At 60.5% G+C, this 57,671-nt stretch carries 37 protein-coding genes and 1 pseudogene (1 of these 38 running past the window's edge); 19 read left to right on the forward strand and 19 right to left on the reverse strand.

What is annotated here, in order from left to right; genetic code table 11:
- Positions 1 to 229: 229 nt before the first annotated feature.
- The 5 genes and pseudogenes from EOE18_RS16045 to EOE18_RS16065 form a co-directional block, all read right to left on the reverse strand.
- Positions 230 to 397, reverse strand: a pseudogene (locus tag EOE18_RS16045) (ATP-binding protein); the annotation flags it as partial.
- A 411-nt stretch (positions 398 to 808) separates the two neighbouring features.
- Complete coding sequence (locus EOE18_RS16050; RefSeq protein WP_127711394.1) at positions 809 to 1,732, reverse strand: sugar phosphate isomerase/epimerase family protein; 924 nt, start codon at positions 1,730 to 1,732, stop codon at positions 809 to 811.
- A gap of 19 nt (positions 1,733 to 1,751) precedes the next feature.
- Positions 1,752 to 2,708 carry a sugar phosphate isomerase/epimerase family protein gene (locus EOE18_RS16055; RefSeq protein WP_127711396.1) on the reverse strand — a complete coding sequence of 319 codons (957 nt, stop codon included), beginning with the start codon at positions 2,706 to 2,708 and terminating at the stop codon, positions 1,752 to 1,754.
- A 52-nt stretch (positions 2,709 to 2,760) separates the two neighbouring features.
- A complete protein-coding gene (locus EOE18_RS16060) occupies positions 2,761 to 4,080 on the reverse strand; it encodes an MFS transporter (RefSeq protein ID WP_127711398.1) in 1,320 nt (439 codons plus the stop codon).
- A gap of 37 nt (positions 4,081 to 4,117) precedes the next feature.
- Positions 4,118 to 4,891: a TIM barrel protein gene (locus EOE18_RS16065; protein ID WP_127711400.1), complete on the reverse strand. Its 774-nt coding sequence runs from the start codon at positions 4,889 to 4,891 to the stop codon at positions 4,118 to 4,120.
- A gap of 265 nt (positions 4,892 to 5,156) precedes the next feature.
- On the opposite strand from EOE18_RS16065, the gene EOE18_RS16070 reads away from it, so the two are divergent.
- A complete protein-coding gene (locus tag EOE18_RS16070) occupies positions 5,157 to 7,412 on the forward strand; it encodes a patatin-like protein (RefSeq protein ID WP_127711402.1) in 2,256 nt (751 codons plus the stop codon).
- Between the two features lie 2 nt (positions 7,413 to 7,414).
- On the opposite strand, the gene EOE18_RS16075 is transcribed toward EOE18_RS16070, so the two are convergent.
- Positions 7,415 to 8,110, reverse strand: a complete 696-nt coding sequence (locus EOE18_RS16075) for a LamG domain-containing protein (RefSeq protein ID WP_246027491.1) — start codon at positions 8,108 to 8,110, stop codon at positions 7,415 to 7,417.
- Positions 8,107 to 11,883 carry a LamG-like jellyroll fold domain-containing protein gene (locus EOE18_RS16080; protein ID WP_425464305.1) on the reverse strand — a complete coding sequence of 1,259 codons (3,777 nt, stop codon included), beginning with the start codon at positions 11,881 to 11,883 and terminating at the stop codon, positions 8,107 to 8,109. Before EOE18_RS16080 ends, EOE18_RS16075 begins: the two co-directional genes overlap by 4 nt.
- 263 nt (positions 11,884 to 12,146) lie before the next feature.
- On the opposite strand from EOE18_RS16080, the gene EOE18_RS16085 reads away from it, so the two are divergent.
- The 3 genes from EOE18_RS16085 to EOE18_RS16095 all read left to right on the forward strand — a co-directional run bounded on the left by EOE18_RS16085 (position 12,147) and on the right by EOE18_RS16095 (position 17,659).
- Positions 12,147 to 14,408 carry a TonB-dependent receptor gene (locus tag EOE18_RS16085; protein ID WP_127711404.1) on the forward strand — a complete coding sequence of 754 codons (2,262 nt, stop codon included), beginning with the start codon at positions 12,147 to 12,149 and terminating at the stop codon, positions 14,406 to 14,408.
- A gap of 111 nt (positions 14,409 to 14,519) precedes the next feature.
- Positions 14,520 to 16,043: a M20/M25/M40 family metallo-hydrolase gene (locus EOE18_RS16090; RefSeq protein WP_127711406.1), complete on the forward strand. Its 1,524-nt coding sequence runs from the start codon at positions 14,520 to 14,522 to the stop codon at positions 16,041 to 16,043.
- A 188-nt stretch (positions 16,044 to 16,231) separates the two neighbouring features.
- On the forward strand, positions 16,232 to 17,659 hold the full coding sequence (locus EOE18_RS16095; protein WP_127711408.1) for a carboxylesterase/lipase family protein: 1,428 nt from the start codon (positions 16,232 to 16,234) through the stop codon (positions 17,657 to 17,659).
- A 53-nt stretch (positions 17,660 to 17,712) separates the two neighbouring features.
- Here EOE18_RS16095 and EOE18_RS16100 read toward each other — a convergent pair whose 3' ends face one another.
- From EOE18_RS16100 to EOE18_RS16130, 7 genes are all read right to left on the reverse strand, one after another.
- A complete protein-coding gene (locus EOE18_RS16100) occupies positions 17,713 to 20,733 on the reverse strand; it encodes an amidohydrolase family protein (protein ID WP_246027492.1) in 3,021 nt (1,006 codons plus the stop codon).
- Between the two features lie 16 nt (positions 20,734 to 20,749).
- Complete coding sequence (locus EOE18_RS16105; protein ID WP_127711410.1) at positions 20,750 to 23,188, reverse strand: TonB-dependent receptor plug domain-containing protein; 2,439 nt, start codon at positions 23,186 to 23,188, stop codon at positions 20,750 to 20,752.
- 241 nt (positions 23,189 to 23,429) lie between these two features.
- Complete coding sequence (locus tag EOE18_RS16110) at positions 23,430 to 24,563, reverse strand: adenosine deaminase family protein (RefSeq protein ID WP_220446031.1); 1,134 nt, start codon at positions 24,561 to 24,563, stop codon at positions 23,430 to 23,432.
- Complete coding sequence (locus tag EOE18_RS16115) at positions 24,563 to 25,852, reverse strand: NCS2 family permease (protein WP_220446032.1); 1,290 nt, start codon at positions 25,850 to 25,852, stop codon at positions 24,563 to 24,565. The genes EOE18_RS16110 and EOE18_RS16115 overlap by 1 nt, the downstream gene beginning before the upstream one ends.
- 23 nt (positions 25,853 to 25,875) lie before the next feature.
- The gene (locus tag EOE18_RS16120) at positions 25,876 to 26,973 is read right to left on the reverse strand and encodes a nucleoside hydrolase (protein WP_127711414.1); all 1,098 of its coding nucleotides are present in this window, start codon (positions 26,971 to 26,973) and stop codon (positions 25,876 to 25,878) included.
- 20 nt (positions 26,974 to 26,993) lie between these two features.
- On the reverse strand, positions 26,994 to 28,292 hold the full coding sequence (locus EOE18_RS16125) for a M20/M25/M40 family metallo-hydrolase (RefSeq protein ID WP_246027493.1): 1,299 nt from the start codon (positions 28,290 to 28,292) through the stop codon (positions 26,994 to 26,996).
- A 21-nt stretch (positions 28,293 to 28,313) separates the two neighbouring features.
- Entirely contained in the window at positions 28,314 to 30,629 is a 2,316-nt protein-coding gene (locus tag EOE18_RS16130) for a TonB-dependent receptor (RefSeq protein WP_164852793.1), read from the reverse strand.
- 269 nt (positions 30,630 to 30,898) lie between these two features.
- Here EOE18_RS16130 and EOE18_RS16135 point away from each other — a divergent pair, with 269 nt between their 5' ends.
- Positions 30,899 to 31,564: a response regulator gene (locus EOE18_RS16135; RefSeq protein ID WP_127711420.1), complete on the forward strand. Its 666-nt coding sequence runs from the start codon at positions 30,899 to 30,901 to the stop codon at positions 31,562 to 31,564.
- Positions 31,554 to 33,134, forward strand: a complete 1,581-nt coding sequence (locus tag EOE18_RS16140) for a sensor histidine kinase (protein ID WP_127711422.1) — start codon at positions 31,554 to 31,556, stop codon at positions 33,132 to 33,134. Before EOE18_RS16135 ends, EOE18_RS16140 begins: the two co-directional genes overlap by 11 nt.
- Before the next feature lie 16 nt (positions 33,135 to 33,150).
- Here the strand turns inward: EOE18_RS16140 and EOE18_RS16145 are convergent, their stop codons facing one another.
- Entirely contained in the window at positions 33,151 to 33,993 is an 843-nt protein-coding gene (locus EOE18_RS16145) for a 23S rRNA (adenine(2030)-N(6))-methyltransferase RlmJ (RefSeq protein ID WP_127711424.1), read from the reverse strand.
- 218 nt (positions 33,994 to 34,211) lie between these two features.
- On the opposite strand from EOE18_RS16145, the gene EOE18_RS16150 reads away from it, so the two are divergent.
- Complete coding sequence (locus tag EOE18_RS16150) at positions 34,212 to 35,483, forward strand: dicarboxylate/amino acid:cation symporter (RefSeq protein WP_127711426.1); 1,272 nt, start codon at positions 34,212 to 34,214, stop codon at positions 35,481 to 35,483.
- Positions 35,484 to 35,509: 26 nt separating this feature from the next.
- Here EOE18_RS16150 and EOE18_RS16155 read toward each other — a convergent pair whose 3' ends face one another.
- Complete coding sequence (locus EOE18_RS16155; RefSeq protein ID WP_127711428.1) at positions 35,510 to 37,408, reverse strand: TolB-like translocation protein; 1,899 nt, start codon at positions 37,406 to 37,408, stop codon at positions 35,510 to 35,512.
- Positions 37,409 to 37,679: 271 nt separating this feature from the next.
- Between EOE18_RS16155 and EOE18_RS16160 the strand changes: the two genes are divergently transcribed.
- The 7 genes from EOE18_RS16160 to EOE18_RS16190 all read left to right on the forward strand — a co-directional run bounded on the left by EOE18_RS16160 (position 37,680) and on the right by EOE18_RS16190 (position 48,635).
- Positions 37,680 to 39,293: a family 43 glycosylhydrolase gene (locus tag EOE18_RS16160; RefSeq protein ID WP_127711430.1), complete on the forward strand. Its 1,614-nt coding sequence runs from the start codon at positions 37,680 to 37,682 to the stop codon at positions 39,291 to 39,293.
- A gap of 174 nt (positions 39,294 to 39,467) precedes the next feature.
- Complete coding sequence (locus EOE18_RS16165) at positions 39,468 to 40,658, forward strand: LysR family transcriptional regulator (RefSeq protein ID WP_164852795.1); 1,191 nt, start codon at positions 39,468 to 39,470, stop codon at positions 40,656 to 40,658.
- 289 nt (positions 40,659 to 40,947) lie between these two features.
- Complete coding sequence (locus EOE18_RS16170) at positions 40,948 to 42,141, forward strand: AAA family ATPase (RefSeq protein ID WP_127711434.1); 1,194 nt, start codon at positions 40,948 to 40,950, stop codon at positions 42,139 to 42,141.
- Positions 42,131 to 43,171, forward strand: coding sequence for a ParB/RepB/Spo0J family partition protein (locus EOE18_RS16175; RefSeq protein ID WP_127711436.1), 1,041 nt, complete (start codon positions 42,131 to 42,133; stop codon positions 43,169 to 43,171). Before EOE18_RS16170 ends, EOE18_RS16175 begins: the two co-directional genes overlap by 11 nt.
- 103 nt (positions 43,172 to 43,274) lie before the next feature.
- Positions 43,275 to 44,516: a replication initiator protein A gene (locus EOE18_RS16180; protein ID WP_127711438.1), complete on the forward strand. Its 1,242-nt coding sequence runs from the start codon at positions 43,275 to 43,277 to the stop codon at positions 44,514 to 44,516.
- Between the two features lie 451 nt (positions 44,517 to 44,967).
- On the forward strand, positions 44,968 to 46,152 hold the full coding sequence (locus tag EOE18_RS16185; protein WP_127711440.1) for an FAD-binding domain-containing protein: 1,185 nt from the start codon (positions 44,968 to 44,970) through the stop codon (positions 46,150 to 46,152).
- Between the two features lie 191 nt (positions 46,153 to 46,343).
- Positions 46,344 to 48,635, forward strand: coding sequence for a TonB-dependent receptor (locus EOE18_RS16190; RefSeq protein ID WP_425464306.1), 2,292 nt, complete (start codon positions 46,344 to 46,346; stop codon positions 48,633 to 48,635).
- Between the two features lie 125 nt (positions 48,636 to 48,760).
- Here the strand turns inward: EOE18_RS16190 and EOE18_RS16195 are convergent, their stop codons facing one another.
- The gene (locus EOE18_RS16195; RefSeq protein WP_127711444.1) at positions 48,761 to 49,618 is read right to left on the reverse strand and encodes an alpha/beta fold hydrolase; all 858 of its coding nucleotides are present in this window, start codon (positions 49,616 to 49,618) and stop codon (positions 48,761 to 48,763) included.
- Entirely contained in the window at positions 49,615 to 50,247 is a 633-nt protein-coding gene (locus EOE18_RS16200; RefSeq protein ID WP_127711446.1) for a TetR/AcrR family transcriptional regulator, read from the reverse strand. Before EOE18_RS16200 ends, EOE18_RS16195 begins: the two co-directional genes overlap by 4 nt.
- A gap of 111 nt (positions 50,248 to 50,358) precedes the next feature.
- On the opposite strand from EOE18_RS16200, the gene EOE18_RS16205 reads away from it, so the two are divergent.
- Complete coding sequence (locus EOE18_RS16205; RefSeq protein WP_127711448.1) at positions 50,359 to 51,624, forward strand: spinster family MFS transporter; 1,266 nt, start codon at positions 50,359 to 50,361, stop codon at positions 51,622 to 51,624.
- A 29-nt stretch (positions 51,625 to 51,653) separates the two neighbouring features.
- On the opposite strand, the gene EOE18_RS16210 is transcribed toward EOE18_RS16205, so the two are convergent.
- The gene (locus EOE18_RS16210; RefSeq protein WP_127711450.1) at positions 51,654 to 52,877 is read right to left on the reverse strand and encodes a nitrate/nitrite transporter; all 1,224 of its coding nucleotides are present in this window, start codon (positions 52,875 to 52,877) and stop codon (positions 51,654 to 51,656) included.
- Positions 52,878 to 52,972: 95 nt separating this feature from the next.
- On the opposite strand from EOE18_RS16210, the gene EOE18_RS16215 reads away from it, so the two are divergent.
- The 4 genes from EOE18_RS16215 to EOE18_RS16230 all read left to right on the forward strand — a co-directional run.
- Positions 52,973 to 54,661 carry a bifunctional protein-serine/threonine kinase/phosphatase gene (locus tag EOE18_RS16215; RefSeq protein WP_127711452.1) on the forward strand — a complete coding sequence of 563 codons (1,689 nt, stop codon included), beginning with the start codon at positions 52,973 to 52,975 and terminating at the stop codon, positions 54,659 to 54,661.
- 223 nt (positions 54,662 to 54,884) lie between these two features.
- Positions 54,885 to 55,463: an ANTAR domain-containing response regulator gene (locus EOE18_RS16220; protein WP_127711454.1), complete on the forward strand. Its 579-nt coding sequence runs from the start codon at positions 54,885 to 54,887 to the stop codon at positions 55,461 to 55,463.
- A gap of 1 nt (position 55,464) precedes the next feature.
- Positions 55,465 to 56,682, forward strand: a complete 1,218-nt coding sequence (locus EOE18_RS16225) for a CmpA/NrtA family ABC transporter substrate-binding protein (RefSeq protein WP_127711456.1) — start codon at positions 55,465 to 55,467, stop codon at positions 56,680 to 56,682.
- A 318-nt stretch (positions 56,683 to 57,000) separates the two neighbouring features.
- Positions 57,001 to 57,671, forward strand: partial view of a CmpA/NrtA family ABC transporter substrate-binding protein gene (locus EOE18_RS16230; protein ID WP_127711458.1) — the 5' portion only. It continues 625 nt past the right edge of the window; only the first 671 of its 1,296 coding nucleotides appear in the window; the start codon lies at positions 57,001 to 57,003; its stop codon lies off the right edge, out of view.

Raw genomic sequence — 57,671 nt, forward strand, 5'->3', positions numbered from 1 at the left:
GGTCGAAGGAGGGTATGGCACAACAGTCGACGAGACTGGGTCAAAAAACCAGACCGTTACAATGTGCGAAAAGCACGCGGACTTGATTTGGATTTGACCCGCGAACTCCCATACAGGCCTGCAGTACTGTTGAGTTGCGCTGAGAATTGACCCGGGATTTTTATTGAGAATTGACCCGGGTGGGTATGGGTTATGTGCTGCCCATGGCGGTCAAGGTCAAGCTTTGGGTTTATACCTTTCTGGATTTTGGGGTGGCGGAACTGGCCCTGAAGCGGAAGCTGTCATTGCCGGTTTCCAGGATATGGCAATGATGGGTCAGGCGATCCAGTAGGGCGGTGGTCATCTTGGCATCACCGAAGATACTGGCCCAACATATTATGACGGCGCTGGAACGTTCCTAGGCGGCCTGTTCCAATCAGGAAAAGCCCGAATTATCCGGACCGAAGAAGGGCATGTCCCGTGGGCTGCACAGCCAGCGAAGGACAAACACGATGGCCATGACGGAAGGCGCACGCAAGGTCGCGTGGGAAGAAATATGTCCGATCCTATTTCTGGACAGGCGTTGGTGAGATCGCGAAGGCACGCGAATGCGATGATCGCTTTGGACCTCACCAACACTCCCTGACTGGCCGCCATATGCATGTGCCATTTCGAAGAAAATGGCCTCACGACCGAGGATCTTGCACAACAGGCGCAACCCTTTTTCAACCTCTGCTTTCGCAAATTGGCATCAATTAACTGTTTTTGATCTGATTTCTGAAATTTAGAGGTTGAATACAAACTTCACAGAATAATATTTAAACCGATCTTAGTCATAAATAACCCGCAATTCCTTATCCAGATAATAGCGCGTCATGGCCATGGACGCCAGAAGGTCGGGCGAGCCGTCATATTCGATCGAAACCCAGCCCTTGAACTCATGCTGCTTCAAGGCATGGTACAGGCCCTTCAAATCCAGATCGCCCAAGCCCGGCTCCCAGAACCAACGCCTGCCATCGTCGGTGATTTCAGGGTCCTGCGCATAGCGCACCGCGTCAGGCTGGCGCGAAGAGGCGGTGTCCTTCAAGTGGAAGGTGCTGATCCGATCGTGATAGTCGTTGTAAAAGGTCAACAGATCCTCGCCCATGATCGAGATTTGGGCGGTGTCGATGCAATAATGCACCAGCTTGGGGTCGGTCAGTTCGATCAATTCGCGGTGATTGGGCAGATTGACCGCGCAGAAAAATTCATTGTGCAGGCCGATCTTGACCCCGTGATCGGTGGCATAGCGCCCAATCTCGTTCATCACCTTGGCGCATTGCTGCACCTCGTCGCGGCCCAAAGGGCCAGTGCCGTAATAGTTTTGCGTGGGGCAGGTGTTCATATAGGTGCCGCCAAAACGGACAATCGTGTCAACGGCCTCGCGCCCTGCGCGCACAGCTTCCTCAAAATGATCCGCAGCATGGGAAGCATGGGCGCCATGGAACATGCCGATGACTTCCACGCCGCGATCCTTGGCAAAGGCGGCGAAGTTTTCGGGCGATCCAAAAAGCGGCAGGATATCGGCCAGATCCCATGGCGCGATCTCGATGCCATCAAACCCCAAAGCCGATTGATATTTCAGAATATTATCCCAATCGGAATAATAGGCGCTGTTGGTGTTGTCCTCGTAATAAAACTCACGGAAATTATCGATCTGCTTATAGGGGATCGATTTCCAATGGCACATATTGGCATAGCGGATGTTGGGCATGGCGCGGGTTCCGTCCGTCTTAATTCTGCAACTGGTTGAGCAAGGCGCGGGTTCTGAGCAAAGCGCGGAAAGGATCGCGCGTTTGGCGGGCGCTGCAGGTGATCGGGCCGGTATAGGCCAATTGATCAAGCTGGGCCGCCACCTCGATCAAGGGCGCCGAACCTTGTCCCGGATCGCGGAACACCTGGGTCGCCTTGCCCGCCGGAAATTCCGGATTGGGCGTTTGCCAGATATCATCAGCATCGACGGAATCCGTGTCGGTCAAATGAACGCAACCGATCCTATGGTGTTGCGCGGCGATGAAACCGCCCAAGTCCACTCCCGCAATCTGCAGGCTGGCAACATCCACGTCCAATTGCACCGTATCGGGCAAGGCGTCGAGCAAAGGCAGGATGCTTTCGCCTCTGAACAGGCTCCAATATTCGTTGCGCAGCACCAGCTTTACGCCCAATTCTGCGGCCTTGACCGCCAAAGCTTCCAGCCAGCCAATGGTGCGCTGGGTGAACAGCTCGGTCTGGCTGTCCAGATCGGGGTGATAATGGCGGATGCGCCCATAATAGGCCGAGGGGCTGATGGCGAGATAATCGGCACCCATGGCTGCGGCATGGGACAGCGCTTCCTGCGAGAAATGCCCGCTGGCGCCAAAGAAGAAATCCAGATTATCGTTGCGCATAAACAGGTTGGGATCAAAGGTAATCCCGCTCACCCGCTCGATCCCGCTAGCCTGTAGCGCGGCCCGATATTGCGCGGCATCGCCATATTTGGTGTTCACGCAATAGCGGTTCATCGGCACCCCGCTGCGCCCGCCAAATTGCCACACCGGCTCATAGGGTATCTCTATCGCGCGAAAGCCTGCGGTGGCGATCAAGCCATAGAGTTCCTCCCAGAAATACTTGCTTTCATAGCGATTCCGGTTGGGTTCCTGATAATGGCGGTTGATCAGATCGAGACTTATCGCGATCATTTCTGTGTTCATGGGTTTGTCCATTTCAAGCAAGGGCCGCGCCCATCGCGCGCGGCCGGATAGGTTAACGGGCGATGTCACGCCCCTTTATCGGCCACAGCAGCATCACCAGCACTTGCGCGACCAGCAAAACCACCGCCCCGCCGCTGTAGGTCCAGCGGATCGCCTCACGCGCGTGATCGGTCACATGGCCGGGGACATAGCCGCTCACGCCCAGCACATAGGCAAAGCCTGCCGTGCCCAGCGCCATGCCCAATTTGGTGGACAGGCTGATGCCTGCCGACAGCAAGCCTTCGCGGCGAGTGCCAAATTGAGCCTCGTGATAATCCACCGTTTCGGCCACCATGGCATAGGCGGCGGTGGTGGTGATCGATGTGGCCAGACAGGCGACGATATAGAGGCCAAGGAACAGGCTGATCTGTTGTTGCACAAAGGGCAAAGCAGCGAATAGCACCGCGCCCAAGGCGAGCGCCATCACCGTACCATTGCGAATGCCGGTCCGCGCCAGAATAGAAGGCGCCACAAAGGCCGACAGCAACAACATGCCCGCCACCGCCGGCAGCATCACCGAAATCATCCATGGCTGGCCCAGCACATCGATGGCGAAATAGGCGGTCGCGGCCATCATCATGCCAAAACGCGCGAAATAAAGCAGGCAAGCGCCAAACAGCACCAGCCACGCCCGATTATGCAGCATTTCTTTTACCGCAGGCCACACGGCAAAACCGGCAGAGGCGCTATCCTGGTAACGCTCCTGACAATAACGGAACAAGGCCAGCGTGCAGATCAGACCAATACCGCCAAACAATGCGGCCACCATGGTAAACCCGCGCTGCTGATCCCCGCCGCCCAGCAAGCCCACCAAGGGCATGACCGTCGCCGTGCCCAGCACCACGCTGACCGAGGTGCCGATCGAACGCAAGCCCGACAATGTGAGCCTTTCCCCGCGATCCTTGGTCATCATCGGCATCAAGGCCGAATAGGGTATGGCCTGTAGCGACATCAAAATGCCCAAACCCTTGAAGGTCAGGAAGGCATAGATCAACTGGGCGCCTTGCCCCCATGCGGGGACATGGAAAACAGCCGCCGACATCAAGGCATAAAACGGCGCGACGAACAGGAAATAGACGCGCGTCCGCCCCCAGCGGCTGCGGGTTTTATCCACTGCGATGCCGACCAGAACGTCGATCACCGCGTCCATCAAACGCGCCACCAGAAACACCGTGCCCACGGATGCCGCAGGCAGGCCCACCACATTGGTGTAGTAGAACAGCAGAAAACCGCTGGCCATATTATAGGCCAGACTGGTTCCCATATCGCCAAAACCATAGCTTAGACGCTCGGCAAAGCTCAATTTTTCGGCGCTTTTATCGATAGTTTGCATGACCACATCTCTCCCGAGTGGCAGCAGAACAGGTTCCTTAGCAGCCCAGCTTTTGTCGGGTCAGCGCAAGGGATTGGTCCATCGGCAGGCTGGGGAAATATTCCAGCCCGATGGCGCCGGCATAATTGAGGTCTTCCAGCGTTTGGCAGACCTTGGCCCAATCGAGCGTGCCGGTGCCCGGCTCGTGACGATCATCCATATCGGCCACTTGCACATGGGCGACCAGATGGATGCGCCCCGCCAAGACCTGCGCCATATCCTCGCCCATACAGGCGCTGTGCCAGACGTCATAAAGCAGGCGAAGGTTGGGACTGCCCACCGCTTCCACCAGATCGAGCCCAAGGCTGGTGCTGACCAGATACATGGCCGAAAACAGCCGCGTGTTGAGCGGTTCGAGCAAGAGCATCACCCCCGCCTCTTCCGCCACATCGGCAGCAGCGCGCAGGGCGGCAACGGCATTGGCGAAATGCTCTTCCTCGCTCATGCCTTCCACGCGAAAGCCGGAGGCGACGATCAGCGCTGGCTTGCCCAATTTCTCGGTCGCGGCAATGGTTTCCCGCACAGCCTGCACCATGTCTTCGCGTTCGGCCGGATCAACGATCGATCGGCGCGGATCAACGCAAAGGCTGGTCAAACGCATGCCGGTTTCTTCCAGCGCCTGCGCCAAGGCATCGACCGGCTTGTCGCGCCAGAGATGGAATTCGGCCAGATCCAACCCGGCTGCCTTGGCGCTGCGCAAACGCGCGGCCAGATCGCCAGATTCGGTAAATTGCCATTCAATACAGGATGATAGTGGATAGCACGCAGACATAGGACCCTTTTCCCATTCTACGGCCCCGTGGCGTTAAACCGCCCGTATGCCTGGCGGGTTTAGCCCCGCTATTTTGTTGGCCCCGCTTTTCGCTGCATTCGCCACGCAGGTCAAGATGCAAAAAACAGCGCAGCATAGGTTGGCCGGACAAGGCCCGCGCCCTAACCCATGACCGAGCGCCTGCCGCATCAGACGATTATGTGCACAGGCACCATTATTTACGCGGGCAATTGCCATCAACGGGGCAAAGGCGCAGTATACGCCCATGCGCCGAAAGGAACTCCGCATCGCTTTGGTCTGTTATGGCGGGATCAGCCTTGCCATCTACATGCATGGCGTGACCAAGGAGGTGTGGCATCTTGCACGGGCCAGCACGGCTCGTCGGGTCCATACTGACCAGCATGCAGCCCTGCCCCTGCATGGCGTCGAACAGGTCTATGCGGCCCTGCTGGACATCATAGCCCGACAGGGCGGGCTAAACCTGTCCATCCTGCCCGATATTGTCGCGGGGGCCAGCGCGGGCGGGCTCAACAGCGTGTTTCTGGCGCAGGCGATCCAGTCGGGCCAGTCGCTCGAACCGCTGACGCGGCTCTGGCTGGAACTGGCCGATATTGACCACTTGCTCACCAAAGAAGAGGGCACATGGCGGACAACCGCCAAACAGTGGCTGGCACCGCTGATCGGCCGCGCCTTGGGGGGCGAGGAGCCGCCGCTGGCCTCCGACGAGGCCGAGGTGCGCAGCAGGCTGGCCCATTTGGTGCGTGCCCGCTGGTTCAAACCTCCTTTTAGCGGGATTGGCCTTTCCGGCATGATCGCCGAGGCGCTGGATCAGATGGCCGCCAGTCCGGCGGGGCTGCGACTGCTGCCCGATGCCCACCCGCTTGACCTGTTTACCACCGCCACGGACTATACCGGTTACGTCCAGCGTATCGCCCTGCACAGTCCGGCCTGGGTGGAGGAACGCGAGCACCGGGTTTCGATTGATTTCCGTGCCGCATCGGCGGAAGGTCCATGGGCCTCGCTGCCCGAACTGGTGTTTGCCGCGCGCGCCACGGCCAGCTTTCCCGGCGCTTTCCCGCCGTTGCAGGTGGATGAAATCGACCGTTTGCTGGCCAAACGCGAACAGAACTGGACGGGGCGCGATGCGTTTCTGGCGCGGATCCTGCCTGCCTATGCGGCCAAGGGCGAATTGCACAAGGTCGCGCTGATGGATGGATCGGTGCTGGTCAACGCGCCCTTCGGGCCGGCCATAGCCGCGCTTTCTGCGCGCCCCGCCAATGTCGAAGTCGACCGCCGTCTGGTCTATATCGACCCGACCCAATCGCGCCCCCTCCATGCCGAACCGGCCGAGGCTGGCCCGCCGGACTTCTTTCCGGTCATTTTTCGCGCCCTTTCCACCATTCCGCGTGAACAGCCCATCCGCGACAACCTTGAAACATTGGCCCGCCAATCGGCCGCGCTGCGGCGCGCGCAACATATCGCCACCGGCATTCAGGACGAGGTGACCAAGGCGGTGCGTCTGGTGTTGGGGCAGGCGATTTTGGGCGCACGCCCCGCCGCCAGCCAATTGGGCGCATGGCGGACCGCGGCGCAACAGGCCGCTGCCGAACAGGCGGGCTATGCCTATCACGCCTATGCGCTTTACAGGCTGGAGGCGACACTGGACCAGATCGCCGCCAGCACCGGCGCGCCCCGTGCAACCTTGGGACGGTGGGCGCGGGCCAATCTACGGTTGACGCCATCGGAGGGGCGGGGACTGTCGAGCGAGCTGATCGCCTTTCTGCGCCAACATGATGTGGCCTATCGTCAGCGCCACATGCGCTATTTGATCGCAAGGCTGGATCAGGCCCGCGAGGCGCAGCCCGATATCCCCGAAGCCGCGCATGATCGCGCCAGCGCCGCTGCATGGCAGGCGCTTTCGCTGACGCTGGACGTGGCGCCCCATGGGGCGCTGTGCAAGACGGAGGTGGATTGGGAACGCCATCCGGCCGCCGCCTTGCGCGATCTGGCCAGCGCACGCCAATTGGACCGGTTGGACGGACAGGTGGAAGCCTTGCTGGCCGATCTTCTGCCGATGCTACCCGATGCGCTGGCCGAGGCGGTGATGTTGGCCTATCTTGGCTTTGCCTATCATGATGCCGCCACGATGGCATGGCTCCAGCAGAACGATCTGGCCGAAACATCGCCGGTGCATATCGATCGCATTTCGCCCATGGACTGGCAGGAAAGCGCGCAGGAAACCGGTCTGGCAAGGCGGTTGAAAGGTGAAATGATGCACCAGTTCGGTGCCTTTTTCAGCCGCGCCTATCGCGAGCATGATTATCTGATCGGCCGCCTGCATGGTGCCGCGCGTTTGCTCGATATTGTGTGGTCATCCTGCCCCGTGCCCATCCCCGCCGAGGAACGGGCAGGCCTGCGACGCGCGCTGTTCAACGCCATTCTGGATGAGGAGCAAGCGCAGTTAACCCGCATCCCCGAACTGATGGTCGCATTGCGCCAAGAATTGGGCATCACAGGATAGACTCAGGGTAGTTTTGGCGCCGCCATGGGCTCAGGCTGTATCCCGCCCTTGTGGAATCGGGCGGGTGACAAGGCGCGGTCGGTAAAGCGGATGCTGCGGATCGCGCCCTGGAAAAAATTGACACGGTTCATCCGCATCCCGACCGCGGACGATCCTTCCGGTTGCGGCGAGAAGCCTGCAACCTTGGCCTCGCCCTCCAGCACGCCATTGACATAGGAGCGATAGGTTGTGCCGTCAAAACTCTGCGCCACGTGGTACCAGCGGCCCAACGGGTGCAATTTGGCCGGATCGATCAACACTTGCGCATAGCCCTTGCCCTTGATGAAAGCGTCGAGATACCAGCCATCCTTGGTCACGCGGATTTCGAACATGATGCGGGTCTGGCTGACCGGATCGTCCGAGGCGAGATGCAGCCAACGCTGTTCAAAGGCGCCGCCATCGGGGCGCAGCATCGCCTCGACCGTAAACTGACCGGCTCCGGCCAGCGGATGCGCCCCCACCAAGAGCGCGTCCCCCACCCCGTCGAACAACACCGCCTTGTGCCCTGCATCCCGCAGCACAGCGGGATGGCCCAGCACCGTGGTCGCCAAACCGCCCAGACGATCGGTGCGATCAAAGCGCCAGACAGTCTGCCGCGCCTGCAACGGCGCGGCCAAGATCACACCCGCCAGCGCGGCCAGATGAAACGCGCGATTCACTGCGCAGCTTTCCCTTGCGGCATCAAATCGACGCTATTGTTGCGCAAGGTCACCTCCGCAACCTCTGTGCTGATCCTCACCCGCAGGGCCCCATGCGCGCTGGCGGGAATGGCCAGCTTCAGCTTGGCCGTACGCGGCACCAGATCAAGCGGAGCAGGCATGGCGGGCGTGGCGATCTGGGCCAGCACCTGTCCTGCGGCATCCTCCAGCGTGAGCTTGCCCGCCGGCGCAGGCGCAGAACCAAGGCTATGGACCGTTACCGTCAGGCTGTTCCCCCGCCGCTCCACATCATCGGAGCCAATCCCCAGATCCGGCCTGAATTCGGGCTGGACCGCCGCCTTCTGCTTCAGGGTAAAGCGCAAGCTGGTGCTGCCCGGAGCGAAGGTGACCGGCACGCTGCCCCCGCGTTCCAGCGTGACTTGGCGGGGAGCCTCCCCCTCTTTGGCCATTTCCCATGTGCCAGCGGTCACATTCCACGTCCCCATCTCGGCCTTTTGCACCTGATCGGTGGTGTTATAGGCGGTGACCGTGAACTGTTCAGGCGTGGCGTCGCGCACCAGCAGCGCCACTTTCACCGCGCTTTCAGGATCGGCAAAGCGCCAGCTGACCGCATTGCCCGGATAGGTCTGGTTGCGCTTGAGCGCGATGCCGCCCAAACGCTCGCGCTGCAGGAACTCGTTGGGAGCGTCGACGCGGTCGGTCCACCAATGGCCTTGGGTATACATATACATGTGCTGGCTCTTGTCCGCGATGCCATGCGCGTTCAACGCCTCCAGCCAGCTCTTGTCGCCTGTGCTGTTCCACGCCTCGAAACGGGCGAAATTATCGCCTGCCTTGGCCTTGCGGGTGATGGCCTCGGCCCAATCGGCGCGCTTGCCCAGCACGGTGATCGCATTCTCGTTGATTTCCGACAGGATGCCGAAATTATCCTTGCCCACGCGGCCCAGAACCGGACGCAGATATTTGTCATCCTGCGTAAAGCGCCAAGCCGCCCAGGCCGATTGCATCGGCAAGGATGCCCCGCCGCCATCGCCCGCCCTTTCGCTATCGCGGTCGAAACTGATGTCATTGGGGAAGGTCCACAAGCCATTGCCCCCCTGCTTTCCATGCGCCAGCAAGCCGTCGATCAGCCCCGTCACCATCCCGCGTGCCGCCGGATTGGCGTTGAATGTACCCAGCAGCACCGGCGTATGCATGATCACAAAACCATAGGGCTTTTGCCATGCCCATGGCGCGTCACGATAAATCTTGCGCCCGCCATACCAGCTGGAGGAAATATGCCGATGGCCCGCCGGGTTCACCTTGATCAGCCCGCCCAGCGCTTTGACCGTGGCCATCATCCGCTCCACCGCCTTGGGCTCGCCCCAGTTGAGATAGAGGCGTTCGGCATCGGAATTGATGCCTTCCTCATAGACATGCAATTCGTCGGTGGTGATCGCGCTCAGCCCGTTGACGATCATCCCGTTCTTGTAAACCGCATCCGACAGGGCGCGCAGCGAGGCATTGATCTTGTCCGGATCGACCCCCATCAGCGCCAGCCCCGGCCATTGTTGCAGCAGGTCTGTGTCGTCGGAAATGCCACCGCCGAAATCGCCATAGGGCACTTGCCGGTTGTCGATCCACCAATTGACGAAATGGCGCGTCAGCTTGAGATCCTCCAGCTGGCGAAAGGCCCAGAGCGGCATGCCAGCGGGCGGCACCGGCTGCACGAAAGGCGGCAACTGATCCTCGGAATAGCCGATGTCGGCCCAATATCGGCGCGCCTCCAGATTATCCGGATCAACCCGCAACAGGTCCGTAATGTCGCCGTACAGGCGGCGATAGAGCCCTGCCCGCTTGGAGGCGGTGTGCTCCTCGACCAGAAAGGCCCAATTGTCCTTCACCTGATTGAAGCGGTCGGCAATATGTTCGAGCCTAGCCTTTTCACGCTCCTTGAACACCATACGGATCGTCATGCCATCGAGCGAACGGGCACCGAAATCGGGCGAGGCCGAGGCTACCGAGAGATAGAGGCTATCCGGCGTCAGGATGCGGTCGCGCAGGTCCAGCCACAGCTTGCGCGGTTGATCGGGCGGCACCGCCACCTGCACATCGATCAGCGCGCGGTCGGGCCAGATCGGGTCCTTCACCCGAATGTTGAGCGCGATCAGCCCTTGCGCATTGGGCGTGGCATGGATGGCAGGCAAATCAATCGCCAAACCGTCCAGCCCGTCATGCACATTTTCCCAGCCATAATTCCATGCGCGGGCCAGAGCGCGATCAGGCGGAGCATCGCCAAAATTGGACGGGATCAGGATATGGACCAAAGGCCGATCATTGGCGCGCCTTTGCACCGCGCCTGCCGCATCGGCGCTGCCCGCGCCCACGGCCGCCTTCACCCCGCTGGTGGGCATGGCGACCACAGTGGCCCTTTCCTCGGCAGGGAAACGGCCCGCAATATAGGCGTTCAACCCTTTGAGCGCGCCAAGATCGGGCGAGGCATCGGCGCGAACCGTATAGCTGAGCTGGAACGTGCCCTTGGGCGCATCACCCGTATGGACGTCATAGGCCCAGATTTCCTGTATCGGCTGTTCCTGCATCACATTGGTAAAGCGCAGCTTGCCGCCTTGCCGCGGCGCCATCTCGTCAACCGAGCGGACCACGCCCTTGGGCCGGTTGGCCAGCACCTGCCAATCACCCTTGTCATCGGGCGAATAGGACAGCGTGCCATAGGCTGCGCCGCGCAATTCCACCCGATTGAAGGAAGCGCCTTGAGGCAAGGTCAGATCATAGGTCTTGCCACCCTCGACATAGACATTCCAGTCGGGCAGCTCGAAATAATCATCGCGGCCGGGCAGGCGGGAACGGTTATAGACCCCCGGCCATGTGGTCTCGTCAATGCCGTCAACGCCCTTCCACATCCATTCTTTCAGGTCCTTGGCATCGGCAAATTCAACCTTGCGGATGGTGGTCACCCCCTCACCCAGCACCGGCGGGCTCTTGCCATCCCAGCCATAGCGATGGAGCCAGCCCTGCCATGATGCAGCGGCATTGGTTGGCGCGCTGGCGGGCATTTTGCCATCACCCATCAGGCCGGTGACTTCTTGCGCGGTCAACAGGTGATCGTGGACGCGGATCTCGTCTATGTCGGCGCCGCGCATGAAATTATAGCGACTTTGCACCTGATGCGGGGCGATCACGCGGCCCGCCACGCCAAACTGGTCCAGCGCCATATCCAGATTGGCAGGCTGCCGATTGACGGCGACCTCTTTGCCGTCCCAGTAAAGCCGCACGCCCTGCGCCTCGTCCCAGCCAAAGGCGATGTGGTGCCATGCATCGGGGGCAGGAGCCGAAGGAATTGTCCAGCTGACCCTGATGCGCGACAGGTTGGCATCGGTGACAAAGGCATCGAATCCATGGCCGTTCCAGTCGATGCGCAAAAAGGCCATGTCCCAGCTGGAATGATCACCCGCGCTGGCGCGGAACAGGACGAATGGCGCCTCGCCCACCGGCGTATGGCTGCGCCAGAAGAAGGACAAGGTACCGCGCTGGGCATAGATATTGCCCGCCGCCTGCCAGGCGACATAGCCGCCATCGGCCACGCGCCCCGCACCAAGGCGCGCGCCATCAGTGATCGTGGCGACATCGCTCTTGAAATTGGGCAGAGCCTCGCCACCGGCCCGTGTGGCGGTATAGCCGCTGTCTAGCGGGGCATGGAACAACAAACCGCCCGCGTCCTGCGCTTGAAGCGGCGCGGTCGTCACGCCCAGCAGGCAACCACCTGCCAAAGCCACGATCCTGCCCAAGGGAAGCAATCCCGTCGCGACCTGCTTGCTGCGCTGCGCCACACATATCTCCTCTCGCCCGTCGGCTTGCAAACCACCGGCTTGTTCTCACGCTAGTCACACCACGTTATGACACCGGTATCAACAAGGCAAGATCCTATGCTCATGGTCACGCGATCATGCGGAAAGTTTTGCCCCCTAAAGATCAAGTTTCTTTCTCTACTTATTTAGTTGACTAATAACGCGGACCAAGGTTCAACACGGAGAAGACCATGACCCGCCCCACCCTGCGCCCCCAGCTGCTGGCCAGCGCACTTGCTGTTCCTTTCAGCCCCGCGCTAGCGCAAGAGGCTGCCGCACCCGCGAACAGTGGTGCCGAAATTACCGTTACCGCCCGCTATCGCAACGAAAGCTTGCAGCAGGTTCCCATCGCCATCACGGCGGTTTCGGGCGCATCGCTCAATGACCGCTCGCTGCACAATATTGCGGACATTGCCAATTCGGTGCCCACGGTGGATTTCCGCAATGGCTCGTCCAACAAGGATCGTACCATTTTCATCCGCGGCGTGGGCACGATTTCCACCTCGCCCGGCGTGGAGCCTTCGGTGTCCACGGTGCTGGATGGCGTGGTGTTGACGCGTCCGGGCCAGTCGACACTGGATCTGGGCGAAGTAGAGCGCATCGAAGTGCTGCGCGGCCCGCAGGGCACCCTGTTTGGCAAGAATGCCAGCGCGGGCGTGATCAACATTGTGACCAAGGGCCCCAGCGAGCGGACCTCCGGCTATGTCGAAGGCGGCGCCACCACGGACGCCGAATATCGCCTGAAGGCAGGCGTGACCGGCCGCGTGGCCGAAGGCGTGGCGGCGCGTGTCGATGGACTTTACACCAATTTCGCCGGTAACGTGAACAATCTGAACACGGGCGACAAGGTCAATGGCTTTGAACGCTATGGCGCGCGCATCAAGCTGGAGGCCAATCCCAGCGCCAATCTGAAACTGGGTCTGGTGGCCGACTATCTGCAATCGCGCGACACCGCCGTCAGCGTGTTTACAAGCAGCAGTCAGGTCACCTATCCCACCGGCGCGGTGACCGATAATGCCGCTCTGGCCAGTTTCCTTTCCACCGCAGGCATCACGCCCAGCCCCAGCAACCGCACCATCAGCACCAGCTTCAACACCGATGTGCGCGACAAGAATGCAGGGCTTGCCCTTTCCGCCGATCTCGCCTTGGGCAATGGCTATAAAGTAACCTCGATCACCGCCTATCGCATCTGGAAGAACCACCAGCATCAGGACTTTGACGGCATTTCCAGCCTCAGCGCCGCTCTGGCGCAGGGCGAGGATTATGGCGATGTTTCCTCGCGCCAGTTCAGTCAGGAATTGCGCCTGACCAGCCCCAAGGGCAAGCTGGTGGATTATGTGGTTGGCGCCTATTTCCTGAAGGCCAAGACCGACGAGCGTTATCAGCGCCAGATCACCCGCGTGGTATCAGGCGCCAATGTAGCGACAACAGGCGTGGCCAATTACGGCGTGAAAAACAGCAATTATGCGCTGTTTGGCGAGGCCAATGTCAATGTAACCAAGGCCTTCCGCGCCATTGCCGGCTATCGCTCGGTATGGGACGAATTGAGCTATTACCACAACCGCACCTCGACCAATGACCCCACCAATGCGGGCACGGGCGCGGTGACCGGCATTCAGGGCTATCATAACAGCACCGGCAACACCTCCACGCGGGGCGACACCTACCGTCTGGGCCTGCAACTGGATCTGGGCAGCCATGCCCAAACCTATGTGACCTATTCGCGCGGCTATAAGGGCCCTGCCTATAACGCCTTTTTCAACATGTTGACGCGTGACGAGATTTCGCTGGCACCCGAAACGTCCAAGAGTTGGGAAGCGGGCGTCAAGGGCAGCGCTCTGGACCGCAAGGTCACCTATGGCGTGGCTTTGTTCACCACCGACTTCAACAATTTCCAGGCCAATTTCAGCGACACGGTGGGAGGCGCGATCATCACCCGTCTGATCAACGCCGGTTCGGTCAATTCCAAAGGTGTGGAACTGGACCTGACCCTGCGCCCGATCCCCGGCCTGACGATCGACAGCGCGCTGGCGCATACGGACGCCAAGATCATCCATTTCAACTGCCCTGTTGGCGCAGCCTCCAGCTGCAATGTCGATGGTCAGCCCCTGCCCTATGCGCCCAAGTGGAAGCTGTATGAAAATGCCGCCTATCGCTTTGCCATTGCCAGCGGTTGGGATCTGGAATTGCAGGGCGATGTTACGCTCAAAAGCGCCACGCAATATCAGCTGACGCAAACGCCCAGCACGATCCAGCCCTCTTTCGCCCTGTTCAACGCCAGCGTGGCGCTGCTGGGTCAGGATAATGGCTGGCAATTGCGCGCCTATGTCAAGAACATCGGCAACCAGCATTATTCCAACCTTTTGTCCAACGGCACGCTGGCAGGCGTCTCGCGCCTCGTACCGCGCGATGATGTGCGTTACGGCGGCCTGCTGCTGCGCAAGTCGTTCTGATCGGCATGGGGGAGGGAGCCGTGCCCCTCCCCCATGCGCAAAAATGCGGGGCGCGGGCGGGATGATGCGGTGCTAAGACAAAGCCTTATCGGATGTTCCGAAGGAGACCTTATGCCAAACCCGCAACATTCCATCCTGCTGGGCGCCGCGCTGCTGTCTCTTGCCTCCCCCGCGCTAGGCGGGACGAGCGAAAACGCCGCCCTGACCACAGCCGTGCAAAAGAGCTGGCCCGAATTCATCGAATTCCTGCGCCTGCCCAATGTGGCCACCCAATCCGCCCCCGACATCCGCCGCAATGCGCAATGGGCGCAAGCCACGTTGGCCAGACATGGCTGGCAGGCGCAATTGCTGCCCGATGGCGAAACGCCGATGGTGTTTGCGCAATGGAAAGCCAAAAGCAAATCGGCCCGCACCATCCTGTTTTACGCCCATATGGACGGCCAACCGGTCTTCCCCAAGGCGTGGAAACAAGCATCTCCCTTTGAACCGGTGCTGCGGGCCAGGGATGCGCAAGGCGTATGGCAGGATTTGCCACTGGAAAAGCTGACGCAAACGGCCAATCCAGACCCCGAATGGCGCCTGTTCGCCCGTTCCGCCGCCGATGATAAAGCGCCTATCCTGATGCTGATTGCGGCGATGGATGCCTTGGTGGCCCAAGGGAAGTCTCCAGCCATCAATATCAAGCTGATCCTTGATTCCCATGAAGAGGGCGGCCCGCCCACCTTGGCCGATGTGGTGGAACAGAACCGCGCCTTGTTGCAGGCCGATGGCATTGTCATGCTGGATGGGCCGATGCATGAAAGCGGCCGCCCAACAGTGGTCTATGGCCATCGCGGCGGCACCGCTCTGGCGCTGACCGTCTATGGGCCAAGGGAAGAATTGCACAGCGGCCATTTCGGCAATTACGCCGCCAATCCGGCCATGACTTTGGCCCGCCTGATCACGGGCATGAAGGATGCCGAGGGGCGCGTGCTGATCCCCGGCTTCTATGATGGCGTGGACATCAACCCTTCGCTCAAAGCGGTTCTGGCGCAGGTTCCCGATGACGAAGCCGCCTTGCAGCGCCGCCTTGGCATTGCCGCGTCGGAAAAGGTGGGCGCCTCCTATCAGCAATCGCTGCAATTCCCCTCGCTCAACATCACCTCGATGATCGCTGGCGAGCCCGCCGCCCGCCGCACGATCATTCCGGCCAAGGCCACGGTCACTTTTGACATACGCACCGTGCCGGGCACGCCTGCCGAAAGGCAGATCGCGCTGGTCCGCAAATGGGTGGAGGGACAAGGCTTCCATCTGGTGCAGGGCGAACCGAGCGAGGCGGAACGGGTGCGCTATCCGCTGCTCGCCTCGATCACGGGCGGAGGCGGTATGAAAGCGCTGATGACCCCGCTCGATGCCCCGATCGGCCAATGGCTGCGCTCCGGCCTGACGCGGGCCTTCGGGCAGGCGCCGGTCCAGATCCCGATCATGGGCGGCGGTGTGCCTTCCGCCCCGCTCGCCGACGGGCTGAAGGCTCCGGTGATCCTGCTGCCTTTGGTCAATGCCGACGATAGCCAGCATGCCGCCAACGAGAACCTGCGTATCGGCAATTACAGCAACGGGGTCAAAAGCCTCTATGCGCTGATCACCAATCCATAAAACGGGCATTGCTGTCGAACAGTCGGCCTTGGCCAAAAGAGGCAAACATCAAACCCTTTGACAGGGAACGGTCGCCCGCGCATGTAAATGTCATCGCTGTCATGTTCTGCCGACCGGATATGTCCGGTTGCGTGGCGACATCGACGGGATACCCATAATAAAAAGTCATCCGGAAAGGGCCTGAGTCTATGAAATTGCCGCTGTTCCTTGCTTTAACCGCTGCAGCCGTGCCGGCTCTGGCGCTGCCCGGGGTTGCGCTGGCCGCCGAAGCGGGAACCACCGTGACGATCGAAACCGGCGCTTTGCGCGGCACGATCGCCGACGGCGTGGCGAGTTGGAAGGGCATCCCGTTTGCAGCCGCCCCCGTTGGCGCTCTACGCTGGCGCGCGCCGCAACCGGCAGCGGCATGGACCGGCCTGCGCGATGCCAGCGCCTATGGCCATGATTGCATGCAATTGCCTTTCCCCAGCGATGCCGCCCCGCTGGGCACGCCGCCCGCCGAGGATTGCCTTTATGCCAATGTCTGGCGTCCCGCAGGTGCCGCTGCCAAGCTGCCGGTGATCGTATGGATCTATGGGGGCGGCTTTGTGAATGGCGGCGCTTCGCCCCCCACCTATTCCGGCGCCAATCTGGCGCGTGAAGGTGTCGTTTTTGTCAGCTTCAACTATCGCGTGGGGCGCTTTGGCACCTTTGCCCATCCCGCGCTGACCGCGGCGAATGAAGACAAGGGCCTGCTGGGCAATTACGGCTTTATGGATCAGGTCGCCGCGCTCCAATGGGTCAAGCGCAATGTCGCCCAATTCGGCGGCGATCCGGCCAATGTCACCCTGATCGGGGAAAGCGCAGGCGGCATGTCGGTCAACACCATGCTGACCTCGCCCATGGCGCAGGGACTGTTTCATCGCGCCGTGGTAATGTCGGGCGGCAATGGCACCAGCCTGTTGCCCGCTACGTTGCAGACGGTGGAAAAGACCGGTGCCGATTTCGCCGCCTCCAAAGGCGTGGCGGTGGATGATCCGCAGGCGCTGGCCAAATTGCGCGCCTTGCCCGCAGAAACCGTCACCGACGGGCTGAACATGATGAAACTGTTCACGCCGGGCCCGCGCAATTTCTCCAGCCCGTTCCCCGATGGCAAGATCGCCGTCGAACCGGCCAAAGCCTTTGCCGCAGGCCAATTTGCCAAAGTGCCCGTTCTGATTGGCGCGACCAGCGCCGATATTGGCGGCAAGACCGGCTATATGGTCGCCGGTGCCCGCCAAATCGCAGCCACTCTGGCCGATCAGGGCGTGCCGGTGTGGGAATATCGCTTTTCCTATGTGGCCGATTCCATCGGCAAGCCCGGTGCAGGCCATGCCACCGACATTCCCTTCTTTTTCAACACGCAAAAGTTGAAATATGAAGGCGCCACCACCGCGCGGGACAATGGTATGGGCGCAACGATCAGCCGTTACATCCTGAACTTTGCCAAGACCGGCACGCCCAATGGTGGGGACTTGCCACAATGGCCGCAATATAGCCGCGCGGGCGATCAGATCATGGACTTTGCCGCCAGCGGCAAGGCTGAACCACAAAAAGACCCCTGGGCCACCGAACTGGACGCGGCCGTGGCGAAATAAGCCCTGACAGTCAGGGGCAATAGGAAAACTCTATTGCCCCTGACTTTTCGCCATCAAGGCTTGCGTTTGGCCTTGGCCAGCAATTCCTCCACCGTGAAGGGGCGGCCATTGGTGATCACCTGCCGCACGCGGAACGTGGCGGCAATATCCTTGCGCGGATCACCTTCCACCAGCGCAATATCGGCCAGTTTGCCCACTTCCAGCGTGCCAGCCTCCAGATTGAGCGCCTTGGCCGCGTCGGCGGTGGCGGTTTGCAGCGCCTGAAACGGCGTAAAGCCACCATCGACATAGGAGGATATTTCCGCCTGCAGATTGGGCGCGATCATCGTATCGGTGCCCGCTGCAATCACCGCCCCCGCCGCTTTCATCGCGCGTAGCCCCGCCAATTGCCCCGCCTGCAGGTTCAACATGGCAGGCGGCAACGCCTCGCCCTCGGTCACCGTCTTTTGCGCCCATGCGGGATAGAAGCTTAGGCGCGGATCCTTGCGGAAATCAGGATGCTTGGAAAGGAACGTATTGATCGCCCCGAAATTGGTGGGCGTCAACGTCCGGCCCGAACGGCCAAACAATTCGATCACATCCTGATAGACCCGCCCCTGCGGCCCCTGCTTGGGCGAGAAACCGCGCCGACTGGTGGCGCCCAGATGCTCGGTATTGTCGACGCCGGTATAGCCGGCGGGGAAAATCTCATGCGTGGCCACCGGTACGCCCATGGCATGGGCCGCCTGCACAATCCGCCTCTGGCCGAAATCGGGCATGCGGACATAGCTTTTGACCAGATCATATTTGAGCGCGCGGGCGCGGTCCAATTCCCGCTCCAGATGCGCGGGGCCAGACACCGCCACGCCCATGCGGTAAAACACCCGCTGCCATTCCAGCAGAGGCCCCGTTGTATAGATACGCGGCCCGATCCGCACGCCTGCCTCGGCGGCCTCGCGGTCTTCCACCCCGTCATAGGGCTGGTTGCCCGGATCGCGCACCGTGGTTATGCCATAGGACAGCCAGGCCAGATGCAGATTGGCGCCAAAATCCTTTTGCGCATGGGCATGGTGGTCAATCAGGCCAGGAATGGCGGTCAGGCCCGTGGCCTCGATCACCTTGCTGGCACCAGCATAGTTTTTCACATCATGGGGCAGGATCGCGGTGATGCGGTTGCCCTCTATCACAATGTCCTTATCCGCCTGCGTGGTATCCTGCACCGCATCGACCACCGCGCCCGCATGGATCACCAGTCGGGTGGCGGGAATGTCCAGTTTGTAGGTGAAGTCCAATGGCACATCGCGGATCGCGCCGGTTTCGACGCTCACGATTTTCAGCTTGTCGGCGGCTTGATAGAGCACCGACTGGCTGTCCCCGCTCCATGTGGGGTAATGGGAAATCTCGGACGTATAGGCGCGCGGCGGGCCCAAAGGACTGGCATCAGGCCCTACTGGCCAGATTTTGAGCACACCATCCTGAATGGCCGCCATCTTCTTGCCATCGGGCGACCAGGCAGGTCCGCCTCCACCCCGCGTATCGAGCGAGGCACCCGCATCGGCATCGCGCCAGAAGGGGGCACCCTTTCCATCGCTGGGCACTACCCAGATCTGGTTATTGCCCTCGCGGAAGCTGCTGGAATAGGGTTTGGACAAAGCCAGCGCGACATAGCGCCCATCGGGCGACCAAGTGGGTTTGCCCGGCTGCGGCAGGCTGGGTTGCAGGCGGGTGACCGCCCCGCTGGCCACATCCACCACTTGCAGCCCCGCCACGCCCCAGCGGCCATCGGTATCCAGAAAAGCGATCCGCGTGCCATCGGGCGACCATGCCGCGCCCAAAGGCTGGTTGGGGCCAGAGGTCAGTTGCCGGTCCGTGCCCTTGGCCAGATCGCGCAGCCACAATTGCGGCAGGCCCCCGCCCTTGTCCGATGTATAGGCCAGAAACTTGCCATCGGGCGACCATGCCGCATCGGCCTCCAGCGCCTCGTCATGGGTCAAGGCCTGTGGCTTGCCCCCCTTGGAGGACACGAGATACAGATCGCCCAAAGCCACAAAGGCGATATTCTGCCCGTCGGGCGAGAGCGCAGGATGCTGGATGCCCAGCACAGGGCGCGGCGCAGTGGAGGTAAAGTCCCGCTTGGCGCGGGCGTAAACGGGGCGGGTGGCCTCCAGCCTTGCGGTGAACGGAATAGTGGCCAGTTTGGTGCCCGAGCGGCGGCGGATCAGGCCATCGGAGATGTAGAATAGATCCCCGCCCGCCCATGTGGCGCGGAAGGGAAACACATTCTCCTTGCCCGAAACAGACTGGCCATCCACTTCCAGATGGCTGCCGGATGTGTCGGCCACCACATAGGCCAGTTGGCCCTTGCCCCCCAGCGAAGGGCTGTCATAGCGCACACCGGCAGGGGCAGCGCGCAGAGTGGTCACCTCGCCACCTTTGGCAGGGACGGCGTAAATCGCACTCTTGCCGCCCTCGCTGCCGGAAAAGACGATCGTGGCGCTATCGGCGCTCCACGCAGGTGCGCGATCCTCCCGCGCGCCTTTGGTCAATTGGGTCAACGCGCCGCTGGCCAGATCGATGGTCCAGATATCATAGCCACCGCCCCGCTCGCTGGCGAAAGCGATGCTCTTGCCATCGGGCGACCAACTCGGCTCGCGGTCATCATAGGTGCCCTGCGTCAGTTGCCTTGCCTCGCTGCCATCGGCCTTGGCGGTCCACAGGTCATAATTGCCATCACGGAAGGCGTAATAGGCGATCCTGCTGCCATCGGGCGACCAAGTGGGCAGATGGGCATCGTTGAAATAGTCGCTGATCCTTTTGGCCTCGCCGCCCTTTGCGGGCATTACCCATAGGCTGCCCTGCAGGTCAAACGCCAGCCATTGGCCATCAGGCGACACGGCCACGGCATAGGAAGTGCCCGCATGCACATCGAACGCCTGCGGCACCTCACCGCCGGGCGGCGGCAGGTTGGCGGGGCCGGGAGCGGGGGCTGCAATAGCCCCTGCTCCCCATAGCGCAACACCCAGCGCCATTGTGCCCACCCTATGCTTCTTGGCGATTTTACCAGATTTCACATCGCGTCCCGTCATTTTGGTCATGGTTGGTCATCCGGCATCAGAAGGTGTAATTGATGCGCCCGTAATAAAATCCGCCGCTAACCCCATAGGGCGAGTAGGGGTTATATTGCGAAAAGCCGCTGCCCTGCAGCGACACCGGCAGCTTGTCGGGATAGATGTTGAACAGATTGTTCGCGCCCAGCGAGAATTTGATCTTGTCGGTGATCTTGTAGCCGACATCCAGATCGACAATCACCTTGGGCTGCACGGTGGCGTCAGGCCCTGCGGCGCTGGCATTGACCTGCGTGACCGAACCATAGCGCGTGGCGCGCAGGTTCACATTGGCGCGGTCCTTTTCCCACGCGACATTGGCGATGAACTTGTTGCGCGGCGTGCCACGGGTGAAATCGCCCTGACGATCGCGCCCGATCAACACCAGACCCGCGCCAGCCAGCACCGAAGGCACGCTGTCCACGCGGGTGAACACCGTTTCGTTGAAATTGGCCGAGAGGCTCAGGTTCGCGCTGCCCAACTGGCCCAGATCAGCCCGATAGGTACCCACAATATCCAGACCGCGCGTGCGGGTATCGGTGGAATTGCCGAAATAGAAACCGCCCGCCGAAGAGGTGATCCCCGCTGCGGCCAGCACGCTGCGCACCAAAGTGCCCTGCAGGGTGGAAGAAAGCAGGATGCGGTCCTTCACCTTGATCTGATAGGCGTCCACCGTCAGGCTGAAGCGCGGGATGGCGGTGAACACAAATCCCACCGAATAATTGACCGAACGCTCCGGTTTCAAGGGTTTGGCCCCCAGCGCGATGGCCGCCGCCGAATCCACCGGCAGCGCCGAAACGGGCAGCAAAGCGCCGCTGACATTGATCGTGCTGGCCGAGGAATAATGCTGTTGTTGCAAGGTGGGCGCGCGGAAACCGGTGCTGGCTGTGCCGCGCAGGGCCAGCCCCTTTACCGGTTCCAGTCGGGTCGAGACCTTGCCCGTATCGGTCTTGCCAAAGTCGGAATAATCCTCGTGACGACCTGCCAGCGCCAGTTCAACGCCGGGCAGGATCTTCTGCTCCAGATTGACATAGGCGCTCCACGCCTTGCGCTTCCAACTGCCCGCCATGCTGGGGGCAAAGCCGGTGACGCCCTGCGATCCGCTGGTGCGCAGCACGCCTGCATTCACGCCGCTGGTCGATTTATAGCCACCGTCAATATAGGAAGCCGCCTCGCCCGCCTCGATGCCATAGGTGCTCTGGCGGAATTCACCGCCCACCGCCACGGAAAGGGGCTGGTACAGGCCCAGACCAACCTCCTTTTGCAGGTCCAGATTGTTGGTCCATTCGGTGTTCTTAACCCGCCCGATATAGAAAGTGGTCGGGCTGGCAGGCCCCATCGAGGCGTTGAGCGCCGTGGTTTCGACATAGGAGACCATATTGGTGCTGTAGCTGGAGGAGAGATCGAAATTGACCGCCGCGCCCGACTGGCTCTTTACCCCCGCCGTCACCTGATAATCGCGGTCGCTGACGTTCAGATGGGGCGAATAGCCATTGGGGTAGATTTCGGGAATATTGTTCGAAGCATCGGGGAAGCGGAAGGTGAGATAGGCGTCATTGTGGCGATGACTCATCGTGCCAAAGCTGTAGAACTTGACCGATCCCACCGGAACGCTGAAATCATAGCCGAGGTTGAAGCCTTCGCTCGCCGGTTGGCCTGCCTTGTTGACATTGCGGTCGACCGTCGCCTCGCGCGGGTCCAGAGTGCCGGTGGTGGCGCTGTAAAGCTGGCCCACGCGGGCATAGAACTGGCCTGGATTGGGAGCCGATCGCGCGGTGCGCGCCTGCACCCAGCTTTCGGCCGACAGATGCAGACGTGCCCCGCCAATGGCAAAGCCCTTGTCAATGGAGAAGCGCCCCGTCTGGCCACCGCCATCCTTGGTCGCCCCGCCCAGAAAACTGGCGCCGCCGCCCAGATCATCCTTCATGATCACATTGACCACGCCCGCAATCGCATCCGACCCATATTGCGCCGAAGCCCCATCGCGCAGCACTTCAATCCGCGAAATGCTGGTTGAAGGGATCAGGTCCAGATCGGCAGGCGATTGACCCGATACCGTGGCACCATTGATGAACAGGGTGGCGGTGTTGTGGCGACGCTTGCCATTGACCAGCACCAGCACATGGTCGGTGGAAAGGCCGCGCAGGGCCAGCGCCTTCACGGCAAAGCTGGCGCCCGAACCGGCGTTGGACACGTTGATCGAAGGCAGCAAAGTGCCCAGCAAATCCCGCACAGATTGCTTGCCGCTGGTCTGCAGATCCTTGGCCGAGAGCACGTCGATTGGCGCCAGACTTTGCGTCGCGCTGCGGGCGACTTGCCGCGTGCCGGTCACGATGATCGCATCTCCACCGCTGGGCCCATCGGCGGCCCATGCAGGCGTGGCGACAACCACAGCAGCGGCACCGGTCAACAATACCGAAGCGAGGCGTGAAGAAATGCAGGCCATGATATTCCCCCGTAATGCGCCCGAAGGGCGCAAGATTTGGTTCGCACCACCCGCTTACCCGGCGAGGGACGACACAAACGGCACTATTGCGAAGGAATGCGATCAAAACGAATTTTCGTTTTTCATACACTTATTGATAAATTGAAATTAGCCAGCATTGCCAAAGCGGGTCAATAGAAGATCATTTCGTAGTATAGCGTATAGCAGTGGAGGGAACAATTTCGTCCCTTGGCCCGGCGACCTACCGCCGTAACGAAGGCCCCTCTTCCCACTCCACAGCACCGGCAAGCATGTCGAATTCCAGCGGCCATTGCGCCGCCCATTGCGCTTTGCGTTCCGCGCTGGCCCAACTGCCTGCGATGCCGTGCAACATCATGGCGCGCAGATCATCGCGACTGGCGCCCATATGGCTATACATCAATTCCCAAGCCCCCGCCGCGCTGACGCGATGCAATTGCGGATCATCGCTATTGGGATGCAGCGCCAGCCCCATCGCCAGCATCTTGCGGATCGGATGATGATGCGCCCAATCCTCAGGCTTCATCACGCGCAGGTAATAGGAATTGGTGGGCACAACGGTGAACAACATCCCCCTGCCCTTTAACCCCTCGGCCAGCACAGGATTGTCGATCACCGTATAGCCATGATCGACACGATCCACGCCCAATTGCTCCACCGCGATGCCCACATTGGTCCATGGCATGCCAAATTCACCGGCATGGGCGGTGGTGCGCAACCCATTCTGCCGGGCCAAGCCATAGGCATCGGCAAACCATTCGGGGGGCCCGTCATTCTCGCGATAGTCAATGCCGATACCGGCCACGCGCGGGTGCCGATGGCGAAGCATTTCCTCCACCATCACCATGGCGTCGGCCGGTGGCGCCTCGCGGTCTATGGCGGGGATCATCAAGGCGCTGATCCCCAGATCGCGCTCGGCCTGTTCGATCGCCTCGACCATCGCTTGCTGGATCTCGCCATAGGGCAGGCCATGGGTGTTGAGCGTGACGGTGGGGTTCCAGAAGAATTCGGCGTGGCGCACATGGGCCTCTGCCGCATCCTCCAGATATTCGCGCACCAGTCGCGCCAGATCCTCTGGGCGGCGCAGCAAATATTGCTCCATCGCGCGCAGGGCATGCAAAACCCCCACCGGCTTGCGCCCGCGCGTATAAAGGCCCGCAGCCATATCAGCGGGGATCGGCGCGTCATAATGGCGTGCCAAATCGCGGAACGTTTCCTCACGCATGGCGCCCAGCAGGTGGCAATGCAGCTCCACTTTGGGCAGGCGCGTGAAGAAATCGCGCTGCTCGCGCGTCACAACCCGCCCTGTGGCCGAGACGGGCAACACCGCCAGCGTTTCTTCCATCGGGATCAACATCAGCGATGGCCCGTCGCGGTGGAGTATAGATAATAGGCCAAGGGCAGCGCCAGCAGCATCAGCCCCAAGGGGACCTGCCGCGCCCTTCCGCCCAGCAGGCTGACCAGCACATAGGCCACCAGTCCCACCGCAATACCGGTGCCGAAACTATTCGCCACCAGAGTGGCCAGCAGCATCAGGATCGGCGGCAAGGTCTGGTCCAACCTCTCCCCGCTCAATTGCCGCAAGGAACCCATCATCCCCGCCCCGACAAGGATCAGCGCGGGCGCGGTGGCCTGTTTGGGAATGGCCATGGCCAAGGGCGTGGCCAGCAGGGCGCCGATGTAGCACAGCGCCGCCGTTACCGGCACAAGGCCGGTCCGCCCGCCTGCTGTCGCGCCAGCGGCGGATTCAACCAAAGCCGTTCCGCCCGGAATGCCCATGAAGGGCCCGAAAGTCGCCGCCAAAGCATCGACCAGAAAGGGCCGGTCTATCCGCGGCAAATTGCCATCGCCATCGGTCAGCCCCGCCTTGGCCCCGACCGCCAAAGTGGTGCCCATGGTGGAGAAGAATTCCGCCACGAAATAGGCGAAAAGATAGGGCAAGGCCTTGATCGAGAAGGCTGCCATCCAATCGACTTGCCCGAAAACAGGCGCCAGCGAGGGCGGCATCGCCAGCACGGCATCGGGCGCATGGGTTACACCCAGCCAAGCCCCCACCGCCGTTGCCGCCGCGATCCCTGCCAGAATGGCCCCCGGTATGGCCCGCGCCTGCAAGGCAATCGCCACCGCCAGCCCGACCAGCGCCATTTGCGGGCCAGCCTGCGTGAAATCGCCCAAAGCCAAGGCGTTGCTTTTGGCATTCACCGCCACCATGCCCGCATCACGGCACCCCAGCAGCGCGATGAACAGGCCGATCGAGGCACCCAGCCCCAGCTTGATTTCCCGCGGGACCAAACGCATCACCCAGCCCCGCGCGCCGGTCACGGTCAGCAGGGTGAACAACACGCCCGAAGCCATGGCAATGCCCAGCGCGGATTGCCATGGCAAATGCTCCACCTGCGTCAGCGTCACGCCCAGCAGGGCCGCCCCGCCAATTCCCGGCCCGACAATGAAGGGCAGATTGGCATAAAAGCCCATCGCCAGACTGCCCAAGGCCATCACCATCAGCGTGGCTGTCGTGGCTGCGGCCTGATCCATGCCACCACCGGCCAACAGGCGCGGGATCACCACCACCAGATAGGCCGAGGCCATAAAGGTCGTCAGCCCCGCCACGGCCTCGCGCGGCAAGGTAGATTGCCTTTCGGCCAAGCGCCGACGCCATAAATCCAGCATCATTGGCGCGCCTGCGCGGTAAATCGGGCGAGGAAACGCGGCACATCGATGGTCTCGACCACCTCGACCATCTGCTCACCCCGATGCGGCGCCAATTCATCCTTCCACATTTGCGCCGTTCCATAACCCGCACCGGCCATCAGATCGACATCCATACGGGCGTTGAATTTCTTGGTCACAAGGCTGGGGTCCAGCGCCACCGCCACCGCCATCTCGTCCCACAGCGGCTGATCGATGCGGGCATATTGCGCAACATAACGCGCCGTGGGCGTGCCCGATGCGCCGATCCTTTCGACCAATTCCTTGGTCATCCGCGCCGATGTGGTGACATTGCCGACCACAGTGATCCTGGGCCATGGCGCGGTTAATACGATATGGGCCGCTTCGGGATCGAAGATGAAATTGAAATCGGTGGCATAATCGGCATTGTCCAGCACGCGCGCGGCCTGCATGTCATAGCCGCCGCCCTGCATCACAATCGCCTTGGCCTTGGTGGCCAGATCGGGCGCGATGCGCAAAGCCAGCGCGATATTGGTGAGCGGGCCTGCACAAATGATCGTCACTTCGCCCGGATGGGCCCGCACTTGGTCGATCAAGCGATGCACCGCATCCTGCGCCACTGGCTTGGTGCTGGGAGCGCCCTCCACCATCGGCGGCACCAGATCGGGTTGATCGGGATGGTAATTACGCCCCGGCTTCACCGCATTCCATGCGCCCTTCCACGGGATCGGGCCAAAACGCGCTTCCCATGCCTTCATCTCCGGCAGTGACCGGATCAGCGGCATTTGCGCCCCCTTGGCCACAGGCACATCGCTGCGCCCCGCAATCTCCAGAAAGCGCAGCGCGTGTTGGGTTTCCTCCTCCAACCATTGGTCGCCGGTGACGACGCCAATGCCCAGCAGGTTTACTTCGGGGTCGCGGATCAAAGGAATCAGGGCCTGAAGATTGCTTTGCCCCGGGCCGAGAAAGTCATTGTCGAACCAGACCAAGGCCCGATTGTCTTTCACGGCGAGGTGACTGGCCGGTTTGGGCGCGGCCATGGCCGGAACAGCCATGGAGAGAATTGCCGCCCCCAGCAGCGCCAGTCTTATCTTCATGTCCTGATCCCTCCTCCTGCTTATTTCGCTTCGGCCAGCACCAGAACCGTGGCCAGTTCATTGTTGAAATGGCGCAGGTTCACCGCCTTATCCAGCTTGAGCCCCTCATCGAGCGAGTGGTTGCGGAAGGTTTCAAAGCCCGATCCCAGCGTCAGGGCGGAAATGCCCTTGCTCATGGGAATATTGCTGTCGGTCGAACCGGCGCTATATTTGGGCGCGTAACCATTGGCCTTGGCCACGGCATCAGCCACTTTGACAATGCGGGCCTCCATCGGCGTGGTGCCACCGGGACGATCACCCACCAGCTTGGCTTCATAGCTGATCTTGCCCTTGGCGGTCGAACGCGCCGCATTTTCCGCTGCTACCGCTTCGGGCAGGATGGCAAGGAAGGTCTTTTCCTCGGCATCCAGTTCGGCCTTTCCATTGGAACGCATGTCGATGGTCATGGCGGTGGCAAAGGGGATGGAATTGACCGAGGTGCCGCCTTCGACAATGCCGACATTATAGACGGTCTTGGGATCGCTGGGCACCTGCATCTTGGAGAAGGCAACCATGGCATTGGCCATGGCATAGGCCGGATTCACCAGCCCGAAATCACCCATCGAATGGCCGCCGGGACCATTGAAAGTCACCTTGTAACGGCGCGAACCGGTGCCAGCATTGGTGATGCGCTCGCTCTGGCCGGGTTCAAAGCTGATGAAATGGGTGATGCGGTCCTTATACTTGCCCTGCGAGAACAGGTAGCGCACCCCGCGCAAGTCGCCCGGACCTTCCTCGCCCACATTGCCCATGAACAGGATGTCGGCCTTGGTGTTGAAACCGCCCGCCTTCATCGCGCGGATAAAGGCCAGCAGGACCGGCAGGCTGCACGTATCATCGCCAATACCGGGGGCGTAAAGCGTGTCGCCATCGCGGCGCACCTTCACATTGGTGCCCTCGGGGAAGACCGTGTCGAGATGGGCGGTGATGACGATCAGCGGCGTGGCCTCACCCTTTGCACCGCCGGTGCCGTGACGCAGGCCCATCACATTGCCCACGCCATCCATTTCCACGTCATCCAGCCCTTCGGCCTTCAACATGGCCATATAGGCCTTGGCGCGTGCTTCCTCCCTGAAAGGCGGGGCGGCGATTTCGGTCAAGGTGATGATATCCTTGACGATACGGTCATAGTCCCCCGCCAGCGAGGCGGTAGCCTTGGCAAATTTGGGGCTTTTGAGCAAAGCCTTGGCGGCGGCTTCCTCAGGCGCCGCCGCCAAGGCTTGCGGGGCGGCAAGCGCCACAGCGGCCAGCGAGGCAAAGGCGAACATGATGTTACGCATGGGAAAAGACATCCTCTCTGTTTAGAAATTGCCGCGCAGGTTCACGCCGATCGTGCGGGGAGCGGTAGTCGAGATATAATCCGCCACGCCGCTGACCGCCGAGTAGTAGCTGACCGCATTGGTATCGAGCAGGTTGCGGACATAGAGATAGACGCCATAGCGCTCGTTCTCGATGCCGGCGCGCAGGTTGACCTGCGCATATTTGCCATAGGTGCGATAGAGCGCATTGGTGGGGTTAAGCTGCGTGGTCATCTTGCCGGTATAGGTGAAATCGGCGCGGGCCATGCCCTTCCAGTCGCTGTTGATCGCCCAGCCATATTCAGCGCCCGCACTGGCCGTGGTGCGCGGAATTCCGGTCAGGATATGGCCGACGCGGCCCGCTGCGGTCACTTCGGAATTGATCTGGTCTGCCGTCAGGCGCGGATAGACCACCGAGAGCGAGCCATTGAGGAACAGGCCCTTGGTCGGCGTACCGCTCAATTCCGCTTCCACGCCTTCAATACGGGCCGAACCGACATTGCTGATATAGCTGAAATTGCCATAGGTCGCGGTGACCGAGGTCTGCATATTGGTCCAGTCGATGCGATAGGCATCCACGTTGAAGGTCAGCTTGCGATCAAACCACTGGGTTTTCAGACCCAACTCATAGTTCCACAGCGAGTCCGCCTTATACTGCTTGGCCGAGTCCGGAATACCCGGCGTCAGGTTCGCGCCACCGGGGCGGAAACCCTGTGAGGCGGTGGCATAAATCATCAGATCGCGGGTGGGCTTCAGTTCGATATTATACTTCTGGTTGAAACCATCGGCGCTGGCATTCACCTCGGTATAGGCCATGGGCGTCTGGCCGTTGAAATAATTGTAGCCCAGATAGGCGCCGCCCACGATCTTCTTGTAATGGTAATGGCGCAGACCCGCCGTCACGCTCAGAATGTCGATCGGGCGATAGGTGATTTCGCCAAATTGCGCGGTCTGGTTGATCACATCCCGCACAAAGCGCGAGCCCAGATCGACCACGGGGGTGCGCATCTCGCCCGTACCGGCGACACCGGCGAAAACGGTCGTGTCCACGCGATCCTTGCGGTTTTCAAAAAAGGCACCCAGCGTATAGTTCAAACGGCCCTTGCCATCGGAACTGAGGCGCAATTCATTGGTGAGATTTTCTACCCAGCGCGGCTGATAATTGCCAATCGGCATCTGGGCCTTGGCCCAGTCGAGATAATTGGCGCGCAATTGGGCCGAGCTATAACCGCCCGCGCTGGACGCGCAGGTGCTGGACGAGGTGGTGGTGCCCGCCGCGCCCGATTGCAGCATCGAACCGGCATAGGTGTTCTGGAACAAGCCGCAATAGCGGTAGGAATTGGCCACCGAGGTGTAATTGTCCGTGTTGTCATTGGTCTGGCGCACATCCCAACGGTAATAGCCATTGGCCAGCGACAGGGTGCCAATCGGCGTGTTCCACTTGGTGTCCAGCGAGAAGATCTTCTGCTTGTCGATGGCAGGGGTAAAGATGCGCAGGCCCGAAGTGAACAGCCCCACCGAAGGTGCCCAGAGCGAGGTCCCGCCCGTGTGCTGGTCCTGCAGGATACCCATGAAATTGATGCGCAAATTGTTGGTCGGGCGGAAACCCAGCATCAGGCGGCCACCGGTGGTGACCGTGTTGTTCATGTTGTAACGGCCAATCGAGGGATCATCGACAAAGCCGCCGGTGCGCTGGCGATAGACGGCCAGACGCGCAGCCAGCATATCCTTGACGATCGGCACATTGACCGCGCCCTTGACGCTATAGCCGGTGCCGCCGCTCTTGACGGTTTCCAGACTGGCCTCGGCGGTGCCTTCATAATCCTTCAGGTTCGCCTGCTTGAACAGCACGCGCAATGTTCCGCCCATCGAGCCCGAACCATAGAGCGTGCCCTGCGGCCCACGCAGAACTTCAAGGCGCTCGGTATCGAACAGGTTGAGGTTGGGGGTCGAACCCGAAGGGTCCGAGGTGGTGCCGGCAGGGCCGGTCAGCGGCACTTCGCCGAAATAGACGCCGACCGTGGCTTCACCGGCGGTCTGGATGCCGCGGATCGACACGCGGGTGCGGCCCGATTCACTGGCCAACAGGTTGAGGCTGGGCACCGAACGCGCCACATCGGCAATGCCGGCCGCGCCCATATTGTTCAATGTGTTGCCGCTCATGGCGGTAATGGCCAAAGGCGTATCCTGCACGCGGGTTTCACGCTTTAGCGCGGTGACGACAATATCGCCGCCCTCGCCCGCCGTTTGCGCCAGGGCAGGCGTGACCGCAAAGGCCGAAATCGTCGCCAACAAGGCGGCACAGATGTTACGCTTCATGATCCATCCCTCATTTGCCATCCGCCCGCTGCGTCGCCGTGGCAGGAAACAGGCCAGCCTTCTGGCGGGCGACCTTTCCTTGCCGACAGGCCGACACGGGCGAAAAACCCCGAATTTCCTCTCTGCTGGCGCAGGTTAGGAGCGGCTGCCTGTCATCATCCTGTCACGATGACCGCTTGCACTTTCGCCTTTTTGCGTATTTTGGGACCATCGCGCCGCGCCACATGGTGCAAACCACGTCGAGCCTGCCCGCCACCAAAGGACCCAAGATGCGCATTCTGATTGTGGAAGATGATCCACGCCTTGCCCGTGGCATGGCCGCCTCGCTGGAAGCCTCCAGCTTTGCGGTGGATATGGCGCATAATGCCGAGGATGCCGCCGCTCTGGCCGCGCGTGATCCGTTCAATGCGATCATTCTGGATCTGGGCCTGCCCGATGGCGACGGGCTGGAATTGCTCAAAACACTGCGGCGAAGGGGGGATAGCACGCCAATCATGATCGTCACCGCCCGCGATGGCGTGGATGACCGTGTGGCAGGGCTCGACCATGGGGCCGATGATTATATGGCCAAGCCTTTCCACCCACGCGAACTGGCCTCGCGCGTGCGGGCGCTGGTGCGGCGCAGTCTGGGCAGCCCTGACCCCGTGTTGCGTGTGGGGGCCTTGACGCTCGACCGCTCCACCCGCAGCGTCAGGCTGGCCGATGCGCCGGTGGAGTTGCGGCGGCGGGAATTGGCGGTGCTGGAAACGCTGATGGGGCGGCCGGGCAAAGTGGTGCCCAAGGACCGCATGGTCGCCGAGGTTTTCAGCCTGTCCGAAGCGGTCGCTCCCAATGCGCTGGAGGTCTATGTCGGCCGTCTGCGCCGCAAATTGAGCCCGCATGGTCCCACAATCCACACTGTGCGGGGTTTGGGCTATATGATCGATGCCCATTAATCGGCGCTGGAAGGCAGGGGCTTGGCCGCGATCCTTGCGCGGCCATCTGACGCTGGTGGTGATGGTGCCACTGACCGCGCTGGTGATCACTTTTGCGGCCATTACCTGCTGGATGATCGAAAGCTCGATCACCGATACATCCGACCGCATCCTGATCGGATCGACCCGCCTGATCAGCCGCGCGGTCAACCATGACGAGGTGATCCGCGCCCATTTGCTGCCTCTGGCCGTGGCCCTGTTGCAAAGACGGACCGCGCCGGTCACGCATTACAGCATTTACGATGGCCCCCGTCTGATTGCCGGCCGCGCCGACCTGCTGCCCCCGCCCGATTATACCGCGGACGGACGGCGGATTGGCCCCTTGCATGACTCGCCCCATTTCGCCCCCACGCCGCACGAACCGCATCTGACGCGCGGCTATGTCGACCCCAACGATGCGGAAGGGGTGGAGCAGGCTGCCTATCTGCGCAATGGCATGCTGGAGGGCAAGGCAGTGCGTATCGCCACCGAATTGCGCCGTTTACAGGCCAATGGCCATCTGGTGGCGGTGCAGGTCGCCGAATTTGACGATGACCGCTATGCCTCGGAAAGGATCTATTTCCAGCGCGTGGCCAGCGCGGGCGTGTTGATCACCCTGTTTTCGCTGTTTCTTTTCTATTCCGCTCTGGCCTGGGGGCTGCGCCATTTCGCCGCGCTGACCAACCAGATCGCCGCCGAACAAAGCAACCCGCTGCATTTCCGCCTGTTGCCCGATGGCAATGGCCCGCGCGAGGCGCAGATGATTGCCCGCGCCTATAATGCCCTGATGACGCGGGCGGAAAGCGCGGTGGTTTCGCTGCGGCAGTTCACCTCCAATGCCTCGCATCAATTGCGCACCCCTTTGGCGGTGTTGCGGGTGCATCTCGACGTGCTGGAAACCTATGGCGCGGCCAGTCCGCAGGGGAAAATGGCGCTGGACGATATTGCCGCCTCGGTCGACACATTGGAGCGCCTTTTGCAGCAATTGCTGGTGCTGGCCCGATTGGACGAGCGTAGCGGCAGCATCAAGGGGCGCTTCGATCCGGCCTTGGTAGCCAGCGATGTGATTGCCGCGCGATTGCCCGCTTTGCAAAAGGCCGATGTCTGCATCAGCTTTGAAGAAAGCACGCCTTTATTCGCCCCTGCACAGGGTGATGCCGCGCTGGCGGCGGAAATGATGGGCAATTTGCTGGATAATGCGGTGGCCTATAACCGGCCGGGCGGCAAAGTGGTATTCCGCCTGATGGCGATGCCCAACATGGCGCGGGTGGAAATCGAGGACGATGGCCCCGGCATTCCCGCCGCCGAGCGCGAGAAAGTGTGGCAGCGTTTCTATCGCTCGGCGGGGCAAACAGGCAATGAGGATGGCTGCGGTTTGGGCCTGCCGATTGTGCGCGCCATCGCCGATGCCATAGGTGCCAAGGTCACCTTGCGCGAGGGGCAAGGCGGCCATGGCACCTGTGCGGTGATCGATTTCGCCTTGGTTACTGGCGATGAAGCTAGCCTTTGGCCCGCGAACAGCAGCAAGCTGGGCGGGAAAACAGCGGCTTAGGCGGTTGGGGGCCGCCTCACTCGCGCAACCATTCGGCGAAAATCTCACCCCGATGGCCTGCAGGCGCCAATGCGCCGCGCAAGGCCTCCAGCAAAGGCGGCAGAGCCTGCGTAAAGGCATAGGGCGGATTAATGATGAACAGGCCCGCGCCATTATAGATGCCGGGCTGGTCAGTATCGTATAACCAATGCTCGACATTCAGGAATTTGGGGATGCCCAGCTTGCGCAACTGATGCTTCCACTGGGCATGGGTGGGCCGCTCTTTCAACGGATACCAGATCACACTTACCCCATGCGCCCATTTGCGATGCGCGGCGGCCAGAGTGGCGACAATACGCGCACGTTCGTCGGTCTGTTCATAGGGCGGATCCACCACCACCACGCCGCGGCCGGTGCGAGGGGGGACCATCGCCAGCCACAATTCATAGGCGTCGCGCTCATGCACGGCGGCCGATGTGGCGCGCATCGCGCAGCGCAGGGCATAGGCGTCCTCGGGATGCTTTTCATTCAGGATCAGAAAATCCTGCGGACGGAGCATTTGCGCCAAAAATTTCGGCGATCCGGGATAGAGACGCGGCCCTTCCCCGATCGTGACAGCATCATTCACCGCCTGAACCGCGGCGCGATAATCGCCCAGCAAAGGGTTCTGGTCCGCAAAGGCGCGCATCACCCCCTGCATGGCCTCGCCGGTGCGCTGGGCCTGTTCGCCCTGCAGGTCATAAAGCCCGCAACCGGCGTGGGTGTCGATCAGCGTCAGCGCCCCCTCTTTCTGCTGCAATGCCCGCAATAATGCGATCAACAAGGCATGCTTGACGACATCGGCGCTGTTCCCAGCGTGAAAGGAGTGACGATAATTCATTGTTCTTCAAAGATCCTGACGATCTGAATGGTTAGGCCCCGCAAGGCACCAAAGCCATGCGCGAGTCGATACCATCAGCCAATCTGACGCCCGTATAGAGTCAGAGGAAAATAGCAAAGCGCGCCAGTCTGGCAGCACAGAAATCGCCTTCCGTGACAGGATGCTGACAGGAGGACGGGTGCATATAGTGTCACCGTCGAACGTGACAGCGGCATGTGATGCAGAATTTTCCGCCTCCCTCTCCCTCGGCCCCTCCGCAAAGGACGGGTCAAACCCGCGCCCGCACCGCCCCCCATCTTCCCCTATTGGGTGGGCTGGTGCTGGGCGCCTCGGCGGGGGCTTTGATGCGGGTGCTGCCGGTGGATCCATCGGCGCTGGACTTTGTGCTGGCCAATCTGGTCCGGCCTTTGGAGCAGCTTTTCCTGCAATTGCTGTTCCTGCTCATCCTCCCACTGGTGTTTTCGGCCATTGTATCGGGCCTGGCCCGATTGCGTGGCAAGGTGGTGATGCGGGCGCTATTGCTGCGTTTGTTGGCCTATATGACGGGGCTGACCATTCTGTCGGCGGTGATTGGCATGGCCATGGCGATCCTGTTCCGTCCGGGCGAGAATATGGCGGTCGACCTGCGCCACCTGCCCAAAATCGGCCCCGCCGCCACGCTCCCCCATGAAACCAGCGGGTTGCTGGACATGCTGCTGGCCCGTCCGGTGATGGCGCTGACCGTTCTGGCGCTGTTGGTGGGGATGGTGGTCAGCCGCAACCGGCATCGCAGCATGCGCCATCTGGTGCTCACGACAGAAGGCCTGTTCAACATCGGCATGGCGCTGATCGGGCTGATCGCACGCTTTGCGCCGGTGGCGGTGCTGTGTGTGATGTTTGATATGACGGCGGTTTTCGGTTGGCCGCTGCTGCTGCATCTCAGCGGTTATTTCAGCGTGGTTATTGCCGCGCTTTGCCTGCATTTGCTGGTGTCTGCGCTGGGGCTGGCATGGATGGGCGGCGGGATCAGCCCGTGTTATTTCCTGCGTGCGCTGCGTTCGGTGATGGTGATGGCCTTTACCACCAGTTCCTCTTTTTCAACCCTGCCCACCGCGCTCCACGCCGCCGAACAGGAATTGGGTCTGCCCGCCCGCGTCGCCCGTCCCGCGCTGGGTCTGGGCTGTGTCGCCAATCAGGGGGGCACGATCATCTATACCACGGTCACCGTGATCTTTCTGGCGCAATGTTTCGGAATGGAATTGAGCGGTTGGCAGCAATTCACGGTGTTTGGCCTCTCCATTCTGGCCGGTCTTGGCACGATGGGCGTGCCGGCGGGCAGCCTGCCTTTGACCACCATGTTGCTGGCGCTGTTGCATGTGCCCAATGAAGGGATCGGCCTGATCATCGGGATCGACCGGTTGATGGATATGTGCCGCACGGTGCCCAATGTGGTGGGCGATCTGGCCGTGGCGGCGGCTTTAAGCCATAATCTGGAAGAAGGGGCGCCCTAGGACGCCCCCTCCCCTTTGTTTTACGCCTATTTGCCTTTGTTCAGCGCCGCAGGCGGCACGAAGGCGGGCAGGGAATCTTCCCAACGGCTGTTGGTCATCTGCTCTTTATGCGAACCATCGGGGTCCATGATCCACACCTGACCATAGGGCTGGAAGGAATTGTCATAGAGCGCGGCCTCGTCCTTGAAGCCATATTCGCTGCTGCTCCACATGATCTTCTTGCCATCCCAGCTCCATACCGCATGGGCGTCCGAAGCAGGGAAGTTGGTCACGCGCAGCAGGCCTGTACCATCGGATTTGATGGTGAAGATGTCGAAATTGCCATCCTTCTGCTTGCGGGTGAACACAATGCGGCCAGCGCTGGGGCCGGTGGTGGCAGGCGACCAACCGGGCACATTGTCCCAATCATTGGTCAACACCCGCACTTTCCGCGTTTCCAGATCCATGATGCGCAGGCCTTCATCGCCCTTGGCCCAGGAGCGATAGACCATCTGCTTTCCATCAGGCGAAACGCTGGCAAAACCGGTGTTCGACGTGGTCGAGGTCAAATCCTCCACACCCGTGCCATCGCGGTTGATCATTTTCACATTGGCCACATTCTGGTCGCGGGTGCGCCAGTAACCGCCAAAGCTGAACACCAGCTTCTTGCTATCGGGGAACCAAGATGGCGTCAGCGCCACGCCGATCATATCGCCGCATTGGCCAGAGGGGTTCTTGCCTTTGGCGCAATGGGTTGTGGACTGGAACACCAATTGCTTGTCGCTGCCATCAGCCTTGGATACCACCAGCGAAGTGTCGACATCCTTGTTCGAGAAGGCCAAAGTGCCATCCTTGGCGAACATCGGGAACACGTCGGTGTAGCGATATTCATATTTGTCGTTCCAGCTGTAAAGCGGGGTGTTCTGCTCCAGCGGCAGATTGCTGATCTTTTCATAGACCACCTGTTTGCCATCCTTGCTCCATGATGGTTCACGCAGGTTGGAGGGGAAAGGCTTGGCGCCGTCCGAATACATGATGCCGCTGATCTGGGCCGATTTCGTGCTATAGGCGAAGCGGCCATCGGGCAGGAATTGCGGATAGAGCTTGACGCCCGCGCCGCTGGTCAATTCCTTGGTCGCGCCGGTGGCCACATCGATCGACACGATCTGGCTGGTGGCTTTCATCGACAATTGGTCGACGCGGCTCAGCCAACTGACCTCCGTCTCGCCCTGATAGGCGATGATCGACTTGCCATCGGCCGACCATTTGGGTGAACCGGTGGTCACACCCTCGCCGGTTAGACGCTTTAGGCCCGTGCCATCGGGATGGACGATATAGACCGACAATTCCTGCAAATGTTCCCATGCCACGCCTTTGTCATGGGCCTTCCATTCGGTGTTACGGTCGCTGGTAAAGGCGATCCATTGGCCATCGGGCGACCAGCTGGGGCGATAGAAGCCATCGGGCTTCGTCGGATCGCCCTGAATGGGCGCCGCGCCGGTCAGATTGCGCAATTGGCGCGTTTGCAGGTCCAGCACCCAGATATTGGCGCGATGCGAGCCCCTGTCCGACATGAAGGCGACATAGCGGTTATCGGGCGAGAGGGCGGCCTGATCATCCACCGCAGGGTCATCGGTCAGGCGTTCCAACGCGGAGCCATCGGCGCGCACGCGATAGATGTCGGACTGGCCGCGGCCCCCATGTTCAGCAGTGCGTTCGGAGGTGAACACAATCCACTGCCCATCCTCGGAGAAACGCGCCGCATAATCAAACCCTTCACCGGCGATCAGCTTGTGTTCGCCGCTGCCGTCGGCATTGGCGACATAGAGTTCCGATTTCGTCGGACCAATGCGGTTGAACAGCAGCACATCCTTGGCATGGGCCTGGGCAGCGGCCACGGTACCCGTGGCAAGGGCTAGAAGTGAAATGATGGTCTTGTGATTCATGGCTCATCCTCTGCAAGTGATCGCACTCGACCATGCGGCTTGCGGCGGGTAGCCACCGTGGTGCCGGATGGTGCTTTTTGTTGTCACGAGCGCTGGGATAGGGAGGGAAGCTGAACCGAAGTTGATCTGCGTCAAGCTCGACGGGCTTGTGATAGCCGGGTGCTGTTAATCAATCAGCGGGGCGAGATGCAGGCGGCGCGGGCGGGCGCAAACAAGCTTGCAATTGTTCGACTAATATAGAATACACATTCCAGATATAACGGGAGAACCTATGACCACGCGCCGTAACGCCTTGCAAGGCATGGCCTTTGCCAGCCTGACCAGCAGCCTTCCTGCCATGGCCGCCAGTGCAAAGCCGACGCCGGTTTCAGGCGGGGCCAAAGGCACCGAAGGCGAAAGGCGCGCCGATCTGGGCAATGGCTGGTTCCGCAATCCGGTGATGGCGGGCGACTATCCCGATCCTTCCATCCTGAAGGATGGCGAGGATTATTACATGACCCATTCCAGCTTTGACGCCTCGCCCGGCCTGATCATCTGGCATTCGCGCGATCTGGTGAACTGGCGGCCGATCGGTCCGGCGCTGGAAAAGCCGCTGGGAACGGTGTTCGCGGTGGATATCGCCAAGCATAATGGGCGCTATTACATCTATATCCCCTTCATGAAGGCGCCATGGTCGCAAGGTCTGGCCAGTTTTGCCAATATCTATGTCATCCATGCCGACAGCATGGCTGGCCCATGGAGCGATCCGATTGATCTGAAAATCGGCGGGTTGATCGATCCGGGCCATGTGGTGGGCGAGGATGGCCAGCGCTATCTCTATCTGTCGGGCGTCAATCGGGTTGCCTTGGCCGCAGATGGCCTGTCGACCATTGGGCCTGTCGAACCGGCCTATGACGGATGGCACTATCCCGATGAATGGGTGACCGAAGGCTATTCGCTGGAAGGACCTAAACTTTTCCGGCGCGGCGAATGGTTCTATCTGGTGTCGGCGGTCGGCGGCACCTCTGGCCCGGCGACCAGCCATATGGTAATTATCGCCAGATCGAAATCGGCCAAGGGGCCTTGGGTCAATTGCCCGCATAATCCGATTGTCCGCACCAAAAGCGACAAGGAAGCATGGTGGTCACGCGGCCATGCCACGATGGTCGAAGGCCCCAAGGGTCAATGGTACATGGTCTATCACGGCTATGAAAAGGACTATCGCTCGCTCGGCCGCCAGACCCTGCTGGAACCGGTGGCATGGGACAAGGATGGCTGGCCCCGCGCTTTGGGCGGGGACCTGTCGCTGGCCATGCCGATGCCGGGCGGCAAAGCTGGCGCGGCGGGCGGATTTACCCGCAGCGATGATTTTACCAAGCCTGCCTTTGGCACGCGCTGGAGCTTTTACGGCGCGGCGCCGGGCGAGATTGCGCGCGCCAGCGTGGGCGGCGGCGTGCTGGAATTGCAGGCCAAGGGCAGCGGGCCTGCCGATTGTTCCCCCCTCACCCAGACGGTTGGCGATCATGCCTATGAAATCAGCGTGACGGTCGAACCGGTCGATGGCGCGCAGGGCGGATTGCTCTTGTTCTATAACGACCGATTGTTCTTGGGCATGGGGATCGACGGGCAACGCATGGTGACGTGGCGCGGCGGAAGGTCCAGCTATTGGCAGGAGCCGGCACCGGTGGCCCCCAAACTGCACCTGAAAATTGTCAATGATCGCCAGATTGTCAGCTTTTACTACAGTCTGGACGGCAAAAACTGGACAAGACACGGTATCAGGAGTGAAGTTTCGGGCTATCAAGCCAATACGGTCGATGACTTATCCTCGCTTCGTCCTGCGCTTTTTGCATCGGGCAAAGGCAAGGTCCGCTTTTCGGATTATCGTTTCAAAGCCTTGGGGTAAAATGGATCAGAGGCGGGGTTTTGTTCCAACCCCGCCTCGCCATCCCTTGAAACGCTAACACATCCGATCAATTTTCAGGCCATACTCTGTCACGCGCTCACACGACGCTTGCAGCCCGCGCAAATGGACCTATGCCTGCGATCTAGGGTACAAAGGCGCGATAGCGGAACATTTATGGTTTATGCAGCGGGGCTGGACGAGGGCCTTGAACTGGTCAGCCCAAGGCAATTGCTTCTGTTCGAGGCAGCGGGCAGGCTTGGCTATGTAACCGAGGCGGCGGCCGCTTGCGGCCTGTCACAGCCTGCCGCGACGCAGGCATTGCAACAATTGCAGGAACATATCGCCCTGCAATTGATAGAGCGGGGCACCAAAGGCTGCGTCTTGACGCCATGGGGCGCGCAATTCCATCGCGACATCGCGCAATGGCTGGCAAAATTGCGGAATGTGGTGGGTTTGCCCTCCTCCCATGATCTTTGGCGGATCAGCCAGAAGCAATTGCGCGCTGTAGCGGCGATTGCGCAGCGTGGTTCGGTGGAACAGGCCGCGGTCATGCTGGGGGTGACGCCGCGTTCGGTGGTGCGCAGCGTGCAGAATATCGAAAGGCTGGGGCAACTGTCCTTGTTGCAGTCAGGCTCCAGCCTGACAGGTCAAGGCATTGAACTAGCCGTAGAAATGGAAGTTTTGCTTGGCGAGTTGCGGCTTGCGCTGCAACGGGCAAAGGCCGCCTATGCCCGTCAGGATCAACGCCTCTCGATCGCGGTCATGCCCGATCCCGGTCTGGCCGCGATCGGTAATGTGGTGCGTGACCATCTTTCGCGCTATCCCGACAGCCAGTTGCGCATTCAGGAAGCCTCGCCGCAGGAATTGCTGACGCTCCTGCTGACCGGCGAAGTGGATCTATTGTTCGGAAGCAGCAATTTGCCGCGGCCCGAAGGCATTGTCTGGAACGTCCTTCACAATGCAGCTTATGTGGTGGTTGGCGCCAAGGGGCATCCCTTGGCAGGGCGGACCGATATCGGTCTGGACGAACTGGCCGCATATCAATGGGTGGTCGCAGCCGAAGACACGCTACGCCACAACGCTTTTCAAGCCATCTTTGATGGTCAGGTGCCCCCGCGCGTCGCCTTGATCTGCAGCGCACCACCACTGGCAGCGCAGGTTTTGGCGCAGAGTGACAATCTGGGGCTGATGACCAGTTATGAATTGGCCGGTAGGCTCGACAAGCTTTGTGCGATTCTTCCGCTCGGCTCGGATGATGTGATGGAACTGGCGGTTGCGCATCGGACAGGATGGCAGGCGAATCCGGAACAGGCGGATCTCATCGAAAGGGCGCGCCTCTACTTTGCCGGTCAGATTGCATTGTGAATCGATGCCCGCGCGCGGCGTGATGAGCCTGTGAATGGGGCATGAGGAGAATATTTAAGGGTTTTCCTCTATTTAGCATTATATCTTTGTTTATATTTGGATTTATCCCATTGCATGTCGTGATGACCACATCTCGGCAGGCATTCATTGGGTTTCATTCATACCGATTTGCGCTAATTCCGCTCTGATTATCCGCGCAACCGATGATGTTGCGGCTCCCCTTGCTATTTTGAATGATTTTTGCGATATGTAGCATGACCCTCGTTCAAAATAACGGCAGGTAGCCATTATGAATTCAGTCCTAATGCAAATTGGCGATCTCGCAGAAGCAGGCGAGAAGATGATCGAACGTCTTCGCCGCAAAGCCTTCCTACCTGACAGTCGCAAGGCGCTCAACGTGCGCTTTGGCATTGCCGAGGCCGCGCATTTGCTCGGTTGCTCCACCAACCGGATCCGAATGGCCGAAGATGACGGGCGGCTGCCCCCTGCCCCGATCGAAAACGGGCGGCGGCTTGGTTATACGATGGAAAATCTGCTGACCATGCGGGACGTGCTGGACGCATCGCCGCGCCGCGCGCCGCTGGATCAGGCGCAGATCATCGCGGTGCAGAATTTCAAGGGCGGCGTGGGCAAGTCCACCGTCACCACCCATTTGGCCCATTATTTCGCCATTCAAGGCTATCGCGTGCTGGTCGTCGATTGCGACAGCCAGGCGACCACGACAACCCTTTTCGGCTTCAACCCGCATTTCAACATCACGCGGGAAGAGACGCTTTACCCCTATCTGTCGATCGATCCGACGCAAACGGACCTACTTTATGCGGTGAAGAAAACGCCTTGGCCCAATGTTGATCTGATCCCGTCGAACCTTGAACTTTTCGATGTGGAATATGAACTGGCAGCGGCCGGCGCCGATGGACAGGCCGTGCTGGCGGCTCGTTTCCGCAAGTTGAAACAAGGCCTTATCGATCTTTCCCGTCATTATGACATTGTGATTCTCGATCCGCCTCCGGCGCTCGGCACGATCAGCCTTGCGGTGATGCAGGCCGCCAATGCCTTGCTGGTGCCCATGGCAGCCACCACGCCGGACTTTTGTTCGACGGTTCAATTCCTGTCGATGATGGATCAGGTGATCAACCAGTTGGTGGAGGCTGGGATCGCGGTCAATTACAGTTTCGTGCGGCTGATCTGTTCCAAATTCGACGGCAATGATCCCAGCCATGCCATGGTCCGTTCGATCATGGAGCAGACCTTTGGTCCGGCACTGCTGCCGGTGCCGATACTGGACTCCGCCGAAATCAGCCATGCCGCTTTGCGCATGATGACCGTCTATGAATTGGAAAAGCCGATCGGCACGCCCAAGACCCACAAGCGCTGCAAAGCCAATCTGGATGAGGCCATGGGGCAGGTCGAGCAATTGGTGCGTACAGGCTGGGGTCGCGTCTCGCCGGTGCGCGAGGAGGAATTGATCCATGGCGCGTAAACAATCGGATTATCTGGCCGCGCTTTTATCGGATGGGGAGGAAGAACTCACCCGTCCGGCACCCGCGCCGGTTGAAGCCCCGCGCGAAAGGCTGCGCGGGACCACATTGCTGGGGCGTGAAAGCGCAATTGCGCGCGTTGCCAGTGGCGAAGTCAAGCAGGTCACGCAATTGCTGCTCAATCCTGAAAGGGTGCGGGTGTGGTCGGGTAACGCCCGCAGCTATCAGCACCTTTCGGAAGAAAGCTGCCGCGAGCTGATCGATTCCCTCATCGCCGAAGGCGGGCAGAAGGTGCCTGCGATTGTCCGGCGCGTCGAGAATGATCCGGCCTATGACTATGAAGTCATTGCCGGAACCCGGCGACATTGGGCAATCAGCTGGCTGCGCGCCAACAGCTATCCAGAGATGCAATTCGTCGCGCAAGTGGCGGTGCTGGATGACGAGGCTGCCTTTCGCCTGGCCGATATCGAAAACCGTGCGCGTAAGGACGTGTCCGATCTGGAACGTGCCCGCAATTACGCCGAAGCGTTGCAGGCCCATTATGGCAATCACCTGACGCGCATGGCCGAAAGACTGCGCGTGTCGAAGGGCTGGTTGTCCAAGATGCTGAAAGTGGCGAGCCTGCCCGACAGCGTGATTGCCGCCTTCGCCTCACCCGCCGATGTTCAATTGAAGCCTGCCTATGCCTTGGCCCAGGCGATGGATCAGCATGGCAAGGCAATCCAGCAAGCGGCCAAGAACTTGGCCAAGGAACAAGAGGCACTGCGGATGGCTGGATCGCCAACACTGGCGGCGGCGGATGTGCTTAAGCGGTTAATTGACGCAACCAAGTCGCCCAGCGACAATCGTTCGGATCTGTTTCGCTGGACGTCCGACTTCGGTCGGCTTGGGCTGTCGGTGCAATCCGCCAACCGGCAAGGCGCAACAATCAAGGTTCACGCCGGTTCGGGCGCTAACATCGACGATCTGGTTCAGGCTTTCCGCGACGCGATGGAAGCCTTGGAAGCGCAGGGGAAGGCTCCACGCAGGTGAAGCCTTTTGCCTTTGTGACTTTTGTTTCCCCGGGGAAACGCGGGAGGGAAACCCCCTCCCCTGCCCTCCTTTTCTGCACGGCGCCACGGAGCCATGCCCCATCATGACCCGCAAAAACCCATCGGCCGAAGCCGATAAATTCGACATGTTCCTCCCCTATGTCGCGGATCTGCCTTTGCGCGATCAACGCGAAATGATGGAACGCCCCTTCTTTTCCCTTGCAAAAACAAAGCGCACAAAGCCCATCGACTATACCAGTCCGGATGGGAAATTATGGGTCAATGTGTCCGCGAACCCGTCCTATGGCATGGCCACGATCTGGGACGCAGACATTTTGATCTATTGCGCGAGCGTATTGGCAGACATGGCGAGGCGCGGGACCAATGACGTCCCGCGCAAGCTTAACATCATGCCTTATGACCTGCTGCGCGCAATTGGACGTCCAACGACCGGTCGCGCCTATGAACTGTTGGGTCAGGCGCTGGACAGACTAGTCGCCACCACGATCAAGACCAATATCCGTGCGGAAAACCGGCGCGAGGCGACATTTAGCTGGCTGGATGGCTGGACCCAGCTGGTCGATGAAAAGACCGAACGTTCCCGCGGCATGACCATCGAGCTTTCCAACTGGTTTTGGGAAGGCGTGATGATGAAAGGCGGCGTCCTTTCCATCGACCGGGCCTATTTCAACATCACAGGTGGGCGTGAACGCTGGCTCTATCGTGTGGCGCGCAAACATGCTGGCGGAGCTGGCGATGCTGGATTTGCCATTTCCATGCCCGTGCTCTTCGAGAAATCGGGCGCGGAAGGTGAATATCGTCGCTTCAAGTTCGAGTTGCTTAAACTCGTCGATAAAAACGACCTGCCCGGCTATGAACTGAGCGTTGAAACCACCAAAAATAACGAGCAAGCCATCCGCATGCGTCGTGTCGATGGCAAAGATGGTGCCGGCCAAGCTTTGCCTGCCGATGCGACAAGCAAATCCGTTTCCCCAGGGAAACAGGAAGAAGCGCAAACCGGCTCCCCTGCCCCCGTGATGGCCCCCGTGCCGTACGCCGCGCTGGCATCAGCCAAACAATCCCCCGAAGACGTCATCGATGCCAAGCAATTCATCCGCTCGGCTGTTGCCGGTCTTTCCCACGCCGCAACCCGCGGTTTTATGACCGACGATACGATCGATTATCTGCGGGCCAACTACCCAGGTTGGGATCTGCAAACACTGCATGCCGAATTTGAACAATGGGTCCATGGCGACAGTGAACGAACACCCGTCGATTGGCAAAAAGCCTTCATCGGCTTTGTAAAGCGCCACCACGAAAAGAACCGCCATCAATTGCGCGGATAAAAGGCTGCACTCGCGCCCGTTCCTGAAGTGTCGTGCCTCCTTATCAACAGCGAGGCACGACACCTCCTCCCACCCCAAATTGAACCTGCTTCAGCACCAAGGGAGGTAAACTGATTCAATCGCAGGCCCATTTTCCAGCATTGATCTGCGCCTTCGACCCTTCAGGAACGCAGTTTCGCCAAGTTTCGACCTTTCAGGAACGGTTCCACGATCTTTCAGGAACACAACCATCAATCTTTCGGGAACGCTTACCCGACACAACAGGAACAGCCCATTCGCGGCGAATCGCGGAAAATCAGCGAGTCACGGGCAAGGCAAATCCGCTTAACTTTTCTAACTATGATTAACCGTTCTAACCCCGTCAGACATTTCCAAAGGAAATAGAGATAGATTGACAGGCTTGCCCGCTAGACCAGCTTCATTACGGGCGCCAAAATGCTCACATGACGGAATGAACCCTACTTTCCCCCTCACCCGTACAGACGCTCTGAACCGATTGAACGCTTTTGCTTCCAAAGCCGGTGTCGCTTACAGAAACCAACGCAATTATGACTTCGGATCACAACGGCACGAAAGCGTTTCTAGGCTCTCGGCAGCATTGAGACGCCGCATCATCACAGAAGCCGAAGTTTGCCGCGTCATACTCGACACTCATAACTATAAGGACGCTGAACAATTCATCGCCGAAATATGCTGGCGAACATATTGGAAAGGCTGGCTGGAGCATCATCCTACGCTTTGGACGCGATATCAGTCAGAGCTGTCGAGCTGCCAGATGATGCACCAACAGCAAGCCGATTTTCGAGAAGCATATAAAACTGCCATTTCCGGCAAGACCGGGATCGATTGCTTTGATCACTGGACCCAAGAGTTGCTCGAAACCGGCTACCTCCATAATTGGGCACGCATGCAATGGGCCTCGATCTGGATTTTCACCCTTGGCCTACCTTGGCAAATGGGCGCAGACTTCACCTATCGACATTTCAGGGACGCAGATCCCGCCTCGAATACTCTGTCCTGGCGCTGGGTTGCCGGTTTGCATACCGCAGGAAAACATTATCTAGCCGACCCGGAAAAGATCCGCACCCTGACGCAAGGGCGCTTCACGCCGACAGGTCTTAACACAGCAGCAACAGCTATAAGCGAAGCAACAAAGCCAACCCAAAGTCCGCCGCGTCAGCCAATGCCTTTTAACGCATCTCTTCCATCGGCTTTGCTGATCACACCAGAAGATCTGTCGTTGGAAAACGAAGGTTCATTGGCTGAAATGGAAATAGGTTTGATTCTTGCCCCATCCACCCTGTTCCCTACACTGGCCGATCGCAGGGCAGGGGAGGATGCGCTACAACGGGCCGCAGCCCATTGGCGTTGTGAAGCCGGTTGGGTCGATGACCTTGCCGGCGTGCAGCCAGCCATGAAAAAGCATCAGCTTGATCAATGCCTGACCGGCTTCCTGCCTGTGGGAGACACGCGGGACGCGGTAATGTGCTGGGCCAGCAAGCTTACCGCCGAGGGAATCACTCTAGGCGAAGTGCAAAGACAATGGGATCTTGTGCTATGGCCATATTGTCAGAAGGGCTTCTTTCACCTCAAATCCCGCATTCCGCAGCTTTTGGCACAAATGGGAATAGAATAAGGTATTGAATTATCGTCCTGATCTTAGCTCGATCGCCTTCATCGCACAGCCCTTGTGACCTGATTGTCACGGTGATTAAGTCATTTTTTACCGTGAAACGATTTCAAAGTTGAAAGCCGGTTCACCTTTCAATAGACTGCCTCTCACGATGTTGGCGCAACAAGCCGCCGCGCAAGGAGAGGAACATGGCTGTGACTGCCCGCAAGAGCATTCGTCCGATGAGCGCATTTCTGTTGAGCAGCGTTGCCCTCGGCTTCACCCCGCAAACCGCATGGGCGCAACAAGCGCCGGCTGCCAGCAATGGCGATATTGTGGTTACGGCGCGACGCCGCAACGAAACGCTGACCAGCGTTCCCATTGCGATTTCGGCTTTCTCTGGCGATCAATTGGCGGCCAAGGGGGCAGGGGACATTACCGCGCTGGCCGATGAGGTCCCCAACGTCACGCTGGAACCCTCACGCGGCACCAACTCCACCCTTTCCGCCTTCATTCGCGGTGTAGGCCAGCAAGACCCCGTATCCGGTTTCGAGCAGGGCGTGGGCATCTATCTTGACGATGTCTATCTCAACCGTCCGCAGGCAGCGGTTTTGGACATTTATGACGTTGAACGCGTTGAAGTGTTACGCGGTCCGCAAGGCACGCTCTACGGCCGCAACACGATTGGCGGCGCGATCAAATATGTGACCAAGAAGATCGATGACAAGCTGCATTTGGGGCTGCGCGGCACCTATGGCAATTATGATCAGGCCGATGGCATTGTCACGCTCAGTTCTCCTTTAACCAAGGACGGATTGCTCCGCGCCAGCGGCACGATTGCGCGGCTAACCCGCGGCGGGTTCGGGCGCAATGTCACAACCGGACTTTCCAACTATAACAAAGATATCTGGGCAGGACGTGGCACGCTGGAGGTCCATGGCGACAAGATCTTTGCCCGTCTGACCGGCGATGTGACCCACGATATGTCCAACCCGCGCGGCGGCCATCGCGAAATCACGGGGCAATTGACCGGAGCGCCGGTGCTGGCCAATGTGTTTGACACGGCAGCGGGACTGAACAGCCCGAAACAGGACGTAAAGGCTTGGGGCTGGTCGCTGTTTCTGGAAGCACGGCCCAGCGATGAATTGACGCTGCGTTCGATCACCGCCTTCCGCAAGGATGATTCCGCCTCGCCGATCGATTTCGACGCCACCGCATCGCAAGACGTTGATGTTCCTGCCTATTATCGCAACAAGCAATGGAGTCAGGAACTTCAGGTGCTTTACAGCAAGGGCCGCTTCAACGGCATGGCGGGCTTCTATTACCTCAACGCCACCGCGCTGACCCAGTTTGACGTTCGCCTGTTCACCACGCTGGCGGGGCTGACGGCCTTTACCAATGCCAATATCCGCACCGACACGATGGCCGGCTTCGTCAATATGAGCTATGACATCACCGACCAGATCAGTCTGGAGGCGGGCGGTCGCTATACGTGGGACAAGCGTAACGCGCAGATTTTGCGTCAAAACTATCTGGGCGGCGGATCGCCAGTGTTTGGCGGGGCAGGGACGGCCTTTGGCAATCCCAGCACGAACTTCCTTGGCAGCGCCAGCTATAACAAGTTTACTCCCCGCGTTTCGGTCAATTGGAAGCCCGACAGCGCCAACACGCTTTACGCCAGTTATAGCCAAGGTTTCAAAGGAGGCGGTTTCGACCCGCGCGGTGTGGGCGTCAATGCCCCTGCGGGTGTCTCTCAGGGCCAATACCTCAGCTTCCGGCCGGAGAAGGTGGACAGCTATGAATTGGGCCTGAAAACCCGTCTATTCGACCGTAAGCTGGCTTTGAACCTCGCCGCTTTCCGCATGGATTATACCGACGTGCAGATTCCGGGCTCGGTTGCTTGTACCGTGGCGGGCCTGCCCAGTTTCTGCGGCGTGGTGTCCAACGCGGGCAAGGCGCGGATGCAGGGCGTCGAGGCAGAGGCGCGGGTAAAGCTGGGCGCGCTCTCGCTCAATGGCTCTTTGGGCTATATTGATGCGAAATATCGCCAATATATCACGCTGATCGCTGGCCAACCAACCGATGTGGCTGCCAACCGCAAGGTCCAGAACACGCCTGCGTGGACTGGCAATGCTTCGGCGACCTATGCCTTGCCGGTTCCCAGCGGTTCGTTGGATCTGACGGGCGGGGTTTCGTGGAAGAGCACGACTTACCAGTTCGAAGTGCCCAATCCCTACCTTGATCAGCCTGCCTATGCGCTATTGGATGCCAGCCTCGTCTATCGCGCGCCCGGTGGCCGCTGGACCTTGGGCGTTTATGGCAAGAATCTGGCCGACAAGCGTTACAAGACCTCGGGTTATACCTATGTGGCGGGCAATGCTGTGACGGGCGCGCTGACCACCAATGCAGCAGGCAATCTGATCCCTACGCTGGGCAAGGAAGGCGTGTTGACCACCTATTGGGGCAATCCGCGTCAGGTTTTTGCCACGGCCACGATCAACTTCTGAAGATGGCAAGGGGAGGGGCTCGCCTCGCGCGGGCTCCTCTGCCAAATTTGATCAGGGTATAACAAAAACCCCGCAGGCCGTGAAACCTGCGGGGTTTTTGCTGCGAGAAGACTTGCGGTAAAATATTAATCCATCGCGCTAAAAAATGCCTCCAGCGCTAGGCGTGCATCTGGTTCGTCCATCATGGGGGCGTGGCCGATGCCCGGAACCGTGGCCAGTGTCGCCTGGGGTTTTCCCGCCACCATGGCTTCTGCTACTTCTGCCTCCAGCAAATCGGTGACCGAACCGCGCAGCACCAGAACAGGGCGTTTGTCGGCAAAGCCATGCCACTTGGCCCAAGGGTCAGGATCGGCGACAATGCGGGCCAAAGCCTGGGCGATGGCAGGATCATAATCGGCGACAATCTGCCCTTGTTCCTCGCGGAACATGCGATGGGCCATGGCCAGCCAATCCTGAGCGCCATAATGGGCGAAAACATCCGCGTTGAGCCGCGCGCAAACGTCGGCTGCCGCTTGCCAATTGGCCAGGGGCTGGCCTTGTCCGACATAGCTGGCGATGCGCGTCAGGCCGACAATCGAGAGTTGCGGCCCAATATCATTGATCACCGCACCCGCCACCAGATCGGGATAGGCGGTGCCCAGTTCGATCGTGATCAAACCGCCCATGGATGTGCCGACAAACACCGCCCTGGCAATGCCCAATCGGTCGAGCAGGCCTTTGATGTCAGCCACATAAGTGGCTAGATCGTAATTTCCCGCCGGATCCCATGCCGAATGGCCGCGCCCGCGCATATCCAGCGCCAGCACGCGCCTTTGCCTTTGCGCCAGCCAAGGCGCGACATCCTCGAAATCACGCGAATTGCGGGTCAGGCCGTGCAGGCAGACCACAGGCAGCCGCGCCTGACCTTCGCTGGCGGCATAGTCACGGGCGAAAAGCTCCAGACCATCATGCGACAGCCACCGGCGGGGCAGGGGAACGCTCATGCTTCATTCTCCCGTCGTGCCAATCCTTCGGACAACAGCCGCGAGGCTTCGGCCACCACATCCTCAGGCGCTTCATCGCCCCAGACGCCGAAACGTAGGCCCAGAAACACATTCATTCCCATCAACGCCCACGCCCGCACTTCGGCATTGCCATCGCTGATTTCACCACGTTCGGCAGCGGCTTGTAAGCGCGCAGCGATGCGGGTTGCCGATTGGGTGTAATGTTCGCGATAGGCCGCCGGATCGACGAATTCGGATTCATCGATGATCCGGTAAATCTCTTTATGCTGGCGCACGAATTCCAGATAGGCCAGTTGTCCGGCACGTTCTGCGGCCAGTTGGTCGGGGGCGGCGGCGATGCGCGGAGCGACGAAATCCTTCACTTGTCCCGACAAATCGCGCACCAGAGCCTGAAAAATCGCTTCCTTACTGTCGAAATAGACGTAGAAACTGCCCGTTGCCACACCGGCCCGCGCGGTGATCTGGCTGATGGCGGCATCGTGAAAGCCTTTTTCGCCAAACTCTTCGGCCGCAGCATTGAGCAGGGCGCGCAGGGTGCGCCTTCCACGTTCGGTCTTGGGCACTTTGGAAGGCGCGACGGGGGCGGGACTATTTTTCGTTTCTGGCATCGCTCGGCCGCTTTCTAATTTGAAGCGTGATTCATTTTTCACTATTATGCCGCAACCGGCCCAAAGTGCAAGGTTGAGAAGCGCCATACCACGGCCAAAAGGGAGAGAAGCATGCGTGATGCCCCAACCGCCCCCGCGCAAGAGGCAAGGTTTAACCGGCGTCCGCCCTTTGTTCTGGCGATGCTTCTGGTGGTCTATACATTCAATTTTATCGACCGCCAGATCCTTGGCATTCTGGCTGGCCCAATCAAGGCCGATCTGCATCTTTCCGACACGCAATTGGGCGCTTTGGGCGGATTTGCCTTTGCCTTGCTCTATTCGACCATGGGCTTGCCGCTGGCTTGGCTGGCGGACCGGCGTGGGCGCACCAAAGTCATTGCGGCATCCCTGGCCATCTGGAGCGGCTTTACCGCGCTCTGCGGGCTTGTATCGGGATTTTGGGCGATGTTTGCATGTCGCCTTGGCGTCGGTGTGGGGGAGGCAGGCGGCGTGGCGCCCTCCTACGCGCTGATTTCCGACACTTTCCCGCCACAACAACGTGCAAGGGCCTTGGCCGTCTATTCCCTTGGCATCCCTTTGGGCTCTGCGGCGGGGATTCTGCTGGGCGGCTATGTGGCGGCGGCGGTCAACTGGCGTGCGGCCTTTCTGGCGGTGGGGCTGGCTGGTTTGGTCTTTACCCCGCTCTTCGCATGGCTGGTGCGTGATCCCAAACCCGCCAATCCCGCCGCCGCATCCGCCATGCGCGAAGTGCTGTCCATTCTGGCGCGCAAGCGCAGCTTCTGGCTGCTGGCTTTCGGCGCAGGTTCCTGTTCGATGATGGGTTATGGGCTCGCCTTTTGGCTCCCTTCGCTCATGCGGCGGTCATTCGGGCTGGATCTGGTGCAAACGTCCCAGTTTTTCGGGCTTTTGCTGCTGATTGGCGGCACGGTCGGGGTGATGGCGGGCGGCATTTTTGCCGATTGGCTGGGCGGGCGCAGCCGGTCCGCCTATGCGTGGTTGCCTGCGGTTTCGTTCCTGTTGGGCGTACCCTTGTTTGTCGCGGGGCTGTTTTCCGGTTCGGCGCAATGGGCGTTCTGGCTGTTCCTGATGCCGCAAGCCTTAGTCTATCTCTGGTTGGGGCCGGTTTTGACCGCGGTGCAGCATCTGGTGCCCGCCCCGATGCGCGCGACCGCTTCGGCCAGTTTCCTGTTGATCAACAATCTGATCGGGGTGGGGCTTGGCTCGCTTACTATCGGCAAATTGTCCGATTTGTTGACGCCAACGTATGGCGATGATGCCTTGCGCCACGCCATTTTGCTGGGGTTGGGTTTCTATCTTCTCGCCGCAGCACTGATGATGGCCGGTGGGCGATATCTGGCGCGGGAATGGGTGGAGTAAAGCCGCCATCCCCGCGCCACATTGCCCTATCAGATGCGCACGCCGCCAATCGCTGCGCCCCAGGTCGTGCGCCAGCGCTTCTTGACGCTGGACAGGCCCGCCAGAGCCACCAGCGCCAGTCCGGCAAAGATCAGGAAGCCGCTGGACATCGAGCCTGTCCATTGCTTGGCCAGACCCAGCGAGGAGGCGAGGTAGAAGCCGCCCACGCCGCCGCCAAAGCCGACAAGGCCGGTCATCACGCCGATTTCATGGCGAAAACGCTGGGGAACCAGCTGGAACACCGCGCCATTGCCCACGCCCAGCGTGGCCATCGTGGCGAAAAACAGCGGGAACATCGCGCCAAAGCTGATCGGAGCCTGCGAGATGATCACCAGCAGCACCGCGGCCAATGCATAGACGCCCGACAGGGTCTTGATGCCGCCAATGCGGTCGGCCAGCGCGCCGCCAAAGGGGCGCACCAGAGAACCAGCAAACACGCAAGCGGCGGTGGCATAGCCTGCCTGCACCGGCGTCATCGACAGTTCGGTGGTGAACCAGCTGGGCAGCGACCCCGACAGGCCGACAAAGCCGCCAAAGGTCACGCCGTAAAACAGGATGAACCACCAGGCATCGCCCTCGGCCAACATTTTGAAATAACCGGCAATATACTGACCCAAGGGCTTGGGTTTGGGCTGGTTGGGGCTATCCTTGGCCAGCAGCACAAAGGCGATGAACACCAGCACGGCCGGAATGGTGGCCAGCGCCAGCACGTTGCTCCAGCCAAAGGCCTTGGCCAGCAAAGGCGCGAAAAGTGCGGCCAGCACGGTGCCCGAATTGCCCATGCCAGCAATGCCCATCGCTTTGCCTTGATGCTGGGGCGGATACCAGCGGCCCGCCAAGGGCAAAGCCACGGCGAAAGAGGCGCCCGCAAAGCCAAGCACCACGCCGACCAGAATCAGCGCTTCCATCGAGTTCACACCCATGGCCCATGCGGCCAGCAGGCCTGCAATCACCACGATCTGGCTGATAATGCCGGTCACTTTCTGGCCGATCCGGTCGGCAAGGAAACCGTTGACCAGACGTAGCACCGCGCCCGCCAAAGTGGGCACAGCCACCACAAAACCCTTTTGCGCGGGGCTGAGCGCCAGCGCCTTGGAAAAGATCGGTGCCAGCGGGCCAAGCAGGTTCCAGACCATGAAGGCCACGTCGAAATAAAGGAAGGCCATGATCAGCGTGGGCCGATGGCCGGATTGCCAGAAGGTTTTCTCAGTCATGGAAGCGAACTCCGGTGCGAAGGTGTTTTTAGCGTCTTGACGGCTTGCCTGACCAGCGCCCCAATCGCGTGTGTATGCGAGAGGGGCCAAAAGCCATGCGTGAAGAGGGCAGATTGTGGGCAGCGGCCGGTGTGGCCAGCGAATGCGGCCCGCGTGCCAATAATCAGGATTTTGCAGGGGTTTACCTTGCCAGCGAAACCGAGCGGATGCGGCGTGGCATGGTGGCCGCGCTGGCCGACGGGGTCAGCGGCGGGCAGGGAGGGCGCGAGGCGGCCGAACTGGCCGTGCGCAGCCTGATCGAGGGTTATTACGCGCAAAGCGATTCGATTGGCGTGGCCGCAGCGGTGCATCGCGTGATGGCGCCCTACAACCGCTGGCTGGCCGCGATGGGGCGGGGCGAGACTTTGGCTCATGCTGCCACCACTTTCACCGCATTGGTCCTTCGCGGGCGTCGCGTGCATGTTTGCCATGTGGGGGACAGCCGCGCCTGGTTGCTGCGCGAAGGGCGGCTGCAGTTGATCACGACCGACCATACCCACGCCCATCCCGACCGCCGCCATATCCTGCTGCGCGGACTGGGGCTGGAGGAGCAGTTGCGGCTTGACCATCACCAGTTGGAGCTGACCGAGCATGACCGGTTGCTGTTGACCAGCGATGGCGTGCATGGCGTGTTGAACGCGCGAAAAATCGAGAAAATTCTGAGCCAACGCCATTCGGCTCAGGCTGATGCGCAGGCTTTGGTCGATGCTGCGCTGGCCGCAGGGGGGCAGGATAATGCCACCGCGCTGGTGCTGGATGTGGTGAGCCTGCCCGCGCTGGGCCATGATGCGATTGCGGGTGATATGGCGCGCCTGCCTCTGCTGCCGCCGCCGGTGGAGGGGGAAAGCGTGGATGGTTTCCGCCTCGACAAGCTGTTGGCCGAGGGGCGCAGCACCAGCCTTTTCCTTGCCCATGACACGGTCGGCGGGGCGCAGGTGGTGGTTAAATTTCCCAAGCCCAGTCTTTTGTCCGACCATGCCGCGCGCGCGGCCTTCACCCGTGAAATGCTGGTGGCAAGCCGCGTGAGCAGCCCCTTTGTCGGCGGCAGCATTCCTGTGCCGCAGGACCGCCAGACGCGGCTGTATGGCGTGCAGCCCTATTATGCGGGCGTGACCTTGGAACAGCGTCTGGCCTCGCCTCTGGGACTGGAGGAGGCTCTCGCTATTGCGGTGAAACTGACCCGCGCGGTCGCGGCCTTGCATCGGCAGGGCATCATCCATCGCGATATCAAACCGGACAATGTGATCCTGACCGAGGATGGCGGGCTGAAGCTGATCGATCTGGGCGTAGCGCGCCTGCCGCGTATCGAGGAGGCGATCGTCGAGGAAATCCCCGGCACGCCGGGCTATCTGGCGCCCGAAATGTTCGACGGCGAACAGGGCAGCGAGGCGAGCGACCAATTCGCGCTGGGGGTTACCCTGTGGCGCCTGTTCACCCGCCACTGGCCCTTTGGCGAGCCGGAACCGTTCAGCCGTCCGCGTTTCCGCCAACCGGCCTCGCCCAGCAAGCGTCGCCCCGAATTGCCCGCATGGCTGGATGCCGCCTTGATGCAGGCGGTGGCCGTGGAGCCCTCGGCAAGGTTTGGCGATGTGGTGGAATTGCTGCGCGCGCTGGAGGGCGGAGCGGCCGTAGAGCGGGTGGCCTTGCGCCCGTTGCCCTTGATCGAGCGCCATCCGGTCGCCTTTTGGAAAGGCGTTAGCGCGTTGCTTTTCGCCGCTTTTCTGGTGGCGGTGATCTGGCGGTGAAGGGGGGGGCAGGACAGGCAAGGGGGCAGCTCCGTAAATCGGGCGGCGCCTTTGCCGGAAGAGAATCGAAAAGGTTTCAAGCCAGCTCCACGCCTTTGCAGAGCAGCTATTGCCTCCCTCATGCCGCCAAGCGCGGGGTGATGCAAGGGGCAAAACTCACGCTATGGGCTGCCAAACAGAAAGCCTCTTGCCAATCGTTCGCCCTCTGCCCACCCTTGCGCCCATGCGTGTAGCGATCATCGATGAGAGCGCCGTTCGCGCCAGCGTCATGCAAGACGGGCTGGCCGAATTGGGCGATTGCGAGATTTTCGTCGTGACGGAACGGCGGGGATTGGTGCGTCGTATTTCCGAGATAGACCCTGATATCGTGCTGATGGATCTGGGAAATCCCAGTCGAGACGTGCTGGAGGAGTATTTCGCGGTTAGTCGCGCCTTGGCTCGGCCCATTGCCATGTTTGTCGATGAAACCGACGAGGAATCCATCGGCGCCAGCATTGATGCGGGTGTTTCGGCTTATGTGGTGGACGGCTTCGCCCAGCATCGCATCCGCTCGATCCTCGATCTGGCCATTCGCCGGTTTCATGCCTTTTCGCGCCTACAAACCGATCTCGCCGATGCACGCAGCAAATTGGCCGAGCGTGAGGCAGTGGACGCAGCCAAGCGCATCCTGATGCAGAGCAGGGGGCTGAGCGAGCCGCAAGCCTATGCCGAATTGCGCAAGACCGCGATGAATCAGGGGCGCCGTCTGGTGGACATTGCCGAAGCGGTGGTGACGGCACAAAAATTGATGGGAGGCGTTTGAAATGGCCACCAAATTTTCGATCGGTTTTCTGCCGCTGGTGGATGCCGCGCTGCCCATTCTGGCGCATGAGCACGGCTTTGCGACGGATGAAGGGCTAAGCCTGCATCTGGTCAAGGATGTCAGCTGGGCGACCGTGCTCGACCGGCTGCTGTATGGCCATACCGATGCTGCGCATATGGTCGCGCCTTTGGCGATTGCCACGACGTTGGGGCGCGGGCGTCCGGCCCAGCCTTTGGCGGTGCCTTTCGTGCTGGGGCTCAATGGTAATGCCATCACCATGCGGCCCGAACTGGCGGCGCAAGTGTGCCCGACAGGGGGGCTGGGGGAACCGGCCAAGGTGGGGGCGGCCTTGCGGGATGTCGCCTTGGCGCGCAAGGCGGCGGGTGATCCTTTGCGTTTTGGCGTGGTCCATCGCTATTCCAGCCATAATTACATGCTGCGCTACTGGCTGGCCGCTTGCGGCATCCGGCCCGACGAGGACGTAGAGATTTCGACGGTTCCGCCCCCTTTCTGCGCCGATGCGCTGGAGGCGGGCGAGGTGGATGCCATTTGCGTTGGCGAGCCATGGAACAGCGTGGCGGTGGAACGCGGCGCGGGAGTGATCGTTCTGGCTACCGCGCAAATCTGGCGGCGCGGGGTGGAAAAGGTTCTGGCCATGCGCGAGCCGGTGATGGCCGAGCGGCGCGAGGAAGTGGAGGCTTTGGTGCGGGCCCTGCACCGTGCTGCGCAGCAATTCATTGATCCGGAAGCCTTACTGGACAATGCTGCCATTCTGGCCCGCGCCGAATATCTCGATGGCAATGTCGATTTGATCCAGCGCGCGCTGGCCGATCGTCTGTTGCTTCATCGCGGAGGGGATCTGGTCCATTACCCCGATTTCATGTTCCAATACCGTGAAGTCGCCAATTTCCCATGGGTCAGTCAGGCGCAATGGCTATACACCCAGATGTTGCGTTGGGACGGTTCGGCCTATAGCGAAACGGATGCGGCGGCGGCGGGCAGGGTGTTCCGCCCTGATGTCTACCGCAGCGCCATGATGGGCAGCGAGGCGCCTTTGCCCGGTGCCTCCTCCAAGGTCGAGGGCAGCTTGCATCAGCCGATGGTTGTCGGAACGCAGCAGGGCGCGATAACTCTGGGCGGAAATGCCTATTTTGATGGACGTTTCTTCGATCCGGATCAGATGTATGAGTATATCCAACAGGACTTATACGCCAAATAGCGTATAACTTGCCGCAGTGCACAAGAAGCGCTTGCGGAATCGGCGGGCCCTGACTTAGCTTCACATCCATGGTTCAGGAGGGAAGCACCAAGGACGGGGCTTTTCCGCTGAGGGGACCAAACAGCAATTTTACGTGGCAACGAAGCCGCCCGATCTGTTCCAATTGAGGAAGCGGATCGAGGCGGTTTTTTGCGTTTTGGGCTTTGGCTTGGCGAATGGCGCGCGATGGCGCGCTTTCCGCAACGAGATCCTGTGTCCGAAAACTGCGTGCGATGGCTGGGCATGCCCCAAGGCGATTTTAAACAGGGATGTGGGACAATGGCACAAGATGACGTTTCCGACCGCAACCGCACGGTTTTCAACCGGCGCAGCCTGCTCAAGACCGGCGCTGGCGTAGCCGCTGCCGCTCTGGGTGAGGGCCTGTTGTCGGCACCCGCGCTGGCCGCTGGTGGTCCGCCCGAGGTGAAGGGCGCCAAGCTGGGCTTTATCGCACTGACGGACGCCGCGCCTTTGATTGTGGCCAAGGAATTGGGCCTGTTTGCCAAATATGGCATGCCCGATGTGCAATTGGTGAAGCAGGCCAGCTGGGGCGCCACGCGCGACAATCTGGTGCTGGGCAGCGGTGGCGGCGGCATTGATGGCGCGCATCTGCTGACCCCTATGGCCTATTTCCTGACCTTGGGCGTACAGGCCCGCACCACGCCGATGAGCATTCTGGCCCGCCTCAACACCAATGGGCAGGGCATTTCGGTCGACAAGGAATATCTGGCGGCCAAGGCCGACCTTAACGCTGGCAAGATGAAGGGCATTATCGCCCAGAAAAAGGCCAGCGGCAAAAAGATCACCATGGCGATGACCTTCCCCGGCGGCACGCATGACCTGTGGATCCGCTATTGGCTGGCCGCTGGTGGTATTGATCCGGACAAGGATGTGGACCTGATCACCGTGCCGCCTCCGCAGATGGTGGCCAATATGAAGGCGGGCACGAT

Origin of the sequence: Novosphingobium umbonatum (genome assembly GCF_004005905.1) — a bacterium.
GTDB classification, from domain to species: Bacteria; Pseudomonadota; Alphaproteobacteria; order Sphingomonadales; family Sphingomonadaceae; genus Novosphingobium; species Novosphingobium umbonatum.

What these genes read in the sequence shown, in the direction of transcription:
- EOE18_RS16140 (WP_127711422.1), top strand. Translation starts at nt 31,554, where the DNA reads ATGCCCATTAATCGGCGCTGGAAGGCAGGGGCTTGGCCGCGATCCTTG.
- EOE18_RS16055 (WP_127711396.1), bottom strand. Translation starts at nt 2,708, where the DNA reads ATGAACACAGAAATGATCGCGATAAGTCTCGATCTGATCAACCGCCAT.
- EOE18_RS16050 (WP_127711394.1), bottom strand. Translation starts at nt 1,732, where the DNA reads ATGCCCAACATCCGCTATGCCAATATGTGCCATTGGAAATCGATCCCC.
- EOE18_RS16085 (WP_127711404.1), top strand. Translation starts at nt 12,147, where the DNA reads ATGACCCGCCCCACCCTGCGCCCCCAGCTGCTGGCCAGCGCACTTGCT.
- EOE18_RS16205 (WP_127711448.1), top strand. Translation starts at nt 50,359, where the DNA reads ATGCGTGATGCCCCAACCGCCCCCGCGCAAGAGGCAAGGTTTAACCGG.
- EOE18_RS16130 (WP_164852793.1), bottom strand. Translation starts at nt 30,629, where the DNA reads ATGAAGCGTAACATCTGTGCCGCCTTGTTGGCGACGATTTCGGCCTTT.
- EOE18_RS16160 (WP_127711430.1), top strand. Translation starts at nt 37,680, where the DNA reads ATGACCACGCGCCGTAACGCCTTGCAAGGCATGGCCTTTGCCAGCCTG.
- EOE18_RS16070 (WP_127711402.1), top strand. Translation starts at nt 5,157, where the DNA reads ATGCGCCGAAAGGAACTCCGCATCGCTTTGGTCTGTTATGGCGGGATC.
- EOE18_RS16155 (WP_127711428.1), bottom strand. Translation starts at nt 37,408, where the DNA reads ATGAATCACAAGACCATCATTTCACTTCTAGCCCTTGCCACGGGTACC.
- EOE18_RS16180 (WP_127711438.1), top strand. Translation starts at nt 43,275, where the DNA reads ATGACCCGCAAAAACCCATCGGCCGAAGCCGATAAATTCGACATGTTC.
- EOE18_RS16100 (WP_246027492.1), bottom strand. Translation starts at nt 20,733, where the DNA reads ATGACCAAAATGACGGGACGCGATGTGAAATCTGGTAAAATCGCCAAG.
- EOE18_RS16065 (WP_127711400.1), bottom strand. Translation starts at nt 4,891, where the DNA reads ATGTCTGCGTGCTATCCACTATCATCCTGTATTGAATGGCAATTTACC.
- EOE18_RS16225 (WP_127711456.1), top strand. Translation starts at nt 55,465, where the DNA reads ATGGCCACCAAATTTTCGATCGGTTTTCTGCCGCTGGTGGATGCCGCG.
- EOE18_RS16210 (WP_127711450.1), bottom strand. Translation starts at nt 52,877, where the DNA reads ATGACTGAGAAAACCTTCTGGCAATCCGGCCATCGGCCCACGCTGATC.
- EOE18_RS16170 (WP_127711434.1), top strand. Translation starts at nt 40,948, where the DNA reads ATGAATTCAGTCCTAATGCAAATTGGCGATCTCGCAGAAGCAGGCGAG.
- EOE18_RS16095 (WP_127711408.1), top strand. Translation starts at nt 16,232, where the DNA reads ATGAAATTGCCGCTGTTCCTTGCTTTAACCGCTGCAGCCGTGCCGGCT.
- EOE18_RS16125 (WP_246027493.1), bottom strand. Translation starts at nt 28,292, where the DNA reads ATGCGTAACATCATGTTCGCCTTTGCCTCGCTGGCCGCTGTGGCGCTT.
- EOE18_RS16060 (WP_127711398.1), bottom strand. Translation starts at nt 4,080, where the DNA reads ATGCAAACTATCGATAAAAGCGCCGAAAAATTGAGCTTTGCCGAGCGT.
- EOE18_RS16120 (WP_127711414.1), bottom strand. Translation starts at nt 26,973, where the DNA reads ATGAAGATAAGACTGGCGCTGCTGGGGGCGGCAATTCTCTCCATGGCT.
- EOE18_RS16185 (WP_127711440.1), top strand. Translation starts at nt 44,968, where the DNA reads ATGAACCCTACTTTCCCCCTCACCCGTACAGACGCTCTGAACCGATTG.
- EOE18_RS16090 (WP_127711406.1), top strand. Translation starts at nt 14,520, where the DNA reads ATGCCAAACCCGCAACATTCCATCCTGCTGGGCGCCGCGCTGCTGTCT.
- EOE18_RS16195 (WP_127711444.1), bottom strand. Translation starts at nt 49,618, where the DNA reads ATGAGCGTTCCCCTGCCCCGCCGGTGGCTGTCGCATGATGGTCTGGAG.
- EOE18_RS16145 (WP_127711424.1), bottom strand. Translation starts at nt 33,993, where the DNA reads ATGAATTATCGTCACTCCTTTCACGCTGGGAACAGCGCCGATGTCGTC.
- EOE18_RS16215 (WP_127711452.1), top strand. Translation starts at nt 52,973, where the DNA reads ATGCGTGAAGAGGGCAGATTGTGGGCAGCGGCCGGTGTGGCCAGCGAA.
- EOE18_RS16175 (WP_127711436.1), top strand. Translation starts at nt 42,131, where the DNA reads ATGGCGCGTAAACAATCGGATTATCTGGCCGCGCTTTTATCGGATGGG.
- EOE18_RS16105 (WP_127711410.1), bottom strand. Translation starts at nt 23,188, where the DNA reads ATGGCCTGCATTTCTTCACGCCTCGCTTCGGTATTGTTGACCGGTGCC.
- EOE18_RS16220 (WP_127711454.1), top strand. Translation starts at nt 54,885, where the DNA reads ATGCGTGTAGCGATCATCGATGAGAGCGCCGTTCGCGCCAGCGTCATG.
- EOE18_RS16135 (WP_127711420.1), top strand. Translation starts at nt 30,899, where the DNA reads ATGCGCATTCTGATTGTGGAAGATGATCCACGCCTTGCCCGTGGCATG.
- EOE18_RS16165 (WP_164852795.1), top strand. Translation starts at nt 39,468, where the DNA reads ATGGTTTATGCAGCGGGGCTGGACGAGGGCCTTGAACTGGTCAGCCCA.
- EOE18_RS16150 (WP_127711426.1), top strand. Translation starts at nt 34,212, where the DNA reads ATGCAGAATTTTCCGCCTCCCTCTCCCTCGGCCCCTCCGCAAAGGACG.
- EOE18_RS16110 (WP_220446031.1), bottom strand. Translation starts at nt 24,563, where the DNA reads ATGTTGATCCCGATGGAAGAAACGCTGGCGGTGTTGCCCGTCTCGGCC.
- EOE18_RS16200 (WP_127711446.1), bottom strand. Translation starts at nt 50,247, where the DNA reads ATGCCAGAAACGAAAAATAGTCCCGCCCCCGTCGCGCCTTCCAAAGTG.